The 56,637-nt window shown below is 70.7% G+C and carries 48 protein-coding genes and 1 pseudogene; 26 read left to right on the top strand and 23 right to left on the bottom strand.

The window, feature by feature from the left end; translation table 11 throughout:
• Positions 1-23: 23 nt before the first annotated feature.
• Positions 24-803: a class I SAM-dependent methyltransferase gene (locus ACIRQP_RS29785; RefSeq protein WP_403895122.1), complete on the bottom strand. Its 780-nt coding sequence runs from the start codon at positions 801-803 to the stop codon at positions 24-26.
• A gap of 535 nt (positions 804-1,338) precedes the next feature.
• Between ACIRQP_RS29785 and ACIRQP_RS29780 the strand changes: the two genes are divergently transcribed.
• Together ACIRQP_RS29780 and ACIRQP_RS29775 are read left to right on the top strand one after the other, a co-directional pair.
• Positions 1,339-1,722 (top strand): hypothetical protein, encoded by a 384-nt coding sequence (locus ACIRQP_RS29780; RefSeq protein ID WP_403895119.1) that lies wholly within the window; start codon positions 1,339-1,341, stop codon positions 1,720-1,722.
• A gap of 164 nt (positions 1,723-1,886) precedes the next feature.
• Positions 1,887-2,453 (top strand): hypothetical protein, encoded by a 567-nt coding sequence (locus ACIRQP_RS29775; RefSeq protein WP_403895116.1) that lies wholly within the window; start codon positions 1,887-1,889, stop codon positions 2,451-2,453.
• Positions 2,454-2,514: 61 nt separating this feature from the next.
• Here ACIRQP_RS29775 and ACIRQP_RS29770 read toward each other — a convergent pair whose 3' ends face one another.
• The 5 genes and pseudogenes from ACIRQP_RS29770 to ACIRQP_RS29750 all read right to left on the bottom strand — a co-directional run bounded on the left by ACIRQP_RS29770 (position 2,515) and on the right by ACIRQP_RS29750 (position 6,331).
• Entirely contained in the window at positions 2,515-2,889 is a 375-nt protein-coding gene (locus ACIRQP_RS29770; protein ID WP_403895113.1) for a hypothetical protein, read from the bottom strand.
• A 96-nt stretch (positions 2,890-2,985) separates the two neighbouring features.
• Positions 2,986-3,365 (bottom strand): annotated as a pseudogene (locus ACIRQP_RS29765) (roadblock/LC7 domain-containing protein).
• Between the two features lie 109 nt (positions 3,366-3,474).
• Positions 3,475-4,257 (bottom strand): transcriptional regulator, encoded by a 783-nt coding sequence (locus tag ACIRQP_RS29760; protein ID WP_403895110.1) that lies wholly within the window; start codon positions 4,255-4,257, stop codon positions 3,475-3,477.
• A complete protein-coding gene (locus tag ACIRQP_RS29755) occupies positions 4,254-4,646 on the bottom strand; it encodes a hypothetical protein (protein ID WP_403895108.1) in 393 nt (130 codons plus the stop codon). Before ACIRQP_RS29755 ends, ACIRQP_RS29760 begins: the two co-directional genes overlap by 4 nt.
• A gap of 188 nt (positions 4,647-4,834) precedes the next feature.
• Positions 4,835-6,331, bottom strand: a complete 1,497-nt coding sequence (locus ACIRQP_RS29750) for a diaminopimelate decarboxylase (RefSeq protein WP_403895106.1) — start codon at positions 6,329-6,331, stop codon at positions 4,835-4,837.
• A 138-nt stretch (positions 6,332-6,469) separates the two neighbouring features.
• On the opposite strand from ACIRQP_RS29750, the gene hutU reads away from it, so the two are divergent.
• From hutU to hutI, 4 genes are all read left to right on the top strand, one after another.
• Positions 6,470-8,128: a urocanate hydratase gene (gene hutU, locus ACIRQP_RS29745; protein ID WP_403895104.1), complete on the top strand. Its 1,659-nt coding sequence runs from the start codon at positions 6,470-6,472 to the stop codon at positions 8,126-8,128.
• 77 nt (positions 8,129-8,205) lie between these two features.
• Complete coding sequence (locus ACIRQP_RS29740) at positions 8,206-9,414, top strand: allantoate amidohydrolase (protein ID WP_403895281.1); 1,209 nt, start codon at positions 8,206-8,208, stop codon at positions 9,412-9,414.
• On the top strand, positions 9,411-10,946 hold the full coding sequence (locus tag ACIRQP_RS29735) for a formimidoylglutamate deiminase (RefSeq protein WP_403895101.1): 1,536 nt from the start codon (positions 9,411-9,413) through the stop codon (positions 10,944-10,946). The genes ACIRQP_RS29740 and ACIRQP_RS29735 overlap by 4 nt, the downstream gene beginning before the upstream one ends.
• Before the next feature lie 35 nt (positions 10,947-10,981).
• Positions 10,982-12,172, top strand: a complete 1,191-nt coding sequence (hutI, locus tag ACIRQP_RS29730; protein ID WP_403895098.1) for an imidazolonepropionase — start codon at positions 10,982-10,984, stop codon at positions 12,170-12,172.
• 81 nt (positions 12,173-12,253) lie between these two features.
• On the opposite strand, the gene ACIRQP_RS29725 is transcribed toward hutI, so the two are convergent.
• Positions 12,254-13,666, bottom strand: a complete 1,413-nt coding sequence (locus tag ACIRQP_RS29725; RefSeq protein ID WP_403895095.1) for a hypothetical protein — start codon at positions 13,664-13,666, stop codon at positions 12,254-12,256.
• Positions 13,667-13,854: 188 nt separating this feature from the next.
• On the opposite strand from ACIRQP_RS29725, the gene ACIRQP_RS29720 reads away from it, so the two are divergent.
• A complete protein-coding gene (locus ACIRQP_RS29720; RefSeq protein WP_403895092.1) occupies positions 13,855-14,187 on the top strand; it encodes a DUF6415 family natural product biosynthesis protein in 333 nt (110 codons plus the stop codon).
• A gap of 126 nt (positions 14,188-14,313) precedes the next feature.
• Here the strand turns inward: ACIRQP_RS29720 and ACIRQP_RS29715 are convergent, their stop codons facing one another.
• Positions 14,314-15,561 carry a cytochrome P450 gene (locus tag ACIRQP_RS29715; protein ID WP_403895278.1) on the bottom strand — a complete coding sequence of 416 codons (1,248 nt, stop codon included), beginning with the start codon at positions 15,559-15,561 and terminating at the stop codon, positions 14,314-14,316.
• A gap of 323 nt (positions 15,562-15,884) precedes the next feature.
• Between ACIRQP_RS29715 and ACIRQP_RS29710 the strand changes: the two genes are divergently transcribed.
• The 6 genes from ACIRQP_RS29710 to ACIRQP_RS29685 all read left to right on the top strand — a co-directional run bounded on the left by ACIRQP_RS29710 (position 15,885) and on the right by ACIRQP_RS29685 (position 22,742).
• Entirely contained in the window at positions 15,885-16,988 is a 1,104-nt protein-coding gene (locus tag ACIRQP_RS29710) for a GNAT family N-acetyltransferase (protein WP_403895276.1), read from the top strand.
• 127 nt (positions 16,989-17,115) lie between these two features.
• Positions 17,116-18,387 carry a glycosyltransferase gene (locus tag ACIRQP_RS29705; protein ID WP_403895090.1) on the top strand — a complete coding sequence of 424 codons (1,272 nt, stop codon included), beginning with the start codon at positions 17,116-17,118 and terminating at the stop codon, positions 18,385-18,387.
• 62 nt (positions 18,388-18,449) lie between these two features.
• Positions 18,450-19,280 carry a polysaccharide deacetylase family protein gene (locus ACIRQP_RS29700; RefSeq protein ID WP_403895274.1) on the top strand — a complete coding sequence of 277 codons (831 nt, stop codon included), beginning with the start codon at positions 18,450-18,452 and terminating at the stop codon, positions 19,278-19,280.
• A 98-nt stretch (positions 19,281-19,378) separates the two neighbouring features.
• Complete coding sequence (locus ACIRQP_RS29695) at positions 19,379-21,217, top strand: hypothetical protein (RefSeq protein ID WP_403895087.1); 1,839 nt, start codon at positions 19,379-19,381, stop codon at positions 21,215-21,217.
• Positions 21,214-21,645 carry a hypothetical protein gene (locus ACIRQP_RS29690; protein ID WP_403895084.1) on the top strand — a complete coding sequence of 144 codons (432 nt, stop codon included), beginning with the start codon at positions 21,214-21,216 and terminating at the stop codon, positions 21,643-21,645. Before ACIRQP_RS29695 ends, ACIRQP_RS29690 begins: the two co-directional genes overlap by 4 nt.
• Positions 21,646-21,659: 14 nt before the next feature.
• Positions 21,660-22,742, top strand: a complete 1,083-nt coding sequence (locus tag ACIRQP_RS29685) for a glycoside hydrolase family 26 protein (RefSeq protein ID WP_403895081.1) — start codon at positions 21,660-21,662, stop codon at positions 22,740-22,742.
• On the opposite strand, the gene ACIRQP_RS29680 is transcribed toward ACIRQP_RS29685, so the two are convergent.
• From ACIRQP_RS29680 to ACIRQP_RS29670, 3 genes are all read right to left on the bottom strand, one after another.
• Entirely contained in the window at positions 22,721-24,865 is a 2,145-nt protein-coding gene (locus ACIRQP_RS29680) for a lipopolysaccharide biosynthesis protein (protein WP_403895078.1), read from the bottom strand. The genes ACIRQP_RS29685 and ACIRQP_RS29680 overlap by 22 nt on opposite strands.
• Positions 24,849-26,051, bottom strand: coding sequence for a DegT/DnrJ/EryC1/StrS family aminotransferase (locus ACIRQP_RS29675; RefSeq protein WP_403895272.1), 1,203 nt, complete (start codon positions 26,049-26,051; stop codon positions 24,849-24,851). The genes ACIRQP_RS29680 and ACIRQP_RS29675 overlap by 17 nt, the downstream gene beginning before the upstream one ends.
• A gap of 195 nt (positions 26,052-26,246) precedes the next feature.
• Positions 26,247-27,164, bottom strand: coding sequence for an RNA polymerase sigma factor SigF (locus ACIRQP_RS29670; RefSeq protein WP_403895075.1), 918 nt, complete (start codon positions 27,162-27,164; stop codon positions 26,247-26,249).
• Between the two features lie 285 nt (positions 27,165-27,449).
• Here ACIRQP_RS29670 and ACIRQP_RS29665 point away from each other — a divergent pair, with 285 nt between their 5' ends.
• Together ACIRQP_RS29665 and ACIRQP_RS29660 are read left to right on the top strand one after the other, a co-directional pair.
• Complete coding sequence (locus tag ACIRQP_RS29665; protein WP_403895073.1) at positions 27,450-27,818, top strand: STAS domain-containing protein; 369 nt, start codon at positions 27,450-27,452, stop codon at positions 27,816-27,818.
• Between the two features lie 204 nt (positions 27,819-28,022).
• Positions 28,023-28,511, top strand: coding sequence for an ATP-binding protein (locus tag ACIRQP_RS29660; RefSeq protein WP_403895070.1), 489 nt, complete (start codon positions 28,023-28,025; stop codon positions 28,509-28,511).
• 124 nt (positions 28,512-28,635) lie between these two features.
• On the opposite strand, the gene ACIRQP_RS29655 is transcribed toward ACIRQP_RS29660, so the two are convergent.
• Complete coding sequence (locus ACIRQP_RS29655; RefSeq protein ID WP_403895067.1) at positions 28,636-30,159, bottom strand: peptide MFS transporter; 1,524 nt, start codon at positions 30,157-30,159, stop codon at positions 28,636-28,638.
• 336 nt (positions 30,160-30,495) lie between these two features.
• Here ACIRQP_RS29655 and ACIRQP_RS29650 point away from each other — a divergent pair, with 336 nt between their 5' ends.
• Both ACIRQP_RS29650 and ACIRQP_RS29645 read left to right on the top strand, forming a co-directional pair.
• Positions 30,496-31,173, top strand: a complete 678-nt coding sequence (locus ACIRQP_RS29650) for a response regulator transcription factor (RefSeq protein WP_030351003.1) — start codon at positions 30,496-30,498, stop codon at positions 31,171-31,173.
• A 6-nt stretch (positions 31,174-31,179) separates the two neighbouring features.
• On the top strand, positions 31,180-32,454 hold the full coding sequence (locus tag ACIRQP_RS29645; protein WP_403895064.1) for an ATP-binding protein: 1,275 nt from the start codon (positions 31,180-31,182) through the stop codon (positions 32,452-32,454).
• A 60-nt stretch (positions 32,455-32,514) separates the two neighbouring features.
• On the opposite strand, the gene ACIRQP_RS29640 is transcribed toward ACIRQP_RS29645, so the two are convergent.
• Entirely contained in the window at positions 32,515-33,021 is a 507-nt protein-coding gene (locus ACIRQP_RS29640) for a GtrA family protein (RefSeq protein ID WP_403895061.1), read from the bottom strand.
• A gap of 191 nt (positions 33,022-33,212) precedes the next feature.
• Between ACIRQP_RS29640 and ACIRQP_RS29635 the strand changes: the two genes are divergently transcribed.
• The 3 genes from ACIRQP_RS29635 to ACIRQP_RS29625 are packed head-to-tail and all read left to right on the top strand — an operon-like array spanning position 33,213 to position 36,141.
• Positions 33,213-34,364, top strand: coding sequence for a 5-(carboxyamino)imidazole ribonucleotide synthase (locus ACIRQP_RS29635; RefSeq protein ID WP_403895059.1), 1,152 nt, complete (start codon positions 33,213-33,215; stop codon positions 34,362-34,364).
• Positions 34,361-34,936, top strand: coding sequence for a 5-(carboxyamino)imidazole ribonucleotide mutase (purE, locus tag ACIRQP_RS29630; protein ID WP_403895057.1), 576 nt, complete (start codon positions 34,361-34,363; stop codon positions 34,934-34,936). The genes ACIRQP_RS29635 and purE overlap by 4 nt, the downstream gene beginning before the upstream one ends.
• 11 nt (positions 34,937-34,947) lie before the next feature.
• On the top strand, positions 34,948-36,141 hold the full coding sequence (locus tag ACIRQP_RS29625; protein WP_403895054.1) for a dipeptidase: 1,194 nt from the start codon (positions 34,948-34,950) through the stop codon (positions 36,139-36,141).
• 136 nt (positions 36,142-36,277) lie between these two features.
• Here ACIRQP_RS29625 and ACIRQP_RS29620 read toward each other — a convergent pair whose 3' ends face one another.
• Positions 36,278-37,624 (bottom strand): UDP-glucose dehydrogenase family protein, encoded by a 1,347-nt coding sequence (locus tag ACIRQP_RS29620; RefSeq protein ID WP_403895051.1) that lies wholly within the window; start codon positions 37,622-37,624, stop codon positions 36,278-36,280.
• A gap of 184 nt (positions 37,625-37,808) precedes the next feature.
• On the opposite strand from ACIRQP_RS29620, the gene ACIRQP_RS29615 reads away from it, so the two are divergent.
• Entirely contained in the window at positions 37,809-38,981 is a 1,173-nt protein-coding gene (locus ACIRQP_RS29615; RefSeq protein WP_403895048.1) for an acyl-CoA dehydrogenase, read from the top strand.
• 114 nt (positions 38,982-39,095) lie between these two features.
• Here ACIRQP_RS29615 and ACIRQP_RS29610 read toward each other — a convergent pair whose 3' ends face one another.
• Complete coding sequence (locus ACIRQP_RS29610) at positions 39,096-39,776, bottom strand: class I SAM-dependent methyltransferase (protein ID WP_403895045.1); 681 nt, start codon at positions 39,774-39,776, stop codon at positions 39,096-39,098.
• Between the two features lie 172 nt (positions 39,777-39,948).
• Here ACIRQP_RS29610 and ACIRQP_RS29605 point away from each other — a divergent pair, with 172 nt between their 5' ends.
• Positions 39,949-40,554, top strand: coding sequence for a DinB family protein (locus ACIRQP_RS29605; RefSeq protein WP_403895043.1), 606 nt, complete (start codon positions 39,949-39,951; stop codon positions 40,552-40,554).
• Between the two features lie 8 nt (positions 40,555-40,562).
• Here the strand turns inward: ACIRQP_RS29605 and ACIRQP_RS29600 are convergent, their stop codons facing one another.
• The 3 genes from ACIRQP_RS29600 to ACIRQP_RS29590 all read right to left on the bottom strand — a co-directional run bounded on the left by ACIRQP_RS29600 (position 40,563) and on the right by ACIRQP_RS29590 (position 43,962).
• Positions 40,563-42,158 carry a hypothetical protein gene (locus tag ACIRQP_RS29600; RefSeq protein ID WP_403895041.1) on the bottom strand — a complete coding sequence of 532 codons (1,596 nt, stop codon included), beginning with the start codon at positions 42,156-42,158 and terminating at the stop codon, positions 40,563-40,565.
• Positions 42,159-42,280: 122 nt separating this feature from the next.
• A complete protein-coding gene (locus tag ACIRQP_RS29595) occupies positions 42,281-42,706 on the bottom strand; it encodes a cytidine deaminase (RefSeq protein ID WP_403895038.1) in 426 nt (141 codons plus the stop codon).
• Positions 42,706-43,962 (bottom strand): LCP family protein, encoded by a 1,257-nt coding sequence (locus tag ACIRQP_RS29590; protein WP_403895036.1) that lies wholly within the window; start codon positions 43,960-43,962, stop codon positions 42,706-42,708. The genes ACIRQP_RS29595 and ACIRQP_RS29590 overlap by 1 nt, the downstream gene beginning before the upstream one ends.
• A gap of 179 nt (positions 43,963-44,141) precedes the next feature.
• Here ACIRQP_RS29590 and ACIRQP_RS29585 point away from each other — a divergent pair, with 179 nt between their 5' ends.
• Complete coding sequence (locus ACIRQP_RS29585) at positions 44,142-44,696, top strand: acyl-CoA thioesterase (RefSeq protein WP_403895034.1); 555 nt, start codon at positions 44,142-44,144, stop codon at positions 44,694-44,696.
• A 52-nt stretch (positions 44,697-44,748) separates the two neighbouring features.
• On the opposite strand, the gene ACIRQP_RS29580 is transcribed toward ACIRQP_RS29585, so the two are convergent.
• On the bottom strand, positions 44,749-46,212 hold the full coding sequence (locus tag ACIRQP_RS29580; protein WP_403895270.1) for an LCP family protein: 1,464 nt from the start codon (positions 46,210-46,212) through the stop codon (positions 44,749-44,751).
• 272 nt (positions 46,213-46,484) lie between these two features.
• On the opposite strand from ACIRQP_RS29580, the gene ACIRQP_RS29575 reads away from it, so the two are divergent.
• Positions 46,485-47,519 (top strand): glycosyltransferase family 2 protein, encoded by a 1,035-nt coding sequence (locus ACIRQP_RS29575; RefSeq protein ID WP_403895031.1) that lies wholly within the window; start codon positions 46,485-46,487, stop codon positions 47,517-47,519.
• Between the two features lie 117 nt (positions 47,520-47,636).
• On the opposite strand, the gene ACIRQP_RS29570 is transcribed toward ACIRQP_RS29575, so the two are convergent.
• The 4 genes from ACIRQP_RS29570 to ACIRQP_RS29555 all read right to left on the bottom strand — a co-directional run bounded on the left by ACIRQP_RS29570 (position 47,637) and on the right by ACIRQP_RS29555 (position 53,813).
• A complete protein-coding gene (locus tag ACIRQP_RS29570; protein ID WP_403895028.1) occupies positions 47,637-49,370 on the bottom strand; it encodes an LCP family protein in 1,734 nt (577 codons plus the stop codon).
• A 45-nt stretch (positions 49,371-49,415) separates the two neighbouring features.
• Positions 49,416-51,260, bottom strand: a complete 1,845-nt coding sequence (locus tag ACIRQP_RS29565) for an LCP family protein (RefSeq protein WP_403895025.1) — start codon at positions 51,258-51,260, stop codon at positions 49,416-49,418.
• 222 nt (positions 51,261-51,482) lie between these two features.
• Positions 51,483-52,763: an LCP family protein gene (locus tag ACIRQP_RS29560; RefSeq protein ID WP_403895023.1), complete on the bottom strand. Its 1,281-nt coding sequence runs from the start codon at positions 52,761-52,763 to the stop codon at positions 51,483-51,485.
• A 297-nt stretch (positions 52,764-53,060) separates the two neighbouring features.
• Positions 53,061-53,813 carry a TIGR03089 family protein gene (locus ACIRQP_RS29555; RefSeq protein WP_403895020.1) on the bottom strand — a complete coding sequence of 251 codons (753 nt, stop codon included), beginning with the start codon at positions 53,811-53,813 and terminating at the stop codon, positions 53,061-53,063.
• 127 nt (positions 53,814-53,940) lie between these two features.
• Between ACIRQP_RS29555 and ACIRQP_RS29550 the strand changes: the two genes are divergently transcribed.
• Together ACIRQP_RS29550 and ACIRQP_RS29545 are read left to right on the top strand one after the other, a co-directional pair.
• Positions 53,941-55,269 carry a peptidoglycan recognition protein gene (locus ACIRQP_RS29550; RefSeq protein WP_403895017.1) on the top strand — a complete coding sequence of 443 codons (1,329 nt, stop codon included), beginning with the start codon at positions 53,941-53,943 and terminating at the stop codon, positions 55,267-55,269.
• A gap of 92 nt (positions 55,270-55,361) precedes the next feature.
• Positions 55,362-56,444 (top strand): sugar phosphate nucleotidyltransferase, encoded by a 1,083-nt coding sequence (locus ACIRQP_RS29545; RefSeq protein ID WP_403895014.1) that lies wholly within the window; start codon positions 55,362-55,364, stop codon positions 56,442-56,444.
• The last annotated feature ends 193 nt before the right edge of the window (positions 56,445-56,637 follow it).

Below are 56,637 nucleotides of genomic sequence, written 5' to 3'. Positions count from 1 at the left end.
GGACGCGTCCAGCCAGGGGCCCTTCAGGACGGGCCGTGGGTGACGCGGATCTTGGACTGGCCGTGCGGCAGCTCCTCCCAGTCGGTCATGAAGCGGGCCGCCAGGCCGTGCTTCTCGGCCAGGGCGATCAGCGTCTCGGTGCGGTAGTAGAAGTCCTCCCGCAGGACTTGGTGCTCCGTGCCCTCGGTGCGGTCGAAGGTGAAGTCGAACCAGCCGCCCGGGGCCATCACCCGGCCGACATTGGCGAAGCACTCCTCGATGACCGTGAGCGGGGAGTGTGAGAAGACGCTGTGCGCGTGCACGACGTCGAAGTGCGCGTCGGGCAGGAAGCGCAGGGTCAGATCGCGGACCGGGGTCAGCGTCGGCAGCCGGTTCCGCAGTCCCTGGCGCACCATCGTGTCCTGCGCGGCGGCGAGGATGTCGGGGGAGATGTCGATGCCGTAATAGTGGCCGGGCTCCAGGTGTCTGATGAACCGCCAGCCCGCCCGCAGATTGCCACACCCGATCTCCAGCATCCGGTGCTCGGGGCGCAGACCGTGGCCGAGCAGATAGTCGAACTGCATCGCGCCCAACGCCAGCCACCGCTCATGGCTGCGGCTGCCGACCGCCGCGTCCGGGTCGGCGCGGGTGTCGGACCGCATCACCGCGCGGTAGTACGCGATGTGGTCCGGCCGGCGGTGCCGCAGCCACGCGTCGCGGGCGGCGCGGACCAGATGGCGCGGCACGCGGTCGGGGTGACGCAGCGCGTAGGAGATGCGGTGCCCGAGGGCGGCGCGGTTGACGGTGACGTTCTTGGTGGTCACAGGGACATTCCCTCCTCGTACGGTGCGGACGCGGCGGCGGGCTGTGCCGTCCCGCCTCGATGGTCTCGATACCAGCCTCGGTGCGCGGGCGCGTGTTGGACGCGGCTGACTGGCTCCCATACGGGACGGTTCGGGGACGCGGGTATCAGCTTGTCGTTCAACCCCATCAAGGGGTGACGTAGTCGCCCCGGCCGGAAGCAGCGACGTAAGCCCGTCGAACGGCTTCTCTGCCGCGCCCACCCCTGACGTGGAGGACGGCCGGCGCGAGGACGAACCAGGCGGTGAAGCACCCGGCGACAACCAAAGTCCGGCGAGAGCCCGAGAAACTGGCAATGGCCGCCAGGGCAATGTGGTGAGCGAATTCGACGAGATCCGATTGCGGCGCTTTAGCTGCCAATGCTATTAGCGTGGAATGCGACTAATTTCTGGCTGATGACACGGTGCGTGAAATCGGAGTTTTGCCCGCTAAGGTTTCTTCTGTTCAGTTGTCGAATTTCATGGCATGGAGGTAGTGGGTATGCGTTCGAATTCGAGGATGCGAGCGATCGGGATCACGGTCGCCGGCCTGTGTGCGGCAGGTGTCGCCGTGGCCGGTGGAATGGCGATCGCGGCCCCTGGGGGATCATCCCAGGCGCCTTACGCCCAGGCTGGAGCGCTGGTCAACGCCGACGGGACAATCGTGCACGCCAAGGACGTCGCGGCCGTGAGGAAGCCGGCGGGGCACACCTTCTGCGTCGAGATCAGTAACCCCGACGTGGACCTGTCCAGGGCCATCGTCGAGGCCACCCCGCGTGACGGCATCGGCACCACCCTTCGCGCCATCGCGGGCGGCTGCGCGAACGGAAAGGGCGTCCTGGTGGCCACATACGACGCCAACGGCGGCGGTAGGGCCTCAGGGTTCTACCTGGCCGTGCTCTGAGCTGACCGGGCCGCGCACCGAATGCCCCGGCCCGAGCGGACACCCCGGGCCGGGGCGGTGGTGGTCGCGAGCGGCTGCGGCTGCCTCAGATCGCTCATTCTCAGGAAATGCTCAGAGAACCTCATTAGTCTGCGCGCCACAACACAGGCTTGAGGAGGCGGATCGTGGGGCGCGGAGGGCAGTCTCTGGCACGGGTGGCCGTGATCGTACGGGCCGGTGCGGTCCCGCTCTGGTGGCTGGGGGTCCTCGCCACCGGGATCGGTGTCCTGCTCCCCGGACTGACCGGGCGCAGGATCGGCGGCTACACCGGAGCGGCGCTGTTCGTGGTGTGCGCGGCGGTGGTCGCGCTCGTACGGCGGCGCCGGTACACCGAGTGGGCGGACCGTGCCGAGCGGGCGGGGAAGTTCGACTTCCTCCAGGACCGCGCCGTGACGGTGAGGAACTGGCGCCGGGCGAACCGCTGGTGGCTGCTGGCCGCCTTCCTCGTCGCGGTGGGGAGTTCGTTCGCGCTGCCCGGTGCCGGGGGCCCGGCCCTGGCGGGTGTGGGCGTCGGGCTGTGGCTCAAGGCGGCCTGGCTGGGGCGCCGGGAGCGCCGGGACGACGTGCTGGTGTGGGTACGTACCGACTGGGTGAGCACCGGGCACCCCGTGGGCACGAAGGTCAAGGGCTACCGGACCACGGGGACCGCGGCCGGTGACGCCGTGCCCGGCGGGGCACGGCGTCGCCGCTGAACACCGGCGCGGTCGATCGGCGGCGCGGGCCGTGCGTGACGCGAGTGCCCGCGCGGGCCGCTCAGACCTCCAGCTCGGCTTCGATTCTCATCAGCTGGTGACGGGCCATCGCGAGGTTCGCCCGCGACTTGTCCAGCGCCAGATAGAGGAACAGACCGTTGTTGCCACGCCCCTTGAGCAGCCGTATCAGGTGGTACTGGTTGCCGAGGGTGATCAGGATGTCCTCGATCTCGTCCTTCATGCCGAGCAGTTCCATGGCGCGGACCTTGGCCCGGACCACATCGGTGTTGCCGGCCGCGGCCACCGTCAGATCGAGGTCCTTGCCGCCGCCGACCGTGCCGAGGGCCATGCCGCTGGAGTAGTCGACGAGGGCGGCTCCCAGGGCGCCGTCGATGACGGTGGTGGCCTGCTTGAGGGCGGCTTCGGTGTTGGCCATGGATGTCGCACTTCCTTTCCGTCCGGTGCGGGCGGTCCGGGAGGTCCCCGGGGCCCGGGTAACGCGTGTTCCGCGTGGGGTGGGGGCTGTCATGGGTCAGGCGTTCTCCAGCCGTTCCAGGGCCTCGTCGACCAGTTCGCCGATCCGGGTGCTGGACCGCCGGGCCTCCAGATGGAGCCGGCCCACATTGATCCGGGGCTCCGCCAGGAGCGTCAGCACCGCCGAGGCGCCCGCCGCGTACGTCGCGACGTACCCCAGTTCGCCCCGGATCAGCAGCTCCCGGAATCCGTGTCCGTGAGGCGCAGGGCGACGCCCAGCGCGGCGGCGGTGAGCGCGGCCACCCCCTCCGCCTCGACCTCGGCCGTGTCCTGGGCCAGCACCAGACCGTCGGTACTGGCCGCGAGCGCGCCGGTGAGCTGCGGGAGGCGGGCCCGCAGGCGCCTCAGCTCGGCCAGTACCTCGGCTTCCGCCGTCATCAGCTGTCTCCTCTCGGCACGTGCCCGCAGCGCGCGCCTCATGACGGCGTGGCGTGGTCCGGCACGACATCGGACGCACGCGTCCGGGCCCGGTGGATGGAACGGGGAGTCACAGGCTTGCCTCCAGGGCGTCGCGGAGCCGGCGTAACAGGTCGATGTCCGGGTCGGCCACGCCCACGGCGGTGCCCACCCAGGAGGGGACCGCCGCGGGCGTGGCCGCCGCCGGTTCGGCGGGCGTCTCGACCAGTCCGGCCGCGGCCAGCCGGCGGATGTCCAGCAGGGTGTGGAACGCGGGTCTGCCCAGGGTCCAGGCGATGGCCAGCGGTGTCCGTACGCCGTCCGCCAGCTCCAGCAGCGCCCGCCGGCGGCGGGTGACCGCCTGGCCCGGCGCCGGTTCGCGCGTCCGTACGGGCGCGGTGTCCACGGCCGCGTACGGCCAGACCTGGTCGAGGAGTTCGCGCCGGCGCCGGGTCTCGCGCTCGACGGCGGACGCGGAGACGGGCCGTACGGGGCCGATCCAGTGCGCGACGCCGGAGCGGAAGCGGGTGGGCCCGCTGCCGGGGGCGAGCGCGAAGTAGGCGGCGTCGAACAGCGCGCCCAGATGGCAGATCTCCAGCTCGCCGCCGCCGATCCGGCCGCTGTCGACCAGGAACCGGCCGACCTCGCGGCGTGCGCCCGCCCGGTCGACCGCCTCCTCCCAGCCCGTGCGCGGCAGCCGGCCGCCGGCGGTGAGCAGGACGTCGATCCCGGGGGCGGCGGGGCTCTCCGCGTGCACGACGCGGCCGTCGGCGAGATAGAGCGTGCCGTGGTCGCGCAGGAGCGCTCCGGTGGCGCGCTCGCCGGCCAGCCGGACGAGCATCGGGGAGACCGTGGAGTGCGCCGCCGCCGTCATCCCAGCACCAGCCGTTCGGCGAGCTGTCCCAGCCGTAATCGGGCCAGGGCGAGGTTTCCGGTGTCGCGGTCGAGCCAGAGATGGAGGAAGACGCTGCTGTCGAACGTCGTCTCGACGAAGCTCAGGAGGTGGTAGCCGGTACGGGTGGTGACGATGAGGTCCTCGACGGGTGGGCCCTCGTGGCCGGCCGCGGCGGCGGGAGCGAACGCCGTGTACTCCGCGGCGGCCCTGGCCAGTTCGGCCGTCTCGGCGGCGGTCGCCTCATGGTCGCCGTTGGGCGTTTCCCCCGCCGTGCCGAGCGCGAGACCGCTCGTCCAGTCCACGATCGCCGCTCCGCGCGCTCCCGGCAGGTTCATGGCCTCCAGTAGGCACGCGTCGATTCCGGGCACGCGGACTCCCCTCCCAGCCGGGCGTGCGGGCGCACTCTTGTGCGGCAGTGACCGTGAGATTACGCATCGTCCGTGCGGGGGGAGGAGGTTCTGGCATTTTCCATCGGAACATGCGTGCCGGGCCGCGGGGGAGTGGCCAGTTCCGGCCGTCCCGGTCGGGTCGGTGCTCTCGGTCGCCCCGGCCCGGGTCAGTCGTCCAGGAGGAGCGCGTCGGCGTATCCGCCGCCCGACTCGGTGACGATCTCCTCGACCGTCTGCGCGGCTCGTACGGTCGCGAAGCGCACCCCGCCGCCGGCCCCGCCGGGCGCCGCCACGAAGCCGTGGATGCCCGGCCTGGCCAGGCTGTTGTAGGCGTAGTGGTTGGAGAAGTAGTACGCGCCGGTGTCGAGGGCGGCCACCAGATCGCCCTGCTCAAGCAGCGGCACGGGCCGGTTCTCGGCGAGCAGGTCGCCCGCGAAACAGGCCGGGCCCGCGATGTCCTGGGCCACGGCGGGGCCTGTCCTGGGCCGTCCCCCGGCGTCGTACGCGGCGATGCGCAGCGGCCAGGAGGCGGGGTCGTAGACGGTACGGGTGGCGACCTGCGCGCCCGCGTGGGTCACCGCGATCGGGCGGCCACCCGCGGACTTGGCGTATTCGACGCGCGCGAGGACCGTGCCGTGCTTGGCGAGCAGAGAACGGCCGAATTCGGTGACCAGTCCGTAGCGGCCGTCCAGCAGACCGGGGACGGTCTCCCTCAGCAGTCGGGCGTAGGCCGCGTACGTCGGTGTCTCCTCGTCCGAGCCGAAGTTGACCGGGAGACCGCCGCCGATGTCGAGGGTGTCGATCTGCCGGTGGCCGGCCGCCTCGTTGATCTCCTCCGCCAGTTCGTACACCGTCCGTACGCCCTCGGCCATACGCTCCAGCGGGACGCCCTGCGAGCCGGAGTGGGTGTGCAGCCGGGTCAGCCAGGGGCGGTCCAGAAACGCCTGGACGATCCAGGCGCGGGCGCCCTCGTCGCGCAGCGCGATCCCGAACTTGGAGGTGGCGGTCGCGGTGGAGAGGGCGCCGATGGATCCGCCGCCGACCTGCGCGTTGATCCGCAGCCCGAGCGGGGAGGCGACCGGTCCGGAACCCGTCGCCGAACCCGTCCCTGAATCCGTTCCCGAGCCCGGTCGTGCGCCCGTCCCAGAGCCCGGTCGTGTGCCGGAGCCGATGAGGGCGTCGAGCCGGTCCAGCTCCTGGGGGTTGTCCGCGTTGACCGCGATGCCGAGCGCGAGGGCCTCGCGCAGCTCGGCGGTGGTCTTGGCGGGGGAGTCGAGGACGGTGTGCTCGGGCCGTACGCCCGCCGCGCGGGCGAGGGCCAGCTCACCCGCGCTGGCGACCTCGGCGCCGATGCCCTGTTCGCCGAGCAGGCGCACCACGGCCACCAGGGGCGCGGCCTTCACCGCGAAGGCGTGCAGAACCGCGGTGCCCGGGGCGGTGACCTCGTCGAAGGCGGTACGGAGCGCGGCGGCGGAGGCGCGGATTCCGGCCACGTCGAGCAGGGCGACGACGGGCTCGGACTCGCTGATCAGACCCTGCGCCACGGCGGCCCGTACGGCGAGGTCCCGGCGGGCCGCGGCGCCGGGGGCCGCGCTCGTACCGCCGTCCGCGGAGCCGTCCGTGCCGTGCGGGGTGGTGCGACCGTTGTGCTGAACCGAAGGCATGCGTGCCAGCCAATCATCCGTGGACCGGTCACGCAGCTGTTGACTACAAGTATTCATCCGGACAAGATGTGAATAGATTGGCCAACAAATCAGTCGGTGGATTCACCCCGGCGGATTCACCACGGAGGAGGCATCGCCATGTCAGGACCCCGGCCCGTACGGGCTCCGCGCGGTACGGAACTGAGCGCCCTGGGATGGCAGCAGGAAGCCGCCCTCCGCATGCTCCAGAACAACCTGGACCCCGAGGTCGCCGAACACCCGGACAAGCTCGTCGTCTACGGCGGCACCGGCAAGGCCGCCCGCGACTGGCGCTCCTTCGACGCGATGGTGCGGACGCTCCGCACCCTCAAGCAGGACGAGACGATGCTCGTCCAGTCCGGCCGTCCGGTCGGGGTGATGCAGACCCACGAGTGGGCGCCGCGCGTGCTGCTCGCCAACTCCAACCTGGTCGGCGACTGGGCGAACTGGGAGGAGTTCCGGCGCCTGGAGGCCCTCGGGCTCACCATGTACGGGCAGATGACGGCCGGATCCTGGATCTACATCGGCACGCAGGGCATCCTCCAGGGCACGTACGAGACGTTCGCCGCCGTCGCCGCCAAGAAGTTTGGCGGGACGCTCGCCGGGACCATCACCCTCACCGCCGGACTGGGCGGCATGGGCGGCGCCCAGCCGCTGGCCGTCACCATGAACGACGGGGTCGCGATCTGTATCGACTGCGACCCGCGTGCCATCGAGCGCCGGATCGAGCACCGCTATCTCGATGTACGGGCCGACAGCCTGGAGCACGCGCTCCAGCTGGCGACCGAGGCGCGCGACGCGCGCCGGCCGCTCTCCATCGGCCTGCTCGGCAACGCGGCGGAGCTGCTGCCCCGGATGCTCGCCGAGGGCGCCCCCGTCGACATCGTCACGGACCAGACCTCCGCCCACGACCCGCTGGCCTATCTGCCGCTCGGCGTCGACTTCGACGAGATGGCCTCGTACGCCGCCGAGAAGCCCGCCGACTTCACCCAGCGCGCCCGTGAGTCCATGGCCCGGCACGTCGAGGCGATGGTCGGCTTCATGGACGCGGGCGCCGAGGTCTTCGACTACGGCAACTCCATCCGCGGCGAAGCCCAACTCGCCGGATACGAAAGGGCCTTCGCCTTCCCCGGCTTCGTACCCGCCTATATCCGGCCACTCTTCTGCGAGGGCAAGGGCCCGTTCCGCTGGGCGGCGCTCTCCGGCGAGGCGTCCGACATCCACAAGACGGACAAGGCGATCCTCGACCTCTTCCCGGAGAACGAATCCCTCCACCGCTGGATCAAGATGGCGGGCGAACGCGTCCACTTCCAGGGCCTGCCGGCCCGGATCTGCTGGCTCGGCTACGGCGAGCGCGACAAGGCGGGCGAGCGTTTCAACGACATGGTCGCCTCCGGTGAACTCGCCGCCCCGCTGGTCATCGGGCGTGACCACCTGGACTGCGGCTCGGTCGCCTCCCCGTACCGCGAGACCGAGGCCATGCTCGACGGCTCCGACGCCATCGCCGACTGGCCGCTCCTCAACGCCATGGTCAATGTCGCCTCCGGCGCCTCCTGGGTCTCCCTCCACCACGGCGGCGGCGTCGGCATGGGCCGCTCCATCCACGCAGGCCAGGTCTCGGTGGCCGACGGCACGGAGCTCGCGGGCGAGAAGATCCGCCGCGTCCTGACCAACGACCCGGGCATGGGCGTCATCCGCCATGTCGACGCGGGCTACGACATCGCGGAAGCGGTCGCCGACGAGCGCGACGTCCGTGTCCCGATGCGGGAGGGCGAGTGACCGCGTCACTCCCTCCCGAGCCGGGGCACGCCGAGGGTGCCCAGGGGGACGCCCGCCGGCCACCCTCCTTCCAGGAGATGTGGCGCGAACTCGCGCCGCTCGGGCGCGACTCCGGCAGCGGCGGCTACCGGCGGTACGCCTGGACCGCCGCCGACGCCGACTGCCGCGCCTGGTTCCGCGCGCAGGCCGAGGCCCGGGGGCTGGCCTACGAACTCGACCGCAACGGCAACCAGTGGGCCTGGCTCGGCGATCCGCTCGCCGGGGACGCTGTCGTGACGGGGTCGCATCTGGACTCCGTCCCGGACGGCGGCGCCTTCGACGGGCCGCTCGGTGTCGTCTCCTCCTTCGCCGCACTCGATGAACTCCGGGGCAGGGGCGCGCGGTTCAGCCGCCCCCTGGCCATCACCAACTTCGGTGACGAGGAAGGCGCGCGCTTCGGTCTCGCCTGTGCCGGCTCCCGGCTCACCGCGGGCCATCTCACCGCCGAGCAGGCCCATGAACTGCGCGACGGGGACGGCGTCACGCTGCCCAGGGCGATGGAGGACGCCGGCTACGACCCGTCCACGCTGGGCCCCGACCCCGAACGCCTCGCGCGGATCGGCGCGTTCATCGAGCTGCATGTCGAGCAGGGCCGCGCCCTCGACCTGTCCGGCGACCCCGTCGGTGTCGCGTCGGCGATCTGGCCGCACGGCCGCTGGCGCTTCGACTTCCGGGGGGAGGCCAACCATGCGGGCACCACCCGCCTCGCCGACCGCCGCGACCCGATGCTGACCTACGCGGAGACCGTGCTCGCCGCCCGCCGCGAGGCCGAACTCGCCGGAGCCCTCGCCACCTTCGGCAAGATCTCCGTCGAACCCAACGGCGTCAACGCCATCCCCTCCCTCGTCCGTGGCTGGCTGGATTCCCGCGCCGCCGACCAGTCCGCCCTGGACGCCGTGGTCGCCGGTGTCGAGGCCGCTGCCCGCGCGTGCGCGGACCGGGCCGGTATCGAGCTGTCCGTCGTACGGGAGTCCTTCACCCCCGTGGTCGAGTTCGAGCACGCCCTGCGGGACGAGCTGGGCAAGATCCTCGGGCAGCGCCCCGGCGGCGGCGCTCCCGTACCCGTCCTCGGCACCGGCGCCGGGCATGACGCGGGTATTTTGTCCGGCTCCATCCCTACCGCCATGCTGTTCGTACGGAACCCCACCGGAGTCTCGCACTCCCCGGCCGAATCGGCGGGCGAGGACGACTGCGTGGCCGGGGTCCTGGCACTCGCCGACGTACTGGAAGGACTCGCGTGCGCATGACGCACCCCACAGCGGCACCGGGCAGGACGAGGGTCACGGACGCCGGGAAGACCACCAGGAGCGGGCAGCCCACCGGGACCGCCACCGGGACAGAGGCCGCGACCGAGCCCGGGGCGGACACCACACCCGGGGCGGCCACCGCGCCCGGCCGGGCCGCGCCGGCCACGCCCGCCGGCCCCGTCTACTGGCTGGAGCACGCCTGGCTCGGCACCTACGTCGAGCCGGGTGTCGCCGTCGGCGTCACGGACGGCCGCATCACCGACGTCCGCACCGGCGTCATGACCCCGCCGCCCGGAGCGACGGCGCTGCGCGGACTGACCCTCCCCGGGCTGGCCAACGCCCACTCCCACGCCTTCCACCGCGCACTGCGCGGCACCGTCCAGGTCGGCTCCGGCACCTTCTGGACCTGGCGCGAGATCATGTACGGAATCGCCGCCAAGCTCACCCCCGACTCGTACTACACGCTCGCCCGCGCCGTGTACGCGGAGATGGCGCTCGCCGGTATCACCGCCGTCGGGGAGTTCCACTACCTCCATCACACCCCGGACGGCGCTCCGTACGACCGGCCGAACGCGATGGGGGAGGCGCTGATCGCGGCGGCGGCCGAGGCCGGGATCCGGATCACGCTCCTGGACACCGCCTATCTCTCCTCCGGCATCACGAAGCGGCGCGGCGGCGCGCCCCCCGACCGCCACCAGCTCCGCTTCTCCGACGGAACGGCCACCGCCTGGGCCGAGCGCGCCTCCGACCTCGCCTCGGCCCACAAGGACAGCGCCCACGCCCGGATCGGCGCGGCGATCCACTCCGTACGCGCCGTACCCGCCGAACAGCTCTCCACCGTCGCGGACTGGGCCGAGGCCCACCGGGCACCGCTGCATGTGCATCTCTCCGAGCAGACCGCGGAGAACGACGCCTGCCTCGACGTGCACGGCCGTACCCCCACGCGTCTGCTCGCCGATCACGGCGTACTCGGCGCCCGTACCACCGGCGTGCACAACACCCATCTCACCGACGAGGACATCGCCCTGCTGGGCGCCGCCCGCACCGGCACCTGTATGTGCCCCACCACGGAACGCGACCTGGCCGACGGCATCGGCCCCGCCGCCCGGCTCCAGCGCGCGGGCTCGCCGCTGTCGCTCGGCAGCGACAGCCACGCCGTCATCGACATTCTCGAAGAGGCCCGCGCGATGGAACTCGACGAACGGCTGAGCACCCGCGCCCGCGGCCACTGGACGGCCGCCGCCCTCCTGCGCGCCGCGACCGCGGACGGCCACGCGGCCCTCGGCTGGCACGAGGCGGGCAGGATCGAGCGCGGCGCGCTCGCCGATCTCGCCACCATCGCCCTGGACTCGGTCAGAACAGCGGGCACGCTCACCCGGCTCGGAGCGGAGACAGCCGTATTCGCCGCCTCCGCGGCGGATGTGCGCCACACCGTCGTCGCAGGTCGTGAGATCGTCCGGGACGGTGTCCACGCGCTCGTCCCGGACGTGCCCAAGGCCCTCGCCGAGTCGATCGCAGCCCTGCGCGGCTGACGCCGCGGACGCCGCCGAAGGAGAAGACCGTCACGATGACGACCACCACCACGGCGGGAACCACCGCCCTCACCAACATCGCCAGTCTGGTCACCAACGACCCCTCCCTCGGTGACGGAACCCCCATCGGTCTGATCCAGGACGCGGCCGTCGTCATCGACGGCGACCGCGTGGTCTGGGTCGGTGAATCAAGCAAAGCACCCGCCACTGACAATGCCGTCGACGCCGGTGGCCGCGCCGTGATCCCGGGCTTCGTGGACTCCCACTCCCATCTCGTCTTCGCGGGCGACCGCACTCAGGAGTTCAACGCCCGGATGTCCGGCCGCGCCTACTCCGCCGGCGGCATCCGCACCACCGTCGCCGCGACCCGCGCCGCCACCGACACCGAGCTGAGCGCCAACGTCGCGCGTTATCTGGCCGAGGCGCTCCGCCAGGGCACCACCACCCAGGAGACCAAGTCCGGTTACGGCCTGACCGTCGAGGACGAGGCCCGTGCCCTCCGAATCGCCCGCGCGCACACCGACGAGGTCACCTACCTCGGCGCGCACATCGTCCCGCCCGACCACGCCGGTGACCCCGCCGCGTATGTCGCCCTCGTCACCGGCGAGATGCTGGACGCCTGTGCCCCGTACGCCCGTTGGATCGATGTCTTCTGCGAGAAGGGCGCCTTCGACGGGGACCAGGCCCGCGCGATCCTCACCGCGGGAGCCGCGAAGGGCCTGCACCCCCGCGTCCACGCCAACCAGCTCTCGTACGGCCCCGGCGTCCAGCTCGCCGTCGAACTCGACGCCGCGTCCGCCGACCACTGCACGCATCTGACCGACGCGGACGTGGACGCCCTCGCCCACAGCGCGACCGTGGCCACGCTGCTCCCCGGCGCGGAGTTCTCCACCCGCGCCGTCTGGCCGGACGCCCGCCGCCTCCTCGACGCGGGCGCGACCGTGGCGCTCTCCACCGACTGCAACCCCGGCTCGTCCTTCACCTCGTCCATGCCGTTCTGTGTCGCGCTCGCCGTACGCGACATGGGCATGACCCCGGACGAGGCGGTCTGGTCGGCCACGGCGGGCGGCGCCGCCGCCCTGCGCCGCCAGGACATCGGCCGCCTCACCCCGGGCGCCCGCGCCGACCTCGCCCTCCTCGACGCCCCGAGCCATGTGCATCTGGCGTACCGCCCGGGGGTGCCCCTGGTCACGGCGGTCTGGCGGGCCGGCGAGCGGGTCCACTGACCCCCGCGTCGCCCGGCCCGCGTCGCCCGGCGCCCCCTCGTCGCCCGGCGGCCCCCCGTCGCCCGGCGGCCCGACGCGCCCTCACCCCTTCAATACAGCGACCTCATCGATCTTCGCCCGCAGCCTCCGCACCGCCTGCGTCTTCGCGTACGGCTTCAGCCTGCGCTGCATCGTCTCGAAGTGCTCGTCACCCCGCGCCGACGAGACATGCTCGTAGTCCTCCAGGAACTGCCACCAACTCCCGCACGCGGCCTCCAGATGCCCCAGCTCCAGCTGACGCTGCGCCAGCACCGCGAGGAAGTGGACCCTGCCCTGCCGTTCGTTCTTCTGCTGCGCCTTCAGGGACTGCTGGAGCGCGGATATCGAGCCCGGCAGATCCTTGAACTCGTACAGCACATGGGACGTGTGGAACAGATACGCCGTCGTGTCGTAACCGCCCACCGACTCACGCCGGTTGTCCGCCTTCGTCAGCGCCGTCTCGGTCTCCCGGAGCCGGGTGAACGCCTGCCGTTTGTCGCCGACCATCGCCGCGGAGTGGGCCTGCTGCCCGGAGAGGAAGGCCCGCAGACGTGGTCCGGCCTGCGGGGACGCCTCGGCGGCCGAGTCGGCGAGCTCCAGCGCGCGCTTGCCGTAGCCGAGATTGGACGCCTGGAGAGACATGCCGCGCAGCGTCCGGCAGTACGTCGTGTGGTCCTCGGCGGCGCCGGCCAGCTCCAGGGCCCTGAGGTAGTACCGCTGGCCGAGCCCGTGCGCCCGCTCGTACATCGCCATCCACCCGGTCAGATAGACCAGATCGGACGCCGCCGACAGCATGTCGCTCCGTACGCCTTCCGGAGCCTCGGCCTTGAGCCAGGGCATGACCGTGTTCACGAGAAACGCGGCGGCCATCGGGCGCGCGTGCCCTCCGCCGAGTTCATCGAGAATGTCCGCTATTCGATCGGTCATCGTACGTACGGCCTGTACTTGCGGCGCGCCGATCCGGGCCGTCCGCTTGCCGGTTGGTGCGGTCGTCGGGGTGGCGGCGTGTGCCAGATCCGGGAACAGCGGTACCACAATCGCGGCGGAGAACAGTCCTGCGGCTATCAAACTGCGACGCGACGGGTCCATATCGGCCCTCCCCATGTCGACCAGTTCTTCGAACGTGTTGACGCCGGAAGTGCCGGAAGTGCTGTAGGGGCCGTAGGCGCCGGGTATGCCGGAGCCCGCCGGCGCGTGCGCGGCGGCCGCGACCGGCAGGCCGGCCTCCGCGTGAGTGACCGGTCGCCGGAGCTTGCGCGCGAACGCCTCCACGATCAGTGGCCTGACCTGCTCCTTCGGGGTGGTGCCCGCGACCCAGTGGGAAACCGCGGACTGGTCGTAGCGCAGTTGGAGCCCGGCTTCCGCGCCGATGCGATTGATGATCTGGGCGAACTGCGCACGGGACCATTTCGCCTGCTCAAGCAGAGAGGCCAACCCGGCATTGGGTGTGCGTGAGTGACGTGAGTTACTCGCCATGCCTTTAACTCCCCCAAGCGTTCATGGCTTTCATTCTCGGACCTGCCCTCCACGGTACCCGGGGAGGGTAATAACGCGGTTTTCTCTTCAAGTAGACGCCGAACACACGAAGAGAGCGGGGGGCCAAGGTGACCACAGTGACAGACCGCAGAGCCGGAGGCACAGAGGAAAACGCACACGGGAAGGCATTGGCATATGACGATATCGCCTTCGATGTCATAGCCCTGAACATCGACCGCGCGCTCGCCCCGCATCGCCTGATGCCGCCGCCGGTGGAGATCGTCGATCTCACCAACCGGCTGATCGACCATGGGGCGTTGCTCGTCGGTTTCGTGGAGCGGATCCCCGAGACCGAGCACACGGTCCGGGCGAGGGGTGCGCTGAAGGACTGGTACGACCTGACCGGCAGCGGTCCCGGTGGTGGCGCCATGGCGAACTGGGTCCACATGCGTGCCCTGGCCCGCATGTGCCGCACGTTCATGGACTACCTGCACGAACGGGAAGGGCGGCACCGGACATGACGCCGGAAGCGAAGCATCAGGCGTGGTTCGTTGTCGCGGTCTGCACGCTGGGGCTCACCATCGCCCTGGCAGTCGGGCTGCGTCTGTAGGCCCCCTGTTGCCGATCACAGCTGCGGCGGGCCTCGACTACCCCAGTACCACCGGCAGTTCCCGCACGCTGTTGCCCACAAAGCTCCGATGGCGCGGAAGCTCCTCTTCCGGGACCGCGACCCTCAGGTCCGGGAAACGTGTGAACAACCGCCGCAGCGCGATCGTCGTCTCCATCCTCGCCAGCGGTGCGCCCGGACAGAAGTGCGCACCGTGGCCCAGAGAGAGATGGCGCGTGGCGGAGCGCGTACGTCGCATGACGTCGAAGCGGTCCGCGTCCGGGCCGTGGGCGGCGGGATCACGGCCGGCGGCCGAGAAGCCCGCCAGCACCGGAGTGCCCGCGGGGATCAGCGTGCCGTCCACCGTCAGATCCCGGGTCGGATAGCGGAACGGGAAGAAACTGACCGGACTGTCCCAGCGCAGCGTCTCCTCGACCGCGTCCGCCCAGTCGGCGCCACCGGCCCGGATCAGCTCCAGCTGGTCCCGGTGGGCGCAGAGCGCACGCACCGCGTTGGTGATCAGATTGAGCGTGGTCTCATGACCGGCGATGATCATCACGATCATCGTGCCGATGAGTTCGGCCTCGCCGAGCCGGTCGCCGCCCTCCTCGCGCGCGGCGATCAGGGCGCTGGTGAGGTCCTCGCCGGGACGGTCCATACGGGAAGCCGCCACCGCCGCGAGCACCGCCACCATCTCCCGGTTCGCGGCCACCGTCGCCTCGGGCGCGATGTCGGTCGCCACCACCTGGTTCGACAGGACATGCAGCCGGTCCCGGAACTCCTCGTCCACACCGAGCAGTTCACTGATGACGCTCATGGGCAGCGGCAGCGCGAAGCGCGCCCGCAGATCCACCACACCGTCGCCCCCGCTGTCGCCCCCGCGGTCACCCACACCGGCGCCGGCTCCGGCCGCCGCGGCCTCCACACCGTCCAGCAGCTCGTCGGCCAGCCGCTCGATGCCGGGCCGCAGCGCCTCCACCCGCCGTGCTGTGAACGCCTTGCTCACCAGTGACCGCAGCCGCCGGTGATCGTCGCCGTCCGAGGTGACCATGCCCTGCACGGTCGCGAAGGTCCGCAGCGGCCAGCCGTCCGGAATCCGCCCCTCGCGCAGTGCGGTGAAGTGCCGGGCGTTCTTGGCGACATCCGGGTGACCCATGAATTCCTTGAGCGCCTCGTGGCCGAGCACCGCCGCCGCCGGTACGTCCCCGGGGAGCAGGACCTCGGCCGCGGCCCCCTTCGCCAGCAGCGCGGCGTTGGAGGCGTGCGGGCAGCCGCCGGAGGAGTCCATCCGGTGGGGCGCGGAGTGCGCCGCGGGCCGGGGCTCGGAAGGGGACGCGTATGACGCGGTCAACGGACTCTCCCTCCCGGCATGCCTGGTACAGGGTCGCTCCCGATCCTATGAGGGACCGGGTGGCCCGGCACAGGAGCTGTTCCGGCCTCTTCCCGGCCTGTTCTGGCCTCTTGCGGTGACTTCCGGTGACTTCCAGTGACTTCCGACGGCTTCCGGACCGTTACGGCCCGTTGTCCTGGAGTGATTTGCGCGGGTACCGTCCTTTCGGGGCGGGACGCGACCGGGGGGTCGAATTGAGCGAGGTACGCGGTGCCGCGCGCATGCGCGTCGAGGTGGTGACGCCGGGGGAGCTGGCCGAGCCGGACATCGCGGCCTGGCGCGCGTTACGGGCCGCGTCCGGCGCCCCGGCCAACCCGTTCATGGAACCGGAGTTCACCCGCGCGGTGGGCCGCGTGCGGCCGGCGTCGCGCGTGGCGGTCCTGCGTGAGGAACGGGGGGAACGGGAGGAGCGGGGGGCCGGCCGGCCCGTCGGTTTCTTCCCGTACGAGAAGGGCCCGTTGGGGTACGGGCGGGCCATCGGGCTCGGGGTCTCCGACTGCCAGGGCGCGGTGCTCCGTACCGGTCTGCCGCTGACAGCGCGCGAACTGCTCGGTGCCTGCTCGCTCGCGGCCTGGGAGTTCGACAACCTGGAAGCGGGACAGGGGCTGTTCGTGCCCTCGGCCGCCGAGGGGTTCGAGTCGCCGGTGATCGAGGTCGGGGAGGGGTACGCCGCGTACGAGGCGGCCCTGCGCGTGGGGTCGCCCACGTTCTTCCGTACGACCACCGCGAAGGAGCGCAGGCTCGGCCGCCAGACGGGGGAGGTCCGCTTCGTCTTCGACGAACGCGATCCGGCCGCCCTGCGCGCGCTCATGGCGTGGAAGTCGGCGCAGTACCGCAGGACCGGCCGGCGCGACCGGTTCGCCCAGGAGTGGATCAGCGCGCTGGTACGGCTGCTCGCGGACACTCGTACGCCGGGCTGCTCCGGGCTGCTCTCCGTGCTGTACGCCGCCGGGCGCCCTGTCGCCGCGCACTTCGGACTGCGCTCGCGCACGGTGCTGTCCTGCTGGTTCCCGGCCTACGACCCCGGGTTCGCGAAGTTCTCGCCGGGGCTGATCCTGCATCTGCGGATGGCCGAGGCCGCCGCCGCGACGGGGATCGTGATGCTCGATCTGGGGCGCGGCGCGGCGGAGTACAAGGACGCGCTGAAGACCGGCGGGCTCCGGGTGTACGAGGGGTCCGCGGCGCGGGCGGGCGCGCGGGCGGCCCTCTCCTGGCTGGGCAGGGAGCCCTCCCGCAGGGCGCACGGCTTCGTACGGAGCAGACCGAGGCTGGCCCGATACGCGCAGCGGACGCTGAACCGGCTGGGCCGGCTGCGAGCCGGGTGACGGGTGACGGGTGACAGTGGCGGATGGCGGATGGCGGATGGCGGATGACGCGAGGCGATGGCCGGGCGACGCGCGACCTGCCGGGCGGACGGGCAGGACCTGGGGTGCGGGACCAACGGGGGAGCAGATGACCTATCCATCCACAGCCACACTCGCGTCCATCGCCGTAGCCGAACTCGATCTCGCCGGCCCCGACGGCCCGGTGCTGTCCCTGGGCCCCGCGCCCGGTGGCCCGCCCCTCGGCGAGGGGGACATCTACGCGCTCGTACGGATCGGGGGCCGCCCCGCCGCCACCGTGCTCGCCCGGGTCGGAGCGGGGGAGGACCCCGCCGAGGTGCTCATGGCCGCCTTCCGAGCGCAGAAGGGCCGGGCGGACCGTACGGCCGCCGGAGAGCCGCACGCCCCGCCCCGTACCACCGTCGTCGTCGGGACCCGCGAGCGCGCGGGACAGCTCGCCCGCGTCCTCGACTCGCTTCTCGCACAGGACCACCCGGACTTCCGTGTCCTCGTCGTCGACAACGCGCCCGTCACGTCCGCCACCCGCGACCTCGTGGCATCCCGGTACCCCGGCCGTGTCGACTACGTCCACGAACCGCGCCCCGGACTGGCCCTCGCCCACAACCGCGGTCTCACCGAGGCGGACGGCGAGGTCGTCGCCTTCACCGACGACGACGTGATCGCCGACCCGCACTGGCTCACCGCGCTCACCACGCCCTTCGCGGCGGACCCCGGCCTCGGGTGTGTCACCGGCCTGATCCTGCCCGCTCGGCTCACCACCCCCGCCCAGATCCTGCTGGAGAGCCACGGCGGCTTCGCCAAGGGTTTCGAGCCGCGTCTGTACGACCCGGCCAGGCCGCCCGCCGGTGAGCCGCTCTTCCCGTTCACCGCCGGCAGTTTCGGCTCCGGCGCCAACATGGCCTTCCGCGCCGACGCGCTGCGGGCCGTCGGGGGATTCGACCCGGCCACCGGCACCGGCACCCCCGCCAGGGGCGGCGACGATCTCTACGCCTTCGTCCGAATCCTGTCCGCGGGCCACCGGCTCCGCTACACCCCGGGGGCGCTCGTCTGGCACCACCACCGCGAGACCTGGCAGGACCTGGAGAACCAGGCGTACGGATACGGCGCCGGCCTCACCGCCTATCTGACCGCGGTCCTGGTCCGCCGCCCCGCGCTGCTGCCCGCCCTGCTGGCGAAGCTGCCGCGCGGCCTGGCCCACGCCCGCGCGATCACCGCCCACCGCCCGGACGGAGAGGCGGAGCCAGGGCCCGGCGCGCACGGCGCGCGGTCCTATCCCTGGCCGCGCGGCCTCTCCCGGCTGGAACGCAGGGGCATGCTCTACGGCCCCCTCGGCTACGCGAAGGCGCGCAGACGGATAGCCGGGGACGGGGGCCTGGCGTGAAGGACCTGCCCGCCGCCGTCCGCATCCCCGGCCCCATTCCCGTCCTGCTCTACCACGCCGTCATGGACGACCCGCCCGCCTGGATCGCCGAATTCACCGTCACCCCACGGGACTTCACGGCCCAGCTGGACGCCGTCGTCGGCTGCGGCCGTACGCCGGTCCCGATCAGCGGACTGGCCCGCCATCTCGTCCACGGCACGGCCCTGCCGCCCCGGCCCGTCGTCCTCACCTTCGACGACGGCTTCGCCGATCTGCCGGGCCCCACGGCCGAGGCGCTCGCCACCCGCGCGCTGCCCGCCACCGCCTATCTGACCACCGGCGCCCTCGCCACCAACGCCCCCACCACCAACGCCCTCACCCCCGGCTCCCGCACCGGCTCCGGCTCCCGCACCGGCTCCGGCTGCCTGCTGCCGCCCGCTCCGATGATGACGCTCGCCCAGGCGACCGCACTGGAGGGATACGGCATCGAGGTGGGTGCCCACACGGTCACCCATCCCCAGCTGGACACCCTCACCGCCCCCGCGCTCCACCGTGAACTACGGCAATCCAAAAGCGCGTTGGAGGATGTCCTCGGCCATGAGGTGGCGCATCTGGCCTATCCGCACGGCTACAACAGCCGCGCGGTCCGGCGGGCCGCCGAGGCCGCCGGATACGCCTCCGCCGTCGCCGTCCGCCACGCGCTCAGCTCGGGGCGCGACGAGCCGTACCGCATCGCCAGGCTCATCGTCCGGCGTACCCACACCGTGCCGGACATCGAGTCCTGGATGGCGGGCGAGGGGGCGCGCGGCGAGCGGGTCAGGGTCGCGCCCTTCCCCGATTCGCCGGCCACGCTGGGGTGGCGGCTCTACCGAGGCGCGCGCGCCCGCGTGCGCGGGCCCGAGTTCGCCGGATAGGCGGGGACATGCCACGGGAGCCTCGCCTGTCCGCCGCCTCGCCCGGCCCGTCCGCCGCGCCGTTACGTCCGCCCGCGTCCTCCCCGTTCAGGAGGTCCGTGTCCGCGCCGCTCCGGCCCCGACAGCTGCTGTCCTGGCTCCCGTTGGCGGTGGCGGCGGCGCTGTGGACATGGTCGTTGCCGAGAATAGGGTTCCGGGACATCGGGGACTTCGGACTCCTCGACCGCTTCCCCATCGCCTTCTACGCCTCGCTGGTCGTGCTCTCGGCCGGCTTTCTGCTGAGCCTGCGCCGGGCGGGCACCGCTCCCCGGTGGCCGTTGGCCCACTGCGTCGCGATGCTGATGGCCCTCAAGGCACCGCCCGCCCTCCTCTACGACTCCGTCCGCTACGCCTGGGCGTCCAAACATGACGCCGTGATCGCCAGGCTGCTGGCCGAGGGGACGGTATACCCGCACGCCGAGCTGTCCGGCGGCATGTCCGCGTACGACCAGTGGCCGGGCTTCTTCTCGCTCAACGCGGCCCTGATCCGGGCCTTCGGGGTGACGGGCGCCGCCTCGTACGCCAACTGGGCGCCGGTCCTGTTCGGGCTGCTGACGCTGCCCGTCCTGATCCTGGTCTACCGCACCTTCACCGACGACTGGCGGCTGGTGTGGGCCGCAGTCTGGATCTTCCAGCTCGCGAACTGGGTGGGCCAGGACTATCTGTCCCCGCAGGGCTTCGCCTATCTGCTCTTCCTGACCGTGTTCGCCGTGGTCGTACGGCATTTCGTACGGCCGGGATCCGCCGGGCGGCTGCGCGACCGGTCCCTGCTCGATCCGGCCGCCGCGTCCGTGCCGCCGCCCACCACCACGCGTCAGCGGGCGGCCGGTGTGGCGATCCTGGCGCCGCTCATCGCGGCCGTCAACGCCTCGCACCAGCTGACCCCGGTGATGCTCTCCATGACCCTGATGGCCCTCTGCCTGACCCGCCGTTACCGCAATCTCGGGCTGCTCGTGGTCACCGGCGCGCTGATGCTCGTCTGGGATCTGACCATGGGACGGGTGCTGTTCCTGGACACGCTGAGCACCCTGCGCGACTCGGCGGGCGATCTGCTGAACAACTCCCGCGCCGGATTCGCCGGCGAACCGACCGGCCCGGGGCCGGAGCTGGTGGGGAACGCCAACATCCTGATGGTGCTGGTACTGGGCGCGCTCGCCGGCGCGGCCGTTCTGCTGAGACGCCGGCTGGTACGGAGCGCCCTGCCGCTGCTGCTGGCCGTCGCGGCCCCCGTCCCGCTGTTCGCCGTCAATGACTACGGCGGCGAAATGCTGTTCCGCGTCTATCTGTTCGGGCTGCCGGGCACGGCCTTCTTCGCCGCCGCCGCGCTCGTCCCCGCCGTCGCGGGAACGGGAAGGGCGCGGAAACTGGCACGCGGCGTGTCGGTGGTCGCGCTGCCCGTGGCGCTGATCGCCCTGCTGGCGGGCTTCCTGCCGTCGTACTACGGCAAGGAGGGCATGCAGTACGCGCCGCCCGCCGAGACCGCGTTCGTGAAGCGGGCCTACGACCGAGCGCCGGACGGGGCGCTGATCCTCGCCACCACGGGGTCGTTCCCCGGCGCGTACTACCGCTACGACCACTACGAGCGCTGGTTCTTCACCGAACAGGAAGTGCCGGAGAACCTGAAGATGCTCCGGGATCCGGCCGGGTATCTCGACGCGGGCATCCCGGACGGGCGCCCGGCGTTCGTGATCCTCACCCCTTCCCAGGAGGAGGCCACCACCGGCGAGGGCTATCTGCCGCCCGGCGGCTTCGACCGGATGAGCGAGGCGCTGAAGCGCTCGCCGTACTTCCGGGTCGTGGAGGAGAGCGAGCACGGACTCGCACTGGAACACGTACCCCGAGGAACCCGAGGCACGCCAGGCACGCCAGGCACGCAAGCGGAGGAGAAGCCACGGTGAACGACACCAGGACACCGGCCGGGCCGTGGCTCAGAGCCGCCCTCGCCCTCTCCGGCTGGCCGGCGCTCGCCGCGACGGAGCTGCCCGACGGCGTGCCGCTGCGCTGGATACCCGTCCTGCTCTTCGTCCTCCTCGGCCCCGGCTGCGCGCTGCTCCTCCCGCTGCCGCGCGGCCTGCGGCCCGGCGCCCGGCTGGAGGCGCTGGCGCTCGCCGCGCCGCTGAGTCTGTCCCTCGCGACGCTCACCGCCACCGCGCTCTTTCTGGTGCGGGGCTTCTCGGCCACGGCGTTCATGGTGTCGCTCGCCGCCTTCTGCACGGTCGTGGCACCGCTGCCCGCCCTGCCGCTGCCCGCCGCGATCCGTGGGGCGGTGGAGCGGCGTCCCAAGCGGCGCGAGCGCGCCGAACCCGCCGCCGGTAACGGCCGATGACGGGTACGGAGGGCGTGCGGCGACGCACCCCCAGAACCGGCGGGACGACGTATCTGGCCCTCGTCCTGGCCGCCGTGGGGGCCCTGCTCGCCGGGATCGGTGTCTGGCACGCCCGGGACGGCACGGCGGACGTGGACCGGGACGGGGCGAACGGACCATGTGTGCCGACCGCGTTACTGGAACCCCCGTGCGGCGCCTGGTGGGGCGCGTACATCCCCTACGCGCCCAACGGCTCGCTCAAGGACGCGGTGTACGGCTTCGAGAGGAAGATCGGGCGCAAGCTCGACCTCGTCCACAACTACCACGACATGTCCAACACCGAGCGGGACGGAGTGCTGCTCACCCCCGACGAACGCGAGCTGGGCCGGGACCGGTTGCTGATGCTGGCCTGGGAGTCCACCGTATGGACCGAGCCGCACCACGAGAACTGGACCGAGACCCAGCTCGGCTGGCGGGCGATCGCGGACGGGACGTTCGACGAGGAGATCATCGATCCGCAGGCCCGGCGCCTCGCGGCGTACGGCAAGCGCGTCTTCCTCTCCTTCGACCAGGAGACCGACTTCCGTACGCCGGACGCGGGCACGCCGGAGGAGTTCATCGCCGCCTACCGCCATCTCCACGACCGGTTCGAGAAGCTCGGCGTGGACAACGTGGTGTGGGTGTGGACGGTCTCCGGCTATCTGGGCAACGCCGCGCTGATGAAGTCCCTCTATCCGGGCGACGAGTACGTCGACTGGATCGGCATGGACCAGTACAACTACTTCCGCTGCCACGACTCGGAGAACTGGCTGGACTTCGAGCGCAGCCAGCGGCCCTCCTACGAGTGGCTGCGGGCGAACGTGTCCGATACGGAACCCGTCATGCTCGCCGAGTTCAGTACGGCACCCGACGCGGAGCGGCCCGACCGGCAGCGCGACTGGTACCGGGAGATCCCGGCGGTGGCGCCGACGCTGCCGGGGGTGCGGGCGCTGGTGCACTGGAACCGGCCGGTGTCCGGCGAGGGCTGCGATCTGACGGTCGACAAGGGTCCGGCGCTGGAGGGTTACCGCGAGGCGGGGCGCGCCCCGTACTTCCATCAGCCGCTTCCGGCCCGGTGACGGCGGTGGCGAGGGCGGTGGCGACGGCGTAGGCGGCACGCGGCGCGCAGGGCCGACGCGATCGCGGCCACCGCGCACACCCCCAGGGTCAGCGGCAGCGCCACCGCCGCGAAGTGCTTCTGTGCCGCCCAGCCCGCCACCGCGAGCACCCATACCGCACCCGACGTGACCCGCGCGTCCGTCCCCAGCGCCCACAGGGCGACGGCGGCCAGCCCCAGGCCGAGCAGTTGCAGAGCGACGGGCAGCGCCCGCAGGGCACCGTCCGCGTCGGGGACGCCGGCGTGGAGTCCGGCGTGGAGTCCGGCATGGAGTCGGGCGAGGAGTTCGGCGGCCGGCTCGTGCCAGGGCCCCGATGCCCGGTCGGGCCGTACGCCCAGCAGCACGGGCGCGCTGTGCAGCGCGGCGAAGGTGGCCAGCGGCCCGAGCGTGAGCAGCGCCGGGCCCGGCCGTACGAGGGAGACGGCGGCGCACTGGACGACGATCAGTACAATGCCCGCGACGAGGGTCAACGGGGGCAGTACGGCGAGCAGTTGGACGCCGGTCAGCTGGTCGCGGCCGAGGTCCCCGAGGCGGACGAGCGGCGGCCAGAACAGCCCGGCCGCCAGCCCGAGAAGCAGCCAGAGCACGGTGATGGTCCGGCTCTCGTCGACGGCGGAGGCGGTGAAGGCGGCGGAGGGGGCGGAGGCGGTGGATGCCGTGGTAGCCGGGGGTACGGGCAGCCCGCGGACCGGGGCGGCCATGGCCTCCGCACGGAGCCGCGCGGCCTCACGGGCCCAGCTGGTGCCGTACGTGTCGGTGTCCTTCGTACGCGGCGCCCGCTTGCCGCGCGTGCTCCGCAGGGCCGCGCGCAGCCCCGGCGCCGCGATCAGTGCCATCACCGTCATGGACAGCAGCACCGCCAGCCCCGCCCCGGAGATCCCCGCCGGACCGAGCAGGAACAGGGCGCTGCCGAGGACGAGCACGCACATGGCGCCCTGGAGCGCGGCGAGCATGCCCGTACGCCCCTGGACCCGCAGCACTCCGATGTACAGCTCCACGACCACCCGGGGGAGCGCGGCGGCGGCGAGCAGACGCAGGACCGTCGTGCCGTGCCGCGCGTAGTCCTCCCCGAACGGCGCGAGGACCTGCGGCGCGAAGACCACCAGCACCAGCACCACCGGCACGAGCAGCACGGTCATCCGGCGCAGCGCCCCGCGCACCCCCTCGGCGAGCCGGTCCGGGCTGTGCGAGGCGTGCGCGGTGAGCGAGGAGGCCATGTTGATGGCCATGAACTCCATCGTGCCGCCGACGGTGTAGGCGGTGTAGAAGAAGGCGTTGTGCGCGGCGTCGAAGCGGACCGCGACCAGTACCGGCAGCAGATTGATCATCGCCAGACTGAACAGCGCCCCGACCGAGTCCCCGGCGAGGAACCGCCCGATGTCGCGCGCCCGGGGCGGCTCACGGTCGTGATCGGCGGAGGCCTGGCGGGGGATGAGCCCGCGGAAGATCAGCCAGCCGAGCGGCACGACGGACAGGGCGATGGCCGCCGCCCAGGAGACGAAGACCCCGAGGACCGGCATGGCCGTGGCGAACGCGGCGAGCAGCAGCAGCTTGCCGAGAGAGAACGCGGCGTTGCCGACGGGCACCCAGAACGCCCTGCGCAGCCCGGTCAGCACCCCGTCCTGGAGAGTGAGCAGTGCCCAGGCGACACAGGCCGCGGTGAAGACGATTCCCGCCGTGACCCCGTCGAGCGGCGCGTAGGAGGGGCCCCACAGATCGAGCGTCGCCAGGAACATCACGCAGGCGGCGCAGACGACCAGCGAACTGACCGCGTACGCGCGCCACACCAACGCGCCGGTGGCGCGGCCCGCGCGCGGTACGTAACGCACCACGGCGCCGATCATGGTGGTGGCGGTGAGCGAGGCGAGCAGCCGCATCGCGGCGATGGCGGCCGAACCCTGGCCGACCGCCTCCTCGGTGTAGTAGCGCGCGGCGACCAGCCAGAAGCCGAGGCCCAGGGCGGCGGAGACGCCGGTGGAGAGCATCAGGGCATAGGCGTTGCGGAACATCGAGTCGCCGTCGGCCGAGCCGGGACCGGTGGTCCCCGGCCCGCGTAACCGGGCGGTGTCAGCCACCGCCCCCATGCCCTTCGCCGATCTCGTCCCGGCGCGCGGGTCCTGCCCGGCGCGCGGGTTCCGCCCGGCGCGCGGGCCGCGCGCCCAGTCCGTCGAGTACGGCGATCACCTGATCCGCCCGGCGCGGATCGGCGGGCAGGGCGTGCCGGGCGAACCAGGCGGCCGGTCCCGGCGCGGGCGACGGATCGGTGAAGACCTCGCCCGCGTAGTCGTCGAGCGGCGGATCGTAGAGATAGCCGGTGGTGACGCGGTGCCCGGCGAGCGCGGCGATCGCCGCGTCCCGGTCCTCCACCAGCAGCGGCACCCGGAAGAGCGGCTGCGCCCCGGCCCTGCCGCCCGGGTCGCCCCACGGACTGGCCAGCAGCTTCTCCGTCCCCCTCCGGTGTTCGGCGAGCCGCTGGTCGAGGCCGCCGAGCAGCCGCCGCGTACGGTGCAGCCGGGACCGGCCCGAGCGGAGTCGGTAGTCGTGCATGTCGACCCGGACCCAGGAGTGGAACCCGCCGAGCCCCGGCGCCGTCCCCAGCGCCCGCGTCAGCTCGCCCGGCCGCAACGGCATCCGGATCTCCGCGCGTTCCTCCTGCCCCAGCAGCCGCAGCGCGGCGCGCGCGGCCCGTACCAGGCGCAGCCCCCGGACCCCGGCCTCGGCGTACGGGCGCAGCGCGTAGGCGAGTTCGGCGGTGAGCCGGGAGGGTTCGAGCAGCGCGTCACGGGCCCTCGCCAGTTCCGTACGCAGCCCCGGATCCGCGAGCGCGAGGAAGCCGCCGCTCTTGGCCCCCACATGCTTGGAGAGGCTGAACACGGACGCGTCCCCGAAGCCGCCGACGGGCCGCCCCGCCACCTCGCTGCCGATGGCGTGCGCGGCGTCCTCGATGAGCGGGATCCCCAACGCGTCGCAGCGGGCGCGCAGTTCGGGCGCCGGGTCGGGGTTCCCGTACAGATTGGTGGTGAGTACGGCGGACAGCCCGTGCCAGGCGGACTCCGGGAGGCCCGCCGGGTCGATGGACCCGTCCCGGGCGCGCAACGGCGCCTGTACGGGGCGCAGCCCGGCGGCGAGCACCACGAAGAAGATGACGTCGTCGTTGACCGGAGACATCAGGACGCGCCCACCGGGCCGGCACCAGTGGCGCAGCGCCACATACAGCCCGAGCCGGCACGACGGCATATACAGACATTCCCTGCCGAGGCGGCGACGCATCAGCGTCTCCAACGCCGCGTACGCGGTGTGCTCCGCCGGGCAGCCCTCCCCACGAGCCATCGCGTCTCCCCACGCTCCCCCTGCCCGGCTCAATGTGGCCCCATAACGGACGAGCCGTCAATAAGGCCCCCGAAGCGGGGAACGGGGGCGCCGAAGCGGGGAGCGCCGAAGGGGGAGCACCGAGGCCGGGGCCCGTCACTCCTCCAGCGTCAGACCCTTTCTGAGCCTCTTGAGGGTGCGGGAGAGCAGCCGGGACACATGCATCTGCGAGATATTGAGCTCCTCGCCGATCTCCGACTGCGTCATATTGGCGACGAAGCGCAGGGAGAGGATCTTCCGGTCCCGCGACGGCAGGCTCGCGATCAGCGGCTTCAGGGACTCGACGTACTCGATGCCTTCGAGTCCGTGGTCCTCGTAGCCGATCCGGTCCGCGAGCGCGCCCTCGGTGTCGTCGTCCTCGGGCTGGGCGTCCAGCGAGCTGGCGGTGTACGCGTTGCTGGCCGCCATGCCCTCGACGACCTCCTCGTTGGTGATGCCGAGGCAGTGGGCGAGTTCACCGACGGTGGGCGCCCGGTCGAGCCGCTGGGCCAGTTCGTCGCCCGCCTTGGCGAGGTCGAGGCGGAGTTCCTGGAGCCTGCGCGGTACGCGTACCGACCACGACGTGTCGCGGAAGAAGCGCTTGATCTCGCCGACGATGGTCGGCATCGCGAAGGTGGGGAACTCGACGCCGCGGCTCAGCTCGAAGCGGTCGATCGCCTTGATCAGGCCGATCGTGCCGACCTGCACGATGTCCTCCATCGGCTCGCTGCGGGAGCGGAACCGGGCGGCCGCGAACTTCACCAGCGCGAGATTGAGCTCGACGAGGGTGTTGCGGACGTACGCGTGCTCGTGCGTGCCCTCTTCAAGGGCTTCCAGCCGGGCGAAGAGCGTCTTCGACAGGGCTCGGGCATCCACCGCGCCCACCTCGTCGAAGGGCGGGATCTCGGGCAGGTCCTCAAGGCCCTCGGCCGGGCTCTCGAAGTCGGCCGGCGGTGTGATGTCGGTCTCGGAAAGTGCGGGCGGAGCTGCCGACGGCGCATGCGGGGCACGCGGATCGTCGAGCCGGGGTGACATGGGTCTCCTCCATACGTTCTCGGCATATGGCTGCCGATGCCAATACGCGCTGCTGGGTGTGCGGCGCCTCCAAAGCCGGCCGTGGTCGGATGTGTCCCTACAAGCCCTACCCGCTAGGCACGGACAGTTGCAAGTGTTAATTGTTTCATATGTCCTTATTGCGGGGGACTTTGGGTACCGGTCGGCGTACGAAAGGCGTAATGTTCGACGGGCGTCATCGGGATGTGATGACGATGAGATGACACCATCTGACGACGGCGCACGACACGGCGAAGAGGGACGGGCATGGACCGCCAGACGGTCGGCAGCACGAACTGGGGCCGGCTTCGGGTCGAAGTTCGGACCGAGGGCCGGAGCGAAGTAGTGACAGCGACCGGTGAGTTGGATCACCACACGGCCGACCTGTTGCGGACACCTCTGGACGAAGCGCTCGAACAGGGCCGGTCACGTCTGGTGATCGACTGTTCGCAACTGGAATTCTGCGACTCCACCGGACTCAATGTCCTGCTGGGCGCCCGCCTGAAGGCGGATGCCGCCGGCGGTGGGGTCCATCTCGCGGCGATGCTCCCCGTCGTCGCGCGGGTCTTCGAGATCACCGGCGCGGACGCGGTCTTCACCGTCCATGACTCCCTCGAAGAGGCCCTGGCCGACTGAGCCGGCCGCTACTCTGCACCCCGGGTTCCGACCCCGGTTCCACGCCCCTGCCCCGTCGTGTTGCCCGCGTCACGATTTCCGGATCGGCGAAGCGGGTGTTGTCACGATTCGGAGGGGCAGAAGACCCCCGGCGGAACGAGCAGGACCCCGCACGCTCTGTACACAAGAACTGGCTAATTGGTGAATCGGTGAGGTGAAGCGCTGATGAGCACCACCCGGCAGCCTCCGCCGGGCGATCTCGGCCCCGAGCCGGACGGCGCGGGTACCGCTGCCGCGACGTCCGAAGCGCGGGTGCGGTCGCTCGCCCTGGCCGGCGCCATCGGTGTCGTACCGCTCGCGCGCGACTTCACCCGCCAGGCGCTCTACGACTGGGGCTGGCTCCCCGCCTCGACCGCCGACCGGCGGGCGGCGGCGGAGGACGTGCTGCTGGTCGTCTCCGAGCTGGTCACCAACGCGTGTCTGCACGCCGAGGGCCCCGAGGGGCTGCGGGTCGCGCACACCGCCAAGGTGCTGCGTCTTGAGGTCACGGACCGCGGCACGGGCCAGCCGGCCCCCCGTACCCCGCACCGCGCGGGACGCCCCGGCGGCCATGGCATGTTCATCGTCCAGCGGCTCTGCCTCGACTGGGGCGTCGTACGGACGCCCGGCGCGGCCGGCAAGACGGTCTGGGCGGAGCTGTCCGCCCCGTCGTGACGCGCGTAGCCCACGGAGCCGGTGAATCCGAAGCCAGTGCCCCTCCCAGCAACGTTTGCCCGGCCAGGAGCGGCGTCCATTGCCGCTCGCGGCACAGGGGCGGCGTCCATTGCCGCTCGCGGCACTAGTGAATGTCGCCCATCAGCGCCTGGACCTTCCTTCGGTACATGAAGACCGCGAAGCCGGCGAGCGACGCCAGCAGCGCTTCCACGGCCACCACGCCCGTCCTGCCCAGATCGACCCCGCCGATGGAGAGCAGACCGGTCACCGAGTCGCCCGCGGTGACCGCCAGGAACCAGACCCCCATCATCTGGCTCGCGTACTTCGCCGGCGCCATCTTCGTCGTCACCGACAGACCCACCGGGGAGACGCACAGCTCGCCCACGGTCTGGATCAGATAGATGCCCACCAGCCACACCGGGCTGACCAGCGTGCCGTCCGCCGCCATCGCCAGCGGGATCAGGAAGAAGAAGAACGAGACGCCGACGAAGAGCAGCCCGGCGGCGAACTTCACGACCGTGCTCGGCTCCTGCCCCCGGCGGCTCAGCCAGAGCCAGAACCAGGCGAAGACCGGCGCGAGCGCCATGATGAACACGGGGTTCAGCGACTGGTACCAGGAGGACGGGAAGCCCACCCCGAACAGTTCGCCGGCCGCCTTCGTCGTACCGAACGCCTGGATCGTGGAGCCGCCCTGGTCGTAGATCATCCAGAACACGGCCGCGGCCACGAAGAACCAGATGTACCCCGACATCCTGGTCTGCTCGGCCGCCGACAGCTCCTTGTCGCGCTTGATCCGGATCAGCACGGCGGCGGGGATCGCGATGCCCGCGAGCGTCAGCGGGACCATCGCCCAGTTGAGGGTGAAGTTGCCGCTGAGACCGACCGCGCCGTAGAAGACGGCGGCGATCAGCAGCCACGTCATGCCCTTGCGCAGCCAGGTGACGCGCTCCTCGCGGGAGAGTGGCGTCGGGACGCGGCTGCTCTCCGGGCTCAGATGCTCCGTACCGAGCAGGAACATGATCAGGCCGATGCCCATGCCGACGGCGGCGAGGGCGAAGCCGAGATGCCAGCTGTAGGTCTCGCCGACGGTGCCGATGATCAGCGGGGCGAAGAAGGCACCGATGTTGATGCCCAGGTAGAAGATGGTGAACCCGCCGTCACGGCGCGGGTCGTTGGGGCCGTCGTAGAGATGGCCGACCATCGTGGAGATATTGGCCTTCAGTAGACCCGAGCCGAGCGCCACCAGTGCCAGACCGGCGAAGAAGCTTCCCTTGCCCGGCAGGGCCAGGGTGAGATGGCCCAGCATGATCGTGCAGGCCGCGATCGTGACGGTCCTGCGCGGGCCCCAGAGCCTGTCCCCCAGCCAGCCGCCGGGCATCGCCAGCAGATAGACCATCGACAGATAGATGGAGTAGATGGCCGTGGCGGTGGCCAGATCCATCCCGAGACCGCCGCCCTGAAGCCCCTTCGATCCATCGGGACCACCGGAGAGCAGATAAATGGTGAGCAGGGCCCTCATGCCGTAGAAGCTGAAGCGCTCCCACATCTCGGTCATGAAGAGCGTGGCCAGTCCGCGAGGGTGGCCGAAGAAGGTCTTCTCGGGTCCGGAGGGGGCGCTGGGCGAGTCCTTCGTCAGGCTGGACGCCATGGGTCGATCCTTGCTCGCTCGGGACGCGGCGCTTGGTCAGCGGTGACGCGCCCGGTGTGGGGGGGCGGGCCGGAGCGGTACATGCCGTCCCCGGCGCGGAGACGCGGAGAGGGGACCTTTGGCACCCGGCAGGCCAAAAGTCTCCTAGTGGTAGTACAGGCGTCTCGACACCATACGACACGACAGGGTCGTATATGGACGGAATGAAGAGATGGATCACAGGTTCCCATGGAGTCAAATTCTTACATTCGAAGGTAGATCATCTGATCACACGCGAATCCGAAGGCGTCGTCGAGCGGGACCCAAGCGCGGCCCCGTGCGGTCTACCATCACCCCATGACCCGTGTACTGCTCGCCGAGGACGACGCTTCCATCTCGGAGCCGCTGGCCCGTGCCCTGCGTCGGGAGGGTTACGAGGTCGAGGTCCGCGAAGACGGTCCGACCGCGCTGGACGCCGGACTCCAGGGCGGTGTCGACCTGGTCGTACTCGACCTGGGCCTGCCCGGGATGGACGGCCTCGAAGTCGCCCGCCGGCTGCGCGCCGAAGGCCATGCCGTGCCGATCCTGGTGCTGACCGCCCGCGCCGACGAGGTGGACACCGTGGTCGGCCTGGACGCCGGCGCCGATGACTATGTGACCAAGCCCTTCCGGCTCGCGGAGCTGCTGGCGCGAGTACGGGCGCTGCTCCGGCGCGGCGCCTCGGACCCCGTGCCCGCCCCCGCCACCCATGGCGTACGGATCGATGTCGAGTCGCACCGGGCCTGGATGGGCGACGAGGAACTCCAGCTCACCGCCAAGGAGTTCGACCTGCTGCGGGTCCTCGTCCGGGACGCGGGCCGGGTCGTCACCCGCGACCAGCTGATGCGCGAGGTCTGGGACACCACCTGGTGGTCGTCGACCAAGACCCTCGACATGCACATCTCCTGGCTGCGCAAGAAGCTCGGTGACGACGCCGCCAACCCGCGCTATATCGCCACCGTGCGGGGCGTCGGCTTCCGGTTCGAGAAGAGCTAGGGCACCTTGCGCCGTCGTCTGATCAACTCCACGCTCGCCGTGGTGCTCGTCGTCATCGCCGTCTTCGGGGTCTCGCTCGTCATCGTCGAGACCCGGACGATCAGCAGCAGCGCCCAGGAGAGCGTGGACTCCGAGGCGGTGCGGCTGGTGAGCATCGTCGACAGTCACCTCCTCGGCGGTGACAACATCACCGCCAAGATGCTGGCCGAACAGATCGACCGGACGCGGTACGCCCGGATCGAGATCCCGGGCCGGCCCGTCGTCCAGATCGGCGAGCGGCCGACCGGCAGCGTCATCCGGGCCAAGGAGAAGGGCGAGGAGGGCGAGACCGTCATCGTCGAGCAGGACCGCTCCTCGGTGACCCGTGAGGTCGGCCGCACCCTGCTGATCATCGGCGCGGTGGCGCTGCTCGCGGTCATCGCCGCCGTCCTGCTCGCCGTACGCCAGGCCAACAAACTGGCCTCCCCGCTCACCGATCTCGCGGAGACCGCGGAGCGCCTCGGCTCCGGCGACCCGCGCCCCCGGCACAAGCGGTACGCGGTGCCGGAGCTGGACCGGGTCGCCGATGTCCTCGACTCCAGCGCCGAGCGCATCGCCCGGATGCTCACCGCCGAGCGGCGGCTCGCCGCGGACGCCTCGCATCAGCTCCGTACGCCGCTGACCGCCCTGTCGATGCGGCTGGAGGAGATCTCCGCCACCGATGACCTGGACACGGTCAAGGAGGAGGCGATGGTCGCGCTGGCGCAGGTCGAGCGGCTGACCGACGTGGTGGAGCGGCTGCTCACCAACGCGCGCGACCCGCGCACCGGCTCCGCCGTCGCCTTCGATCTCGACGAGGTCGTCAAACAGCAGATCGAGGAATGGCGCCCGGCCTATCGCAGTGCCGGGCGTGCCATCGTCTGCTCGGGCCGGCAGGGGATGCGGGCCGTCGGCACCCCCGGCGCGGTCGCCCAGGTGCTGGCCGCGCTGATCGAGAACTCACTCATGCACGGTGGCGGCACGGTCGCCCTGCGCACCCGCGTCACCGGCAACCAGGCCGTCATCGAGGTGACCGACGAGGGCCCCGGCGTCCCGGCGGACCTCGGGGCGCGGATCTTCGAGCGCACCATCAGCGGCCGCAACTCCACCGGGATCGGCCTCGCCGTGGCCCGTGACCTGGCCGAGGCGGACGGCGGCCGGCTGGAGCTGCTCCAGCAGCAGCCGCCGGTCTTCGCGCTCTTCCTCAGCCGGGAGGCCGGTACCCGCAAGGCGCCGAAGCACCCGGAGCCCCCGGTCCGCTGAGCGCGGGCACGGCTTCGCCGGGCTGGTCTTTCAGGAGTACGGCCTCAGGAGCACGGCCTTTCAGCCGACGCGGTCGGACCGGGGCCGGTCCCGCTCCAGGAACGATTCCTCCGGCAGTTCCAGGGCCCCCGCGGCGGGCCGGGCGCGGAACACCCAGGTGCGGTACGACCAGAAGCGGAAGAGCGTCGCGATCCCGATGCCGAGGAACTTGAACACGTTGCTCTGGAGCGGGCTGTCCCAGCCGAAGCCGTACGTCGCCGCGTAGAGCACGCCGTTCTCGATGACCAGGCCGACCACACTGAACACCAGGAAAAGCGTCAGCTCCTTCGTGCGGCGGCTCTTGTCCCGGTCCCGGTAGGTGAAGTAGCGGAAGCCCACGTAGTTGAAGGCGATCGCGACGACGGTGGCCAGGATGCTGGCGCGCACCACCGGGAGCGTGGTGGTGTGCCGTACGAGATTGAAGACCAGCAGGTTGACCAGCAGCCCCGCGCCGCCCACCGCGCCGAACTTGACCACCTCGCGGACGAGCCGGTCCAGTCGCACGCGGAGTGCGCCCCGTTCGCTCATATGCCTGTTCAGCCCCGTCCGGTCGATGTCAGTTCCGAACCATGCTAACCAGCGGTCCTTTCGGCCGCCTGGGCGACCGTACGTCACGCTCGGTCACGATGGGTGGCGCCCATACGGGGGACGCCCGTACGGGGCGTGGGCGCGGCAGCGCGCGGGAGCCGGGCCCGCCGGGCGGCGGATACCCTGGGGGCGTGACATTCCCGGTAGTCGGCATGGTCGGCGGCGGTCAGCTCGCCCGTATGACCCACGAGGCGGGTATCCCCCTCGGCCTCAGATTCAAGCTCCTCAGTGACACCCCGCAGGACTCGGCGGCCCAGGTGGTGAGCGAGGTCGTCGTCGGCGACTACCGCGACCTGGACACGCTGCGTGACTTCGCGCGCGGCTGCGATGTGATCACGTTCGATCACGAGCATGTACCGATCGAACATCTGCGTGCCCTGGAGGCGGACGGAATACCCGTCAGGCCGGGCCCGGACGCGCTGGTGCACGCGCAGGACAAGGGCGTGATGCGCGCCAGGCTGACCGAGCTGGGCGCGCCCTGCCCGCGCCACCGCATCGTCACCGGCCCGGCCGACGTGGCCGCCTTCGCGGCCGAGGTGGGCGGCTTCCCGGTCATCCTCAAGACGGTGCGCGGCGGCTACGACGGCAAGGGCGTCTGGCTCGTACGGTCCGAGGAGCAGGCCGAGCAGCCCTTCCGGGCCGGGGTCCCCGTGCTCGCCGAGGAGAAGGTCGACTTCGTACGGGAGCTCGCCGCGAACATCGTCCGCTCCCCACACGGCCAGGCCGTGGCGTACCCCGTGGTCGAGTCCCGGCAGGTCGACGGCGTCTGCGACACCGTCATCGCCCCCGCGCCCGGACTGCCGGACGAGCTGGCGGGCGAGGCCCAGCGGCTCGCCCTGCGGATAGCCGCCGAACTGGGGGTCGTGGGCCATCTCGCGGTGGAGCTCTTCGAGACCCGTTCCGACGACGGGACCCCCGGCATTCTCGTCAACGAGCTGGCGATGCGCCCGCACAACTCCGGGCACTGGACCCAGGACGGCGCGATCACCTCGCAGTTCGCCAACCATGTGCGCGCCGTACTCGATCTGCCGCTCGGCGACCCGCGCCCGCGTGCGCCCTGGACGGTCATGTGCAATGTGCTGGGCGGTGACTATCCGGACATGTACGCGGCCTATCTGCACTGCATGGCCCGGGACCCGCAGCTGAAGATCCATATGTATGGCAAGGACGTGAAACCCGGCCGCAAGGTGGGGCATGTCAACACCTACGGCGACGACCTGGACGACGTGCTGGAGCGCGCCCGCCATGCCGCCGGCTACCTCCGAGGAACGATCACCGAATGACATCCCACCCGTCACCCGGCCACCGCCCCTCGTCGGGCACTGACGCGCGCGCCACCCCCCTGGTCGGCGTCGTCATGGGCTCGGACTCCGACTGGCCCGTGATGGAGGCCGCCGCGAAGGCCCTCCACGAGTTCGAGATCCCGTACGAGGTGGATGTCCTCTCCGCGCACCGTATGCCGCGCGAGATGATCGCGTACGGCGAGGAGGCCGCCGGGCGCGGACTCAAGGCGCTCATCGCGGGCGCGGGCGGCGCGGCGCATCTGCCGGGCATGCTCGCCTCGGTGACCCCGCTGCCGGTGATCGGTGTCCCCGTACCGCTGAAGTACCTCGACGGCATGGACTCGCTGCTGTCCATCGTCCAGATGCCGGCCGGTGTGCCGGTCGCCGCGGTCTCGGTCGGCGGCGCCCGGAACGCGGGGCTGCTGGCCGCCCGTGTCCTCGCCGCCCACGACCCCGAACTCCAGTCCAGGATGCGGGAGTTCCAGCAGGAGCTGAACGACCAGGCGACGGCGAAGGGCAAGCGGCTGCGCGCGAAAGCCGAAGGCGCGGACCACTTCGGATTCGGAAAGTGACGGTCACGGCGATGGACTCCACGCCCTTCCTCGACGAGGCCCGTGCCCTGCTGGCCGAGTTCCCGGTGGTCGACGGACACAACGACCTGCCCTGGGCGCTGCGCGAGCATGTGCGCTACGACCTGGACCGGCTCGACATCGCGGACGACCTGTCGGGCAAGCTGCACACGGACATCCCCCGGCTGCGGCGTGGCGGTGTCGGAGGGCAGTTCTGGTCCGTGTACGTACGGTCCGACATGGCCGGTGACGACGCGGTCAGCGCGACGCTGGAACAGATCGACGTGGTCGGCCGGCTACTGGCCCGCTACCCGGGCGACCTGTCCCGCGCTCTGACGGCGGACGACATGGAGACGGCGCGGCGGCACGGCAGGATCGCCTCCCTGATGGGCGCCGAGGGCGGCCAATCCATCAACAACTCCCTCGCCACGCTGCGGGCCCTCCATACCCTGGGTGTCCGCTATATGACGCTCACCCATAACGACAATCTCGCGTGGGCGGACTCGGCGACGGACATGCCGGGCGTGGGCGGGCTCTCGGCCTTCGGCCGCGAGGTGGTCCGCGAGATGAACCGGACCGGCCTGCTGGTCGACCTCTCGCACGTGGCCGCCACGACGATGCGCGACGCGCTCGACGCGACCGGGGCGCCGGTGATCTTCTCGCACTCGTCGGCACGGGCGATCTGTGACCACCCGCGCAATATCCCGGACGACGTGCTGGAGATGCTGCCCGCGAACGGTGGCGTGGCGATGGCCACGTTCGTGCCGAAGTTCATCCTCCCCGCGGCGGTGGCCTGGACGCAGGCGGCGGACGAGAACATGCGAGCCCACGGTCTGCACCCTCTCGACACCACCGGGCCCGCGATGGAGATCCACCAGGCGTTCGAGGCGTCCCACCCCCGCCCGACCGCCACGGCGGCGACGGTCGCGGACCATCTGGACCATATGCGCGAGACCGCCGGCATCGATCACATCGGCATCGGCGGCGACTATGACGGCACGGCCTTCACCCCGGCCGGCCTGGACGATGTCGCGGGCTACCCGAACCTGATCGCGGAACTCCTCGCCCGTAAGTGGTCCACCGCGGACCTGGCGAAGCTGACCTGGCAGAACACCGTACGGGTGCTGCGCGCGGCGGAGGACGTGGCGCGGGGCCTGCGGGACGAACGGGGTCCGTCGCTGGCGACGATCGAGGAACTGGACGGCTGACGTCCGCGCCTTCCCACCGAGGCGCGGTCTTCCCGCCGGGGCGCGGTCTTCCCGCCGGGGCGCGCGAGGCTGCGCCCCGGTGGTCGGCCGAGCAGCACTCAGGGCCGGTCGACCGGCCGAGCGGGCTCCGGGCCGGTCAGGCGCGCGGGCGCCCCATCGCGCGGTACGTCCAGCCCGCCGCCCGCCACCGGGCCGGGTCCAGCGCGTTACGTCCGTCCAGGATCAGCCGGCGCGACACCGCCTCGCCCAGGGCCGCCGGGTCCAGCTCGCGGAACTCGCGCCACTCCGTCAGATGCAGGACGACATCGGCGCCACGCACCGCGTCCAGCGCGGACGGCGCGTACCTCAGCGTCGGGAAGAGCCGCTTGGCGTTCTCCATGCCCTTGGGGTCGTACACCGTCACCTGGCCGCCCTGGAGATGGATCTGCCCCGCGACATTGAGCGCGGGGGAGTCCCGTACGTCGTCCGAGTCCGGTTTGAAGGTCGCGCCCAGCACCGCCACACGCTTCCCCAGGAACGACGAGTCGCCGCCCACGGCCTCGCGCGCCAGCTCCACCATGTGCCCACGCCGCCGCATATTGATCGAGTCGACCTCACGCAGGAACGTCAGCGCCTGATCGGCGCCCAGCTCGCCCGCCCGCGCCATGAACGCCCGGATATCCTTCGGCAGGCAGCCGCCGCCGAAGCCGATCCCGGCGCGCAGGAACTTCCTGCCGATCCGCTCGTCGTACCCGAGCGCCTCCGCCAGCTTCACCACATCCCCGCCGGCCGCCTCGCAGACCTCCGCCATCGCGTTGATGAACGAGATCTTCGTGGCCAGGAAGGAGTTCGCGGAGGTCTTCACCAGCTCGGCGGTCGGGAAGTCCGTCACCACGAACGGCGACCCCTCGCCCAGCGGCGTCGCGTACACCTCGCGCAGCACCCGCTCGGCGTGCTCGCTGTGTACGCCCACCACGATCCGGTCGGGGTGCAGCGTGTCCTGAACGGCGAAGCCCTCGCGCAGGAACTCCGGGTTCCAGGCCAGCTCCACCTCGCCGCCCGCGGGCGCCAGCTCGACGATGCGGGCCGCGAGCCGCTCCGCGCTGCCCACAGGCACCGTCGACTTGCCGACGACCAGTGCGGGCCTGCCCAGATGCTTGGCGAGGCTCTCGACCGCGGAGTCGACGTACGACATGTCGCAGGCGTACTCGCCGTGCTTCTGCGGGGTGTTCACACAGACGAAGTGCACATCTCCGAACTCCGCGATCTCGGCCCAGTCCATGGTGAACCGCAGCCGTCCGCTCGATCCCTCGATCCCGGCGACATGTTTGCGCAGTAGTTCTTCGAGGCCGGGCTCGTACATCGGGACCCGGCCCGCGGAGAGCATCTCGATCTTCTCGGGCACCACATCGAGGCCGAGGACCTCGAAGCCCAGCTCCGCCATGGCCGCGGCGTGCGTGGCGCCGAGATAGCCGGTGCCGATCACGGTGATCTTGAGGGCCATGTGAGTGCTCCAGGGAGGTGCGGGCAGGTGCGGGCCCGAGCATAGCCGCGCGTAGCGGGGGCTCCGCAGGGGCACTTCTCCTGGTACGGAGTGGCTGTCGGCAAACTCACCTATGCCTGTGGCGCCTCGGCCCCCTAAAATTGTGTTACTTAACGGTAGTTAGCATCCTGGGGAGTGAAAGACCGTGGCCGGATCGGCTGATTTCGACCTGTACCGCCCGTCCGAAGAGCACGACATGCTCCGCGACACCGTGCGCGCGCTCGCGGAGGCGAAGATCGCCCCGTTCGCCGCGGCGGTGGACGAGGAGGCGCGCTTCCCGCAGGAGGCCCTGGACGCGCTGGTCGCCTCCGATCTGCACGCCATCCATGTACCGGAGGAGTACGGCGGGGCCGGCGCCGACGCCCTCGCCACCGTGATCGTCATAGAGGAGATCGCCCGGGTCTGCGCCTCGTCCTCCCTGATCCCCGCCGTGAACAAGCTCGGGTCGCTGCCGGTGATCCTCTCCGGCTCCGAGAACCTCAAGAAGACGTACCTGGGCCCGCTGGCCAAGGGCGACGCGATGTTCTCGTACTGCCTCTCCGAGCCGGACGCGGGCTCCGACGCGGGCGGGATGAAGACCAAGGCGGTACGGGACGGCGACCACTACGTCCTCAACGGCGTGAAGCGCTGGATCACCAACGCGGGCGTCTCCGAGTACTACACGGTCATGGCCGTCACCGACCCGGACAAGCGCACCAAGGGCATCAGCGCGTTCGTGGTCGAGAAGGGCGACGAGGGTGTCTCTTTCGGAGCCCCGGAGAAGAAGCTGGGCATCAAGGGCTCCCCGACCCGCGAGGTCTACCTCGACAACGTCCGGATCCCCGCGGACCGGCTGATCGGCGAGGAGGGTACGGGCTTCGCCACCGCGATGAAGACCCTGGACCACACCCGCATCACGATCGCGGCCCAGGCACTCGGCATCGCGCAGGGCGCTCTCGACTACGCCAGGGGCTATGTCCAGGAGCGCAAGCAGTTCGGCAAGCCGATCGCGGACTTCCAGGGCGTGCAGTTCATGCTGGCCGACATGGCGATGAAGCTGGAGGCGGCCCGCCAGCTCACCTACTCCGCCGCCGCCAGGTCGGAACGCGTCTCCGCGGGCAGCGCCAAGGAGGACCTCACCTTCTTCGGCGCGGCGGCCAAGTGCTTCGCCTCCGACGCGGCCATGGAGATCACCACGGACGCGGTCCAGCTCCTCGGCGGGTACGGCTACACACGCGACTACCCGGTCGAGCGGATGATGCGCGACGCCAAGATCACCCAGATCTACGAGGGCACGAACCAGATCCAGCGGATCGTGATGGCGAGGAACCTGCCGTAAGGGCCCCGGAGCCGACCAACTGCCGGGTCGGAACCTGTACGTGGATGCGACGAGGCCCCTCGCGACTGATCGCGAGGGGCCTCGGGATCCGTGACCCGCGCGGGGCGGACGGCGCTATTTATCAGACACGCCCTGGCGCCGGGCCCAGAGATAGAGACCGGTTTCGGGCTGCCCCTCGGCTCCCTGCTCGGGACAGATGTTCAACTCCTCTACCCGCAACCCCGCTTGGCAGGCCCAGTCCGGGAGGTCTTCACGCCGGCACAGGGCAGGACAGTAGCTCGTGTCCATGAACCGCACCTCGTCGTCGGTACGCCGCTCCGAAACGGCGACCAGCAGCGTGCCGTCCGTGACCGTGAGATCCCGCAGTCTCTCCAGCGCGGCGATGAACTTGTCCGCGGTCAGGTCGACGAGGGCGTAGAAGCTCACGACGGCGTCGAACGGCCCGATGTCCAGTTTCCGGTCGAAGAGATCGGCCTTGGCGAAGCGTGCTCCCGGAACCTGGCGGCGTGCGTGGGCGAGCAGGCCCTCGGAGACGTCGATCCCGGTGACGTCCATGCCGCCCGCACTCAGCTGCCCGGCAGTGGGCAGCCCGGTACCGCACCCCACATCCAGTACCCGGGCCCCCGGATCCAGCCGGCTCATCAGGCGCTCGGCCGCCTGGATCTGGGAGGTCTTCCTGCCCTCGAACGCATGCTGGTACCCAAGGCCCAGGGAGTCGAAGTAGGCCGCCGCCCTGGCCGCCTGTGGCGCCGGACCGACGATGTCCCCGGAACCTCTGTCCTGCGTCTGTCCCACAGTCCCTCGCCTCTCACCGGCCGGCCGACGCTCCTGCTCTACCCCGATTCCCCGATGTCCGGTCCGTCCGATCGGCACGATCACCTGAACGAGTCCGTTCATGACGGGCTGTCGAGGCGTTGGGTATCGCTCTCGGGGCCGACTGTCAGTGCCGGGTGGGAGACTGCCCGGCATGATCGAATCGAATGCGAAAGCGGACCTTCTCTACTACCTGCAAGCCGCCCGCGATGCGCTGCTCTGGAAGCTCGACGGGCTCTCGGAGTACGACATCCGCCGTCCGCTGACCCCGACCGGCACGAATCTGTTGGGGCTGGTCAAGCACATCGCCAGTGTGGAGCTGGGGTACTTCGGCGATACGTTCGGGCGACGGTTTTTCGACGAGCCGCCGTCCTGGTACGGGGAGGCCGCCGAACCGGGCGCGGACATGTGGGCCACCGCGGACGAGTCCCGCGAACAGATCGTCGGGCTCTACCAGCAGGCCTGGAAGCACTCGGACACCACGATCGCCACGCTGCCGCTCGACGCGATCGGTCACGTCCCGTGGTGGCCGGAGGACCGGAGAGAGGTGACACTGCACCACGTCCTGGTACGTGTGATCGCCGATACTCAACGGCACGCCGGCCACGCCGACATCGTCCGGGAGCTCATCGACGGGGCCGTGGGAATGTCGGAGGGCAACGACAGCATGCCGCCGGGCGATCGGTCGTGGTGGGAGAATTACCGAGGCCGACTGGAGCGCGTGGCGGAGGCCTTCCGTACGCCTCGCAACACGCCCTAGTCGGAAACCTAACGCACGTCGACGTAGTCCTCGCGCCCGCTCGACGCGTAGTGCGTCTTCATCGTGTCGACGTAGCGCATCTGCCAGGTGCCGTCCTGCTGTGCCGTGAACTGCTTGCTGAACGTGCCGTTGGTGAGGGTCTTGGCGCTGCCCAGTTCCTTCCAGACCGCGCCGCGCGTGGCGGCCTTGAAGTAGACGCGGACCTTCTGGCCGGCGTACGCCTTCCAGGTCGAGCCGGACTTCTGTATCAGCTTGCCCTTGGCCGTGAGCTTCGTGCCCTTGCGTACGCCCTCGGGTGTGACGTCGTCACTGTCGATCTCGGTGTACTGGCGACCGAGCTTGTGAACGCGGCTCTCCACACCCGTGGGCCCCAGCAGGCGCAGGCGCCAGTAGCTGCCGACCGAGCCCTTCAACGGGGCCGTCTGCTTGAACGCGGCTCCGTACGTGGCCGTGAACTGCCCTGCGCTCGACCAGTTCTGGCCGTCCGGGGAGTGATCGATGGAGACCCGCCCCGTCGTCCCGGCCGGGTACGAGCCCGACGTGACGCCCAGTCTGCCGCTGAAGGTGACCTTCCGGTACTTGTCCACCTCGGCCTCGACCGCCGAGAACGTACTCATGGCGGCCGTCCTGACCTGGAAGTCGTACGGGGACGCGGCCTTCTCGAACCACGGCTCCTGGCCGAGCTCAAGGCGCATGGCACCGTTCCTCGTGGCAGGGAAGGCGCCGGAGAAGGTGCCGTCGGCCTTGGTGCTCGTGATGTGCCGGCCGTCGACCACGACACCGACGCCGCCCGCCGGCTTCTCGGTGCCGTCGTCGGCCGTACGCGTCACTTTGCCGCGCGCGGGGACGTCGCTCCCGTACGGGGCCGTGACGGAGCGGGCGGGGGTGTCCACCGCCAGTTTCAGGGGCTGCTCGCGGACCGTCACCGGGAACGACGCGTTGTTCTCCTGGAACCAGAGGTCGATCCGCGCGCCGGTCTCGTAACCGTTGAAGTCGAAGGGCATGGAGAAGCGCCCCGCCTTGTCGGCGGTCGTCGTCACGAAGTCCTGGGCTTTGTAGCGGGCGTAGACGCCGGCCCCTTCGAACGGCTTGACCTCGTGCGTGTTCGGATCCCGCGCGACGAGAGTGCCGTCCATCGTGACGACGCGGTGGTCGTACGACACCCACTGACGGTCGGCGCTGACGGTCAGCCTCGGGTCGAGGCCGTAGTTGAGCTCACCGTTGTCGCGGTCGATGAGCTCACCCGCCGTGCCGGCCCTGACCAGAAGGTCCACGGTGTACACGCCCAGCGCGGGCAGCTCGACCGGGTCGGTCCAGAACTGCTGCTCCTCGCAGTCGGACGCGGTGGTGCAGCGCCCGGTGTCATGGAGGCCGAGCGTGGCGAGTACCGCGTCGTCGCCCTTCGCGCGGACCTGGACGGTGACATCGGACGGAAGCGAGTTCCGGTCCCAGTGCTCGTAGACCACATGGATCTTGCCGTCCTTCTCGGCGCTCCACGCGAACGATCGGAGGTTGACCTCGGCAGCCTGCGCGGTGGGCGCGGCGATCAGTGTGGATGCGGAGAGCGCGACGGCCGTGGTCACCGCGGCCATGATCCTTCTCAAGGGTCCTCCATCGGACATGCTCGCATTGATCTACGGCACGTTCGACCTCTCGGTGCGGAGGAAGGTTGTACGCGATGTCCGCCGGTGACGGCCCACGAGTGGTTCCAGGCGCACGCGTGGTTCTACTGGTGGTCCGCCCAGACGTAGCTCTCCGGCAGGAGCGCGGAGATCCGTACGGTACGGAGCCGGTCGCCCGCGCCGACGATGACCTTCAGGTCGGGGAAGTAGTCGAACAGGAACTGCCGGCATTTGCCGCACGGCGGTGTCACCCCGCGGTCCCGGTCGCCCACCGCCACGATCGTGTCCAGGTCGTAGACGCCCCGCGCCGCCGCCGAGCCGACGAGGACCAGCTCGGCGCAGGGGCCTCCGGTGAAGTGGTACGCGTTGATCGCGGTGACGACGCGGCCGTCGGCGGTGCGGGCCGCGGCGGCCATCGTGTGATGGTCGCCGCGGGACCTGGTCCGGGCGATCTCCGCCGCCGCCTCGATCAGCTCGTGGTCGACACCGGGCGCCGGCGCGGCGGGGGACGGGGCGGGAGAGGCGGGCATCAGTCGCTGGTGACCGTGACCTTCTCGTCGTTGTTCAGCTGGTTCACCAGCTCCTTGACCTTGGCCTTGTCCCAGACCAGGTTGCCGCCCACGCTGCCCGAGATCGGCATGTTCATGGACGTGCCGTCGCCGCCCGTGACGCCCTTCATCGCGAAGAACATCTGGCCCAGGGACCAGAGCGACATGTCCTTGTCCACGATCAGCGTGTCCAGCCCGGCGCTCATGGTCGGATAGAACGCGAACGGGTTGAGGATCGTGCCGGGCGTCGCCGTCTGCGCGGCCAGGGCCGCGAGGAACTTCTGCTGGTTCTTCGTACGGTCCAGGTCGCTGTTGGCGAAGGCGTACCGCGTCCGTACGAAGGCGAGGGCCTGCTGGCCGTCCAGGGTCTGCTTGCCGGCCTGGAAGTCGGCGCCGGACTTCTCGTCCTTGAACGCCTTCGGGATGTCCAGCTCCACCCCGCCGATCGCGTCCACGATATTGGCGAAGCCCGCGAAGCCGATCTCGACGTAGTGGTCGATGTGCAGACCGGTGTTGAACTCGACGGTACGGACGAGCAGCTCGGGGCCGTCCTCGGCGTACGCCGCGTTGAGCTTGGTCTGCCGGCCCGTGTTCGGGAACATCTTGCCGGACTCCGAGCCGCGGAACGACGGGATCGTCACGTTCGAGTCGCGCGGCAGCGAGATCAGCGTCGGACCGTTCGACCCGTCGTGCAGGATCATCATCGAGTCGGTGCGCTTGCCCTCGGCCGAGCCCGTGTGGAGCTCCTTCTTCTCCTCGTCGGTCATGCCCTCACGGCTGTCCGAGCCCACGATCAGATAGTTCGTGCCGTCGCCCGACGCGGGCCGCTCGATGACCTTGGAGAGATCGACCTCGCGCTTGAGCTTCCCGTCCGCCCAGAAGTACGTGCCGATGGAGACACCGAGGATCACCACGACCAGCGCCAGCGCGCCGACCTTGATGCGGCGGCGCCAGTCGGGCGCCTGCCGCGGTCCGCGGGGGACGCCCGGCGGCGGACCGCCGTGGCCGTCGCGACCGCCGCCGCCGGGAGGAGAGCCGTAGACCTGGCCCGTGTTGTACCCGCTGTCGTACCCGGGCTCATAACCCCGGTCGTATCCCTGGGACTGCTGAGGGACACCAGGGGGCTGCACATGCGGCATCACGCGCGCGCCCTCGGGCTGCGCGCCGGCGCTGCCGTGCCCGTAGCGGTTGCTCCGCTCGCCACGGTCGCCGGTCCTTCCATCGGGCCAATCATTCATGCGGACCAGTGTGCAGGGCCGGGCCATGCGCCAGACAGGGGAGATAGGAAATCGGGTCGGGGCTGTTGCCAAGCTGATGCAATGCGGACCGCCCCGGGGCACCGGTGCGCCGGCGTCGACCGGGTCGGTCACCCACGGCGCCCCGGGGGCCCTTGGGTGCCCCGCATAGGGTGGAGGACATGACAGCTCAGGTCCCACCCGCGGAAAGCGATCTCCCGGGTAAGCCCACCGCCGCCTCACGCACCACGCTCAGCCACATCATGACCGTCAGCGACACCAACCTCCTCGGTACGGTGCACGGCGGCGTGATCATGAAGCTGGTCGACGACGCGGCGGGCGCCGTCGCCGGACGCCACTCCGGCGGTCCCGCGGTCACCGCCTCGATGGACGAGATGGTCTTTCTCGTGCCGGTACGGGTCGGGGACCTCGTCCATGTCCGCGCCCAGGTGAACTGGACCGGGCGGTCCTCGATGGAGGTCGGCGTACGGGTCATGGCCGAGCGCTGGAACGAATCCAGCCCGGCGACCCAGGTCGGCAGCGCCTATCTGGTCTTCGCCGCCGTGGACGCGGACGGCAGGCCCCGGGCCGTACCCCCGGTGATCCCGGAGTCGGAGCGGGACAAGCGGCGCCACCAGGAAGCACAGATCCGGCGTACGCACCGGCTCGCCCGGCGGCGGGCGATCAAGGAGCTACGGGCGAAGCGCGTGGCGGAGGGCATCGACGACCACCGCTGATCGGAGCTGATCACCGCTGATCAGTGGCGCACCCGGTCCCCGGCGGCCGTGACTACGGACACACCACCTGGTCGCCGGTCAGCGCCCCGAACCGGCCCTTGGGGGCGTCCTGCGCGCGTACCGGCCTCACCTCCGTGAAGTCCGTCCCCGCCATCACCTTGAGCGTCCCGCCCTGCTGCTTCACCGCGCGCAGTTCGCTGCCGGGCAGCGCCGCCGCCAGGGACTTCGCCGAAAGGTCCCAGCGCGGGTCGTATATCACGACGGTGCGCCGCAGGTCCGGCCCGTCGGAGTTGAGCGGGGTACGGGTGGTGTTGAAGCCGATGGCGTGCAGTGCGTCGTCGACCTGCTTGCCGAGTCCGTCCGTTCGCGTCCCGTTGTAGACCTGTACCCGGATGTCCTGCGGCTTCACATTGACGGGCTTGGCCGGCTCGACCAGCTCCCCCTGCTTCGACGATTCCCGTCCCGAGCCCGACTCCTGTCCCGAGCCCGATTTCCCTCCCTGTTCCGGCTCATGGGCCGGCTGTGAGGCCGCCGCTCCGTGCCGCGTCGTCAGCGGGCTGTCCTCGCGCAGCGCGCGGAACAGCTCCTTCGACTTCACCGGATCCCACTTCACCGTGGTACCGACCCCCTTGACCGGGATGCTCTCGGGGGCCAGCGGCACCGACGTGAACTCCGACGAGGAGGGGGAGAAGCCGCTCATCGCCTCGTTGAGGGCGAGCAGCTGCTCCGTACCGAAGCCCGCGTCGGCCCGTACCGAGGCGAGCATGGTCGAGGAGACCTCCTTGAACCGCACCGGGTTCAGCAACACCCCACTGCTGGTGGCCCGGTCGATCAGAGCGGCCAGGAAGCGCTGCTGGCGCTGCATCCGCCCGAGGTCGGCCGCGCCGTCGATATGCCGGGACCGTACGTACTGGAGCGCCTGGCCGCCGTTCATGCTGTGTGTGCCCGGGGTGAGATCGAGTCCGGTGTACGAGTCCTTCAGCGCCCGGGGCGTACAGATCTCGACGCCGCCCAGGGCGTCCACCGTCTTCATGAAGCTGGTGAAGTCGACCTCCAGATAGTGGCTGATCTTCACCCCCGTCATGCGTTCGACGGTGCTGACCGTCAGATGCGGCCCGCCCTCCGCGTACGCCGCGTTGAGCTTCACCGAGTGCGGCTCATGACGCTTGCCGGTGGCCACGTCGGTGTGCTCGGGAAGCTCCGCGTAACTGTCGCGCGGCACGCTCACGACGCTCGCCCGCTCACCGTCCGCGGAGAGATGCACCAGCATGATCGTGTCGGTGCAGCGGCAGGGCACGCCACCGAGCCGGTACTTCCGCCGCTCCTCCTCCGTGATCTTGTCGCGGCCGTCCGTGCCGACGAGCAGGAGGTTGAGACCGTGGCCCGCGGAAGGGCGGTTCTTCATGTCCTTGAACGGATCGACCCGGCCGATGCCGGTGTCGAGGCTGGTGACCACCGCGTGGCCGATCCCGCCCGCCCCCAGGATCAGTACGGAGAGGGTGGTCGCCACCCGCATTCCCCAGCGCGGCCGTTGCGGCGTCCCGGGCCGCCGGGGCGGGGCGGGGCGGCGGGTGGTGCGGGGCGGCGTGGGCACGGGGAACACCTCCGCGTGAACAGGGATCGTGCGTGAACAGGGGTGGTGGAACAGGGTGTGGTGAGGGGACCGTGTGCACGATAGGCCCATACGATCAGTGACACCGGTCCGCAACCGGGCGGCGCGCGTCGCTGTCCCCCGTTCGCGGTAACGTGGGCGGTCATACCGCCGCCGAAGGACCCCTGAAGGACCACATGCCTGCCCTGCCGCCCGCGGTCTCCGTGATCATGCCGGTGCTCAATGAGGAACGCCATCTGAGGAACTCCGTCCGGCACATCCTGGAGCAGGAGTACGACGGCGAGATGGAAGTGGTGATCGCGCTCGGCCCGTCCACGGACCGTACGGACGAGATCGCCGCGGAGCTGGTACGGGAGACCGCGTCCCACGAGCGCGCCCGCGTCACGACCGTACCCAACCCGACCGGCCGCACCCCGGCCGCGCTGAACGCCGCGATCAAGGCGTCCAAGCACCCCGTCGTGGTACGGGTCGACGGGCACGGGATGCTCTCGCCGAACTACATCGCGACCGCCGTCCGGCTCCTGGAGGAGACGGGCGCGCAGAACGTCGGCGGCATCATGCGCGCCGAGGGCGAGAACGACTGGGAGAACGCGGTCGCCGCCGCCATGACCTCGAAGATCGGGGTCGGCAACGCGGCCTTCCACACCGGAGGCGAGGCCGGGCCCGCCGAAACCGTGTATCTGGGTGTCTTCCGGCGTGAGGCGCTGGAGCGGCAGGGCGGCTACAACGAGGAGTTCATCCGCGCCCAGGACTGGGAGCTGAACTTCCGTATCCGCGAGTCGGGCGGCGCCATCTGGTTCTCGCCCGAGCTGCGCGTCCAGTACCGGCCGCGGCCCTCGGTCCGGGCGCTCGCCAAGCAGTACAAGGACTACGGCCGCTGGCGCCATGTCGTCGCCCGCTACCACTCGGGCTCGATCAATCTGCGCTATCTCGCCCCGCCGACGGCCGTCTGTGCCATCGCGGCGGGCATCGTGGTCGGCGCCGTGCTGACGCCCTGGGGGCTGGTCGTACCTGCCGGCTATCTCGCCGCGATCGCCGCGGGCTCCGTCCCGGCGGGCAAGGGGCTGTCGCTGAAGGCCCGGCTCCGGATTCCGGTGGCGCTGGCCACCATGCACATGTCGTGGGGCTACGGCTTCCTGACCAGCCCGCGGTCGCTGGCGAAGAAGGTCATCGCGAGCCGCCGCCCGGCGGCGCAGCCGGTCGAGGCGTAACCCCCGGACCTCACTCGCCGGCACAGACGCGAGCGCCCGCCCGGTGGTCCACCGGGCGGGCGCTCGCGTCTACGCGGGAGCTTCCTTGAAGCTACTGCTTCTTCCTGGCCTGCTTCCCTAGAAGCGGTACGGCGCGTAGACGTCCATGCAGGCGTCGTCCTTCGCGCCGTTGAGCGCGTCCGCCGTGTCCGGTATGCCGCCCGCCTCCGGTTCGGCCTCCTTCGGGAAGGACGAGCCGCTGCGCCAGTCGGCGCCCACGACGACCGTGACCCCCGAGACGTCCGTCGACTTCTTCACCGACGTCAGCGGAATGCCGAGGGCCTTGGCCACCGCCTGGGCGTCCCCCTCCAGGTCCGCGCTCGGATAGCCGACCGTGCTCGTCTCCTGCGGGCTCAGCTTCGAGTCGGCGCCGGCCAGCGTGAAGCCCTTGCCGTTGAGCGTGCTCGCGACATCGGCCGCGCGGCGCGGCACCGGGCTCTGCGCGCCGCCGGTGCCGTTGCGTACGATCACACCGATGTCGGCGGGCGCCGCCGCCGGGTCCTTCGCGGTCGGCTCGGCCGGCTTCTTCCTGGTGGTCTCCGTCTTGTCGCCATTGCCGTCGAAGGCCACGTCGTCGCGGAGCATCGACCACAGCTTGCGGGAGTCCGTCTCCGCCGCGATCAGATGGTTCGCGTCCTCCGGATCCTGCACGGTCGGCATCGTCGTCATGGTGAGACGGTTCGTCGGCACGCTCTTGAGCTGCATGGCCAGATCGAACAGCTTCTTGACCGTACCGATCTCCTCGGAGACCTCCAGCGACTTCGTGGCCGCCTCCGCGAGACCGGTCAGCCGGGCGGTGTCGGTGAAGACGCTCTGCGACTTGAGCTCGCGGATCATGGAGTTCAGGTACATGTGCTGGGCTTTGGCGCGGCCGAGGTCGCTCTCGAAGGCGTGCCGGGTACGCAGCCACTGGAGCGCCTGCTTGCCCTGGACCTGATGCGTACCCTCCGTGAGCTTCAGCCCCGAGCCTCCCGGGACCCCGGGCAGCGGCCGGTCCCAGACGTTGTCCTTGACGCAGACATCGACACCGCCGATCGCGTCGGCCATCTGCACGACACCCGCGAAGTCGATCGTCATCCAGTGGTCGATATAGACGCCGGTCAGCTTCTCCCAGGTGGAGAGCGTGCAGCCGGGGCCGCCGCGGGCCAGTGTCTCGTTGATGATGGCGTTGGTCGCCGGATAGGTCTCGCCGGTGTCGGCGTCCTTGCACTCCGGGATGTCGACCCGGGTGTCGCGCGGGATGCTCACGACCGACGCGTTCTTCCGGTCGGCGGCGACATGGACGAGCATCTGCACATCGCCGAGCGGCGGGTTGCCCGCGGTGTCCTTGCTGCCGCCCAGTTTGACGTTCTCGGGGTCGGCCCGGCTGTCCGAGCCGATCAGCAGGATGTTCAGCGGGGTCTGGCCCGCCGAGTTGGCCACGGGCTTGTCCAGGCCGCTGGCGCCGTTGCTGCGCTCGCCGCTGCGGATATTGCTGTTGAGATGGCGGTAGTAGAGATAGCCGGCGCCGGCCGTCCCGAGCAGCAGCAGTGACAGCCCGGCGGCGACCCAGCGAAGTATTCGCCAGGGGCCGCGTTTCGCGCGTCTGCGCGCCGTGCCACCGCGCCCGCCCTTGCCATGTCCGTTCTTGCGCCGGCCCTTGCCGTCACCGTCACCGCTGTCGCCGTCGGTGCCGTCGCCGTTTCCGCCGTCCGCGGGCGCGCCGCTCGGCTGTGCACCTCCACCGTCGTACAGGCTGTCGTCCCAGCCCAACTCCCCGGCATGCGGGACGCTTTGACGCGAGCCCTCCCGTCGTACGCTGCTCTGACCCATCCAGACTCCCTCTTCAGGCCGTCCGTATGGGCCGGCGTTCCGGCATCACTTGGCGCAGACCTGCTTGTCCGCTTCCACCTTCTGCACACCTTCCGGCGCCTTTGCCGGTCCGGTGACGGGCACTCCCGCGCCCTTGAAGTCCTTTCCGAGAGTCAGTGTCATCGCCTCAAGTCCTACGGCGTCCTCGGCGCCCGGCTTCATCGCCGTGGCGGGCAGCCCCATCATCTCCGCGAGCGCCCGCGCCTGGTCGGCCTGGTTGGGCGCGTACTCCAGGGTCGTCTTGGCCACATCCGCCGGGGCGTTGCCCTTGTTGGTGGACTTCAGTACGCCCTCGGAGTTCTGCAGCCAGTTCAGGGTCTCCTGCGCGGAGCCCTGCGGACCGCCACCGTTGAACACATCGACGCGTACGTCGGCCGCGTCGGCCTTGGTTCCCTTGAGGAGCGCTTCCTGCTTGGTCTTGGCGGCCTGCTCGTCCGCCTTCTCCTTCTGCTGCACCTCGGTCAGGGAGATATCGTTCTGCATCATCGCGAACAGCGGATCGGCCTTCGCCTCGTCGACCACCACCGTGGCCTTGACGACCTCCGCCGGGTTGTCGAGCACCGGCAGCGTCATGAAGGTGATGTTCTTCGGGTCGACCTTCGCGAGCTCGGTGGCCAGATCGCTGAGCTTCTGGATGTCGCCGATGCCGGTGTCGACCGTGAGCGCGTTGGTCGCGGCCTCCGCCAGCTTGAACAGCTTGCTGGGGCTGGTGAGCGTGTCGCCCGACTTCATCTTCCGGATCATCGAGCTGAGGAACTGCTGCTGGGTCTCGATCCGGCTCAGGTCGCTCTCGTTGCCGAAGGCGTGCCGGGTACGGACGAAGGCGAGCGCCTGCTCGCCCTGGATGGTGTGCGTGCCCTTGCTCAGCTTGAGATGCGACTTCGGGTCGTCGACGTCCTTGGCCACACATACCTCCACACCGCCCACCGCGGTCGACATCGTCTTGACCGCGTCGAAGTCGGCCATCATGAAGTGGTCGACCGTGAGTCCGGTGAGCTCCTTGACCGTACGCATCGTGCAGCCCGGGTCCCGGTCGCTCTGGCCGAGACTCGTGTTGAAGCGCACCTGCGAGGTGCCCGGAATGACCTTCGTGCCCTCGGCGGTCTTGGTCTCGCAGTCGGGGATGTCGGTGATCAGGTCACGCGGGATGGAGAGCACCGTCGCGTTCGTACGGTCCTTGGCGACATGGAACAGGAGGGTCGTGTCGGCGTGGCCGACACTGCCCGCGTCGCCGTAACCCTCGTTGCCCTCACCGGTCCGCTTGTCCGTGCCGATCAGCAGGATGTTGACGGGCTGGTCCTTCTTGAAGCCGCCACTGCCCGCGCCCTGGACGTCGATCGTGTCGATGTTGCCGTTGAAGTGCTGGTAGACGAAGTACCCGGTGACGGAGAGGCCCACGAGGAGGAACGCCATCACGCCGCCGGTCCACACCAGCGCCTTCTTCTTGCCCGACTTCGGGGGCTTGCGCTTACGGCGGCCGGCGGCGGTCGCCGCCTCGGCCTGGCCCTTCCCCGCGCGTCGGCTGCGCTGGCCCGGAACGTCGGCGCGTGTCCCGCCGCGGCCGCGGCCTCCGGAACGGGATTCCGCCCGCGACTCCGCACGGGATTCCGTCCGGGATTCCGTCCGTGATTCCGCGCGCGCCTCGCCCCGCGTCCGCGGTCCCTCGTCGGAGGGGGGGCTCGCGGGCCCCTTTCGCGGAGCGTTCGCTTTTCTGGCGCCGCGCGGCTGGGGGGAGGGCGGCTGCCCTGTGGAGTGGTCCAGTCGCAGTTCGTAGTTACCGGTCTGCGGGTTGAGGACCCACTGGTCGGCGGGGTCGATTTCGTCCGCCTGCCCACGGCTTTGCGCATCCACGGTTGCTTGAATCCTCCGTCGGTGCCACGCGAGGCGTCTTCCCCCGAAGACGCTCGGTCTTTCGATCCTGTAGTGCGCGACCTGATGGCCGGATGCACCGGATCGCGTCACACTATCCGCCCAGTTCGACGTCCAGCGACGCCAGTGACAAATTCCTCATCCCTTACAAGCGGGCAATCTGCCCAATCTTCATGGACTGAGGAGCTGCCTTTGGTTCCGGCTTTACCCGCACATGCCCGCCGCGGCATTTGTCCCCTGGAAAGTGGGGGCCGGTGAAGGGCTCCCCGTCGCCGGGGGTTCGCTGCCGCCGTCGCCGTCATTCCCCGAAGTCTTCACGGAGTCGTCACTCTCTCTGTCGCTCTTGCCGTCCTGTACGTCCGTCACGTCCGATGAGACCGATACGGGGTCGTCCTCGCGTAGCCGCTCGAAGAGGTTCTTCGCGTCGGGCTGGACGAGTTCATCGCGATTCGGGTCCTGGGTGTACGGCTGGCGCGGCACGGTCAGGAATTGCACCTTTTCCATCGGTACGCTCCGCATGGAGCGTGCCAGTTCGTAAAGGTCGCTGAGAGAGTTCAGCCCCGAGTCGGTGGTGAGGGACTTCGTCGCCGCGTCCAGCACCGGATAGAGCCGGGCCGGATTGAGCAGCACCCCATTGCTCTGCACCTTCTTGAAGAGCGCGCCCAGGAATCGCTGCTGGCGGTCCATGCGCTGGGTGTCGCTGCCGTCACCGATGCCATGGCGGGCACGTACGAAGCCGAGGGCCTGCTCGCCGTCGAGGGTCTGCCGGCCCGCGGGCAGTTCGAGCCGCGCCTGGACGTCCTTGACCGGTTCGTCGACGCAGACCTCGACACCGTCCACCGCGTTCACCACGTCCGTGAAGCCGCTGAAGTCGATCACCATGTGGTGATCGACGCGGATGTCGGTGAGCTTCTCGACCGTACGGATCGTGCAGGCGGCGCCGCCGGCCTCGAAAGCCCAGTTGAACTGCGCGAACTGGGCCCGGCTGCGGGTGCCGTCCGGCTTGGCGCAGCTGGGTATCTCCACCATCAGGTCGCGGGGTATGGACATGGCCGTCGCGCTCTTCCGGTCCGCCGCGAGGTGCAGCAGGATCGTGGTGTCGGAGCGCTGCGACCCGCCGTCGTCCGGCCCGTACTTGCTGTTTCCCTCGCCGGAGCGGCTGTCGGAGCCGATGAGCAGGATGTTCTGCGCGTCGAGGGCGACGGGGGTGGGACGTTCCTTCTCGTACGTGTGCAACTCGGTGGCGGCGGTGGTGTCGGTGGTGATGTTCCCGTCGAGCTGCCGGTAGAACCACCAGCCGGCTCCGGCGGTCGCCAGGATGACGACGGACGTGCCCAGCGCGACCCAACGCAGCCAGTGGCGCCGGGGGTTGCAGGGCGTGGCGGCGGGCTCGGCATCGATGTCATCGGGCCCAGGCGCCCCGGTCGACGGCTCTCTGCCGGACGTGGTGTCCGGTTCGGTCGCCGTGCCAGCTCTGTCGGTCACGTCTGCGTCCATCCTTCAAGGCGTCGACGGCGCACTGAGCCGCCGGTTGCAGGGGTAGACGGGCGAACACCGCGCTTGGTTGTGCTGCGGGTCGCGCGTATCGCCGATCACGTACCCGAGGTTGGGCGACGGCCTGGGGAGCAGGGTCCGTTATGTGGCAGATAATATGTTTTAGGGGGGCGTTTTCTCAGCGGATTCTCAGGTGGAGGACGCCTGGTTCACGCGCGCCTGGTTCAAGCGAGCGGCGAGGGCGGGCGAGTGTGGCCGGTGGCGGTCCTGCCCGCCTGCCGCCGCCCGTCACATCACCTTGTCGGTCACGCGTTCGCTCTCGACGCGCTGTTCGAGCGCCTCCGCCGACAGTTTCCCGAGGTTGCGGCAGAGCACGACGGACCCGCCCGCCGCGAGCGGGGCGTACAGCCCTGCCGAGAGCCCGTCCCAACTGTCGTACGCCAGCCCCGACAGCAGCCGCGAGCCCGGCGTGAGACCGCGCTCCGCGGCGTCCGCGCCCGCGCGCGCGACGAGTTGGGCCGCGGACAGCTCCGTACCGCCCACAACCAGCGCGGACTCGTCCGGGTCCACCGGCGCGAACGGTGCGAACCGGTCGCCCTGGCCCGGCACCTCGACCGCGTAGTCCATGAAGCCCTCGGGCGGCCGCGGAAAACGGCCGCCCAGCGGACGCAGCGCGAGCGCCACCCGCTCACCGCGGCACGCGCGCGCCGTGTCGAGCGTGTCCGGTCCGCTGACCACCAGATCCGCGCCGCCCGGGTCACCACCGATCTCGACCGTCACACCGACCGATGAACAGGCGAGCAGCCACACCGCGCTCTGCCAGTGCGCGGGAAGCAGCAGCGCGAGCCGGTCGCCGGGCGCCGCGGCGAGATCGCCCTGCAGCAGATTCGCGGTCTTGGACACCCAATTGGCGAAGGTGGCCACGGACAATTCGACGCGCTCACCGGTGGCATCGTCGTAGAACGTGACCAAGGGGCGGGCCGGATCCGAGGCGAGAGCGGATCGCAGCAGGTCGGCAGGGGTACGGTCGCTGGAGTTCACCCGGGAAAGGGTACGCCGGGGGAGCCGGACGGCCACCGCCGTACCGGTGACGGGGTACACCGGTTGGACCGACGGACCGTCAGTTTTCCGACGGGCGCGATGGTCGTGTCGCACCCAGGATCGGCACATGCGTGCCTCATTTGCAACCTCGATCGGCGTCGCGTGCACCGCCGCCCTGGTCCTCCCGCTGTCCCCGTCGGGCGCGACCGCCGCCCCACAAGCCCCACAGGCCACACAGCACGCGGACTCGGCCGCCGTACCGGGTTCCACCCAGTCGCTCCCCCTGAGGGCGGTCGGCTCGGACCGCTCTTCGGGCGCCGCCACGGAACAGGGCGTTACCCGGCGCGACGTCAGTCCCTTCTCGCTGCTCGGTGTCGTATGGGACGACGCCGACGCCGAACTCCACGGCACGGTCCAGGTCCGCACCCGCACGGCCGGTTCACCCCTCTGGTCCGACTGGCAGGACCTGGAGACGCACAACCAGGAACACGGCGCCGACCCCGGCACGACAGAGCGCGACTCGGGACACGCGCGCGGCTCCACCGCCCCGCTCTGGGTCGGTGGCTCGGACGGCGTGGAACTGCGCGTCCAGGGCGCCGAGGAGGAGGACGGGAACGGCCCGAGGCGCGCGCCGCTGCCGCAGGGGCTACGGCTCGAACTGATCGACCCGGGAAGCGATCCGCAGGGCACTCCGGACGAGGACGCCGAGCCGCGGGACGGCGGCGAGCCCGTACCCGACACCGCCATCTCCCCGGAGGACAGCGGCGATTGGGCCGCACCCGAGGAAACGGTCCCGACCCCGCTCAGGGCCGGGACACCGGCCGCTCTCCCCAACTCCACGAGGTCGTACGCCGCGGCACCGCGCCCGCGCATCATCACGCGCGGGGGCTGGGGCGCGGACGAGAGGCTCCGCGAGAGGCGGCTCGGCTACTCCAGGACCGTCAAGGCGGCCTTCGTCCATCACAGCGCCACGGGGAACAACTACAGCTGCAAGCAGGTGCCCTCAGTCCTGCGCGGTATCTACCGCTACCACGTCAAGAGCAGCGGCTGGCGCGACATCGGCTACAACTTCGCCATCGACAAGTGCGGAAACATCTACGAAGGCCGCGCCGGTGGCGTGACCAGGCCCGTACGGGGCGCCCACACACTCGGTTTCAACACCAACAGCGTGGGCATCGCCGTCCTCGGAACGTACGGCGGCACGAATCCGCGTGCCGCCGCGACGACCGCCGTCGCCAAGCTCACCGCGTGGAAGCTCGGCCTGCACGGCGTCCACGCACGGGGGAAGGTCACGCTGACCTCCGCGGGCAGCGGAAAGTACGGCAAGGGCAGAAAGGTCAGGCTCAACGCCATCTCGGGGCACCGGGACGGATTCTCCACCGACTGCCCGGGAAACCGGCTCTACCGGAAGCTCAGCGCCGTACGGAAGGCGGCGGGCGGATACCAGCGACGCTGAGCGGTCGCGAACACTGGTCGGTTCTGTGTACGCGTACGTGTATGCATGTACGGACGGAAGCGCCGGCCCCAGCAGGAAGCGGAGACGACACGGTGACAGAAGCGATCCTCCTGGTCGGCGGCAAGGGCACCCGGCTACGGCCGCTCACCGCCCGCACCCCCAAACCGATGGTGCCGGCGGCCGGCGTCCCGTTCCTCACGCACCAACTGGCGCGGGCGCGCGCGGCGGGCGTCGAACACATCGTCCTCGCGACGTCCTATCTCGCCGAAGTCTTCGAGCCGTACTTCGGCGACGGCTCGTCCCTCGGCCTGAGCCTGGAGTACGTGACCGAGCGGGATCCGCTCGGTACGGGAGGCGCCATCCGGAACGTCGCCTCCCGGCTGGACTCCGGGCCCGACGACCCGGTGCTGATCTTCAACGGCGACATCCTCACGGGCCTCGACATCCGGGCACTCGTCCGGACCCACGCGTCGTCCGGCGCGGATGTCTCGCTGCATCTGACCCGGGTCGAGGACCCGCGCGCCTTCGGCCTGGTGCCGACCGACGCGAACGGGCGGGTGACGGCCTTCCTGGAGAAGCCGCAGACGCCCGAGGAGATAGTCACCGACCAGATCAACGCGGGCGCCTATGTGTTCCGGCGCTCGGTGATCGACTCCATCCCGGAAGGCCGGCCGGTCTCGGTGGAACGCGAGACCTTCCCGGACCTGCTGGCCGCCGGCGCGCATCTCCAGGGCATGGTCGACTCCACGTACTGGCTGGACCTGGGCACCCCTCAGGCCTTCGTACGCGGCTCGGCGGACCTCGTCCTCGGCCGCGCCCCGTCCCCGGCGGTCCCGGGCCAGTGCGGCGAACGCCTGATCCTGCCCACGGCCACGGTCGCCCCGGACGCGAAACTCACGGGCGGCACCGTGATCGGCCCGGCCGCGCTGATCGGCGACGGCGCGCGCATCGCGGGCAGCGCGATCCTGGACGGCGCGATCGTGGAACCGGGCGCGGTGATCACGAACTCGCTGATAGGCGCGGGGGCGCGGGTGGGGGCGCGGGCGGTGCTGTCGGACGTGGTGGTGGGGGACGGGGCGGTGGTGGGGGAGGACAACGAGCTGCGGCAGGGGGTACGGGTGTGGTGCGACGCGGTGCTGCCGGCGGGGGCGGTGAGGTTCTCTTCCGACGTGTAGGGATCTGGCGTGCGCCTTCCGCCCGGGGGCGTGGTGCGGTCGTCTTGGGGCTGGGGCTGGTGGTGCGGTGCGGGTTGTCGCCGGGTGGCGCTCCGGGGCTCGCGCCCGGGACGGCATGATTTGCGGCGCGTGACGGGCCACAGTCGGGGCGCGGGCGGTCGCGCGCCACACATCACGCTTTAGTGTCCCGGAC

This window comes from Streptomyces sp. NPDC102274 (genome assembly GCF_044766385.1).
Taxonomy (GTDB): domain Bacteria; phylum Actinomycetota; class Actinomycetes; order Streptomycetales; family Streptomycetaceae; genus Streptomyces.
This window is presented reverse-complemented; position numbering and strand designations above follow the sequence as displayed.

What these genes read in the sequence shown, in the direction of transcription:
- ACIRQP_RS29585 (WP_403895034.1), top strand. Translation starts at nt 44,142, where the DNA reads ATGACAGCTCAGGTCCCACCCGCGGAAAGCGATCTCCCGGGTAAGCCC.
- ACIRQP_RS29780 (WP_403895119.1), top strand. Translation starts at nt 1,339, where the DNA reads ATGCGAGCGATCGGGATCACGGTCGCCGGCCTGTGTGCGGCAGGTGTC.
- ACIRQP_RS29655 (WP_403895067.1), bottom strand. Translation starts at nt 30,159, where the DNA reads ATGGCGTCCAGCCTGACGAAGGACTCGCCCAGCGCCCCCTCCGGACCC.
- ACIRQP_RS29750 (WP_403895106.1), bottom strand. Translation starts at nt 6,331, where the DNA reads ATGCCTTCGGTTCAGCACAACGGTCGCACCACCCCGCACGGCACGGAC.
- ACIRQP_RS29620 (WP_403895051.1), bottom strand. Translation starts at nt 37,624, where the DNA reads ATGGCCCTCAAGATCACCGTGATCGGCACCGGCTATCTCGGCGCCACG.
- ACIRQP_RS29605 (WP_403895043.1), top strand. Translation starts at nt 39,949, where the DNA reads ATGATCGAATCGAATGCGAAAGCGGACCTTCTCTACTACCTGCAAGCC.
- ACIRQP_RS29650 (WP_030351003.1), top strand. Translation starts at nt 30,496, where the DNA reads ATGACCCGTGTACTGCTCGCCGAGGACGACGCTTCCATCTCGGAGCCG.
- ACIRQP_RS29700 (WP_403895274.1), top strand. Translation starts at nt 18,450, where the DNA reads ATGGACGACCCGCCCGCCTGGATCGCCGAATTCACCGTCACCCCACGG.
- ACIRQP_RS29740 (WP_403895281.1), top strand. Translation starts at nt 8,206, where the DNA reads ATGTGGCGCGAACTCGCGCCGCTCGGGCGCGACTCCGGCAGCGGCGGC.
- ACIRQP_RS29670 (WP_403895075.1), bottom strand. Translation starts at nt 27,164, where the DNA reads ATGTCACCCCGGCTCGACGATCCGCGTGCCCCGCATGCGCCGTCGGCA.
- ACIRQP_RS29770 (WP_403895113.1), bottom strand. Translation starts at nt 2,889, where the DNA reads ATGGCCAACACCGAAGCCGCCCTCAAGCAGGCCACCACCGTCATCGAC.
- ACIRQP_RS29680 (WP_403895078.1), bottom strand. Translation starts at nt 24,865, where the DNA reads ATGGGGGCGGTGGCTGACACCGCCCGGTTACGCGGGCCGGGGACCACC.
- ACIRQP_RS29625 (WP_403895054.1), top strand. Translation starts at nt 34,948, where the DNA reads ATGGACTCCACGCCCTTCCTCGACGAGGCCCGTGCCCTGCTGGCCGAG.
- ACIRQP_RS29710 (WP_403895276.1), top strand. Translation starts at nt 15,885, where the DNA reads ATGCGCGTCGAGGTGGTGACGCCGGGGGAGCTGGCCGAGCCGGACATC.
- ACIRQP_RS29580 (WP_403895270.1), bottom strand. Translation starts at nt 46,212, where the DNA reads ATGCGGGTGGCGACCACCCTCTCCGTACTGATCCTGGGGGCGGGCGGG.
- ACIRQP_RS29570 (WP_403895028.1), bottom strand. Translation starts at nt 49,370, where the DNA reads ATGGGTCAGAGCAGCGTACGACGGGAGGGCTCGCGTCAAAGCGTCCCG.
- purE (WP_403895057.1), top strand. Translation starts at nt 34,361, where the DNA reads ATGACATCCCACCCGTCACCCGGCCACCGCCCCTCGTCGGGCACTGAC.
- ACIRQP_RS29735 (WP_403895101.1), top strand. Translation starts at nt 9,411, where the DNA reads ATGACGCACCCCACAGCGGCACCGGGCAGGACGAGGGTCACGGACGCC.
- ACIRQP_RS29715 (WP_403895278.1), bottom strand. Translation starts at nt 15,561, where the DNA reads ATGGACTCCTCCGGCGGCTGCCCGCACGCCTCCAACGCCGCGCTGCTG.
- ACIRQP_RS29665 (WP_403895073.1), top strand. Translation starts at nt 27,450, where the DNA reads ATGGACCGCCAGACGGTCGGCAGCACGAACTGGGGCCGGCTTCGGGTC.
- ACIRQP_RS29595 (WP_403895038.1), bottom strand. Translation starts at nt 42,706, where the DNA reads ATGCCCGCCTCTCCCGCCCCGTCCCCCGCCGCGCCGGCGCCCGGTGTC.
- ACIRQP_RS29660 (WP_403895070.1), top strand. Translation starts at nt 28,023, where the DNA reads ATGAGCACCACCCGGCAGCCTCCGCCGGGCGATCTCGGCCCCGAGCCG.
- ACIRQP_RS29640 (WP_403895061.1), bottom strand. Translation starts at nt 33,021, where the DNA reads ATGAGCGAACGGGGCGCACTCCGCGTGCGACTGGACCGGCTCGTCCGC.
- ACIRQP_RS29550 (WP_403895017.1), top strand. Translation starts at nt 53,941, where the DNA reads ATGCGTGCCTCATTTGCAACCTCGATCGGCGTCGCGTGCACCGCCGCC.
- ACIRQP_RS29705 (WP_403895090.1), top strand. Translation starts at nt 17,116, where the DNA reads ATGACCTATCCATCCACAGCCACACTCGCGTCCATCGCCGTAGCCGAA.
- ACIRQP_RS29760 (WP_403895110.1), bottom strand. Translation starts at nt 4,257, where the DNA reads ATGACGGCGGCGGCGCACTCCACGGTCTCCCCGATGCTCGTCCGGCTG.
- ACIRQP_RS29575 (WP_403895031.1), top strand. Translation starts at nt 46,485, where the DNA reads ATGCCTGCCCTGCCGCCCGCGGTCTCCGTGATCATGCCGGTGCTCAAT.
- hutI (WP_403895098.1), top strand. Translation starts at nt 10,982, where the DNA reads ATGACGACCACCACCACGGCGGGAACCACCGCCCTCACCAACATCGCC.
- ACIRQP_RS29590 (WP_403895036.1), bottom strand. Translation starts at nt 43,962, where the DNA reads ATGAATGATTGGCCCGATGGAAGGACCGGCGACCGTGGCGAGCGGAGC.
- ACIRQP_RS29725 (WP_403895095.1), bottom strand. Translation starts at nt 13,666, where the DNA reads ATGGCGAGTAACTCACGTCACTCACGCACACCCAATGCCGGGTTGGCC.
- hutU (WP_403895104.1), top strand. Translation starts at nt 6,470, where the DNA reads ATGTCAGGACCCCGGCCCGTACGGGCTCCGCGCGGTACGGAACTGAGC.
- ACIRQP_RS29675 (WP_403895272.1), bottom strand. Translation starts at nt 26,051, where the DNA reads ATGCGTCGCCGCCTCGGCAGGGAATGTCTGTATATGCCGTCGTGCCGG.